Origin of the sequence: Bacillus cereus group sp. MYBKT14-1 (assembly GCF_051915185.1) — a bacterium.
GTDB lineage: Bacteria > Bacillota > Bacilli > Bacillales > Bacillaceae_G > Bacillus_A > Bacillus_A cereus.
In genome coordinates this window covers 115,343-173,013 of sequence record NZ_JBQAEF010000010.1, presented here as the reverse complement: position 1 = coordinate 173,013, position 57,671 = coordinate 115,343, and the positions used below count along the sequence as shown (strand labels likewise).

Genomic DNA, 57,671 nt, shown 5'->3' with positions numbered 1-57,671 from the left:
TCTCCATGCAGATGGTACTATTCGCTTATTTAGGCGTTGAATTAATCGGTGTTACAGCTGGTGAGGCTCAAAATCCGAAGAAAACACTCGCAAAGGCAATCGATAACGTATTTTGGAGAATTCTACTCTTTTACGTTGGGGCATTATTCGTTATGATGGCAATTTATCCATGGAACGAACTTGGTGAGAAAGGCAGTCCATTCGTATTAACATTCCAACAAATTGGTATCGCAAAAGCAGCAGGTATTATTAACTTTGTCGTATTAACAGCAGCTCTTTCTTCTTGTAACGGTGGTTTATTTAGTACAGGCCGTATGCTATATACATTAGCTCAGCAGAAAAAAGCTCCTGAAAGATTTGGTCGTTTAAATAAAAATGGCATTCCAAGCCAAGGAATTGTAGCAACTGCTATCGTTTTACTAATTGGTGTTATATTAAACTATCTCGTACCTGCAAAGGTATTTACATGGCTTACTAGCATTTCAACTTTCGGTGCAATTTGGACTTGGGGAATTATATTAGTCGCTCAAATTAAATTCCGTAAAAGCTTGCCTACTCAAAATAAACAAAAGTTATCGTATAAAATGCCTTTATACCCATTAAGCTCATATTTCTCACTCGTTTTCCTTGTATTAGTATTAGGTATAATGGCGTATTCAGAAGATACACGAATTGCATTGATTGTCGGCCCAATTTGGCTTATCGGCTTAGCAATCGTATATTACATGAAAGGGTTTCATAAGATTGATGAAACACCTAACTCAAAAATTAGTTAAGCAAAACATCCCTTCCTTATTACTTGGAAGGGATGTTTTTATATCTATATAAATATTTCTCAACAAAATTCACGGTATTTTTACAATTTTTTAATATTTTTTATGTTTTCCGTCTTTATTTTTACAGAAAAATAAATTACATTATTAAAGCATATATATTTATTATTAGGGGGATTCTTCTATGAAGAATAAAAAATGGATTACATTTTCTTTAGCAACAGCAATTACACTAAGTATAGGGACCTCGTTCATACCGTCTACTTATGCCGAAAGCTCTGTAGACCCAGCTCCTGAAATTGCTGCAAAAGTTGTAAATCAAAACAATGGGAAGCAAGTATTATTCGATAATACACACGGTCAAACTGCTGGGACAGCTGACTGGGTTATTGACGGCGGCTTTTCTGACTTCGGAAACGGCATTGCAAAAAACGGATATCACGTAAAGGAACTTCGTAAATCAACACCTATTACGTACGAAGACTTAAAGGATTACAATGTATTTATCGTTCCAGAAGCTAATATTCCTTACAAAAAATCTGAGCAGGACGCTATGTTACAATATGTAAAAAATGGTGGTAGTATCTTCTTTATTGCTGATCATTACAATGCAGATCGTAATAAAAATCGCTGGGACTCTTCTGAAGTATTTAATGGATATAGACGCGGTGCTTGGGATAATCCAGCAAAAGGAATGTCTAATGAAGAAGCAAATTCACAAGCTATGCAAGGAGTAGAAAGCTCTGATTGGCTCTCTGACAACTTCGGTATTCGCTTCCGCTACAATGCACTTGGTGATGTTTCAGCGAAAACAATTGTATCGCCTGAACAATCTTTCGGAATTACAAAAGGTGTTTCGTCTGTAGCAATGCATGCTGGTTCTACTCTAGCAATTACAAATCCAAAACTAGCAAAAGGACTTGTTTACCTTCCAGAAAATCCATCAAAATGGAATAACGCTGTTGATAGTGGCGTTTATAATGGCGGTGGTATTGCAGAAGGCCCATATGCTGCTATCGCAAAAGTAGGACTTGGAAAAGCTGCCTTTATTGGTGACTCTTCTCCTGTTGAAGATGCTACGCCAAAGTACGTTCGTGAAGATTCTGGCCAAACAAAGAAAACTTACGATGGTTATAAAGAAGAAAACGATGCGATTTTATTAGAAAACATCGTAAATTGGTTATCAAATAAAGAGACATTTACAAGTTTAGATCAAGTAAATGGTTTACAACTTGATTCACCTACCGCTCTACAAACATTTGAACAGCCAAGCTTATCAACAGAACCACAACCTGAACCTTGGAGTGCACCAAATGCAGGTTATCAATGGTTTAATACAAATACTTTTAAACCAGGTTCATACGGTTATAACGGTGCGGTAACAACAAGCGACTACGTCGTTACACACCCTAGCATTCTACCAAACAATGAAATTTTCCAAATGAAGATTCAAGTAAACAACTTACTACCTAATACAACGTATAACAACTATTCTTTAGGTATCTTCACTACTGGTGGAACACAAGTGGCTAAAGTACAAAATGCAAACAGCACTTGGCCATCTACTTTCGGATATAGCAGTGCATTTTCTTTCACAACAAACAGCTTAGGCTCTGCTGAGAAAGTTGTAAATGTACAGATTGATTCAAATACAACTGGACAAGCAACGCTTCGTCTACGCCAAAATACAACAGCAAAATATAATGAAACTGTAACGATTAATAAGAAATAATGAAAAAGGCAATCCATACATGGATTGCCTTCTTCTCACTTCTCTTCCTTCGAGAAAAACATTCTTGAAATAACGATACCTATACTACCGACGATTAGGAATAACACTGCCCTGATCATCATCGATACCTCTGGTAAGTCAAGTAAGAATAACTTCCCTACCGTTACGACTAAAACGACTAAACCAGCATATAATATTTCATTCATATTTCTATTTCTTCCAAACCAAACCGCAAATAACGCATATACCATCCATAATAACGATACTGATACACTAATTACGCTTCCATCTGTAGATAAAACTTCACCGATTCTCGTAATTGTAATAAATACAATTATCATAAACCAATAGAGCACTATAGAATACATATATTTGCCGAAGCTCGCTAATACTTCTTTCGCTTCTCTCATGCAATAATAGAACGTTCCTATTAAAATAAGATGAGCAACAAAGCCTGCCGAAATAAATTGATCAAACGGGCTAAAAATAGTCTGTATCATTCCAATTGCGTAAACCGTCGCACTAACATACAATTTTATCTGTTGTTTTACTTTAATAGAAGTGACCATGCCGAGGAAACCTTGTAACAATAGTACAATCGCTGCATTCACTAAACTATACTCATATAAAATTGCTAAACTAAATGCTCCCATTGCGAAACCAAATAAGAGATTTGTAAATGTAGAATGTCTATTTTTCCTATATTCAAATACGAACATAGCGGCATGTACGAGTGCACTAATAATTAATCCCCATGTTGTAAAATCAGGTATTTTTGAAATAGCTAGTATAAAGAACACTGCATTCGCACTAAATATCGCCAAACGTGATTCTAGTATAAAACTTCTCTCCGTAAACATATGCCAAAATAATAGTAAATGAATCAAACCATATACAACCGTTAACTGTATTTGCAAGTTCTCTATTAACATTGACATAACAGCAAAGAAAACGAAAAGGACAATGGCAGCAACAGCGTAAGAAATCATATATAAGTATTTATAACGATTTTTCAACGCATACCATAATAAACTAAGTGTTAATACTGTCTCATATCCAAAGAAAATATAAGGATTAGGAGTCGTACTATTTAACAAGAATGGTACGAAGAACGCACCGACCGCTACGAAAATAGTGAGATATTCCGATTGATATCTTTTCGCTAAATAAATACCTAAAATAACCCATGCAATATTACAGAGAAACGCGACACTTGCCGGAATAACTCCATATAAATAATGTGCTGCAAACGTCGTTAGAACAATCCCGGTAATACTTCCTCCAGCTAATACTAATCCTAACGCTTGCCGCTCTCTTTTAATTTGAATATCTCCTATATAATACAACCCGATAGATAATGCGATACCAAACACAATTCGTATCGCTGGTGTTAATAAACCAGCATCTACCCCTGCTTTAAATAACCAGATCACTCCAAGCAACATAATACCGACAAATACACGCGGTAACCACGTCTGACAAAACTTAATAATATTAAATGGCTCTGGTTTAAAAGCCGATATATCTACTTGTTTTACCTCACGTTCTTGCAAAGGCTCTTTTATCTTAACTATTTCTTCTTTTGGCTTTTCCTCCATTACCGTTTCAATATATTCTTTCTTGTTCTTACTAACATGTTGCTGAGCGTTTTCTACTTCTATTTCCCTTTGCTTTACTTTTAATTCAGCAAGTGCTTCTTGAATTGTTTCAATTGCCGTTTCGAGTGCTTCTATTTTCTTATCCAAATCCTTCTTCATACGCTCCCCCCTTATTCGTAACTCTCATTGAACCTATATATTACCAATTATCTTTATCATACTCTTAGTCTATTCATTTTCAATAGTATTTTTCCAAAAAAAGAAAGGTGTCTTCCCAAAATAGGAAAACACCTTTTTACTCATTTATTCTTATTTAGAAAAATGCTAACGATAAAACCAAGACACATGCCTACAATAGCTGGAACAATCCACCCAACGCCTTCTGTATAAAACGGGATGTATTTTAATGCTGACGTCCACTGATTCATCATTACATTTTTATTTAAAATGTCAATTGCACTAAATATCGCTACAACCAAAACAGTTACTGCATATACGTATGCATACTTTCCAATATACTGATGGAATAACCCTAGAATAATAAGCGTTAACGCAATTGGATAAATAAATCCAAGAATTGGTACTGATACTTTTAAAATTTGCGTTAACCCTAAATTAGCTAAAATCATACTAACAACGCTTACTATAAATGCCCACAATTTATAAGATACTTTCGGAAATGCACTCGCAAAAAATTGACTACAAGACGTAACAAGTCCAATTGAAACACATAAACACGCGATAGTAAAAATAAGACCTAATAAAACGACTCCGCCCTGTCCAAATAATGTAATCATAACTTGTGCTAACACTTTCGCACCGTTATCAAATGTTCCTAATGAGCCACTAATTGCCCCCACATATCCAAGGATGACATAAATAATCGATAATAATAGTCCTGCCCCAATTCCAGCAATACTCATATATTTCGCTAAACCTTTATCATCTTCAATACCCTTTGCACGTAATGCATTTGCAATAACAATTCCAAAGATTAAAGCAGCTAACGCATCCATTGTTAAATATCCATCTAAAAACCCTTGAAACATAGGAGCTTGTCCATAGTTCCCTATTGGTTCTTTCATATCTCCTACCGTTGTAAACATACTCTTTATAAAAATAAGTGCAATCATACATAATAATAACGGCGTCAAGACTTTTCCAAACAATCCCATTAATTTAGATGGGGATAAACTTAACCAGTAAACAACAATAAAGAAAATAACTGTGTAAAACAATAATAATCCGTTGCCTGCTTCAGGGAATAACTGACCTGGCCCCATTTCAAAAGCTAAACTTCCCGCACGTGGTATACCAAGCCCAGGTCCAATAAATACATACACGATACATGGAAAAATAATTGCAAATGAAGAATGAACCCTACCCGCTAACGTTTGAAAACTTCCTGCTTTTGCAATAGAGATAACCCCTAATATAGGAAGACCTGTTGCTGATATAATAAATCCTACTAATGAAATCCAAACATGTTCTCCTGCTTCATACCCAAGGAAAGGTGGAAATATAAGATTCCCTGCTCCAAAGAACATAGAGAATAACATAAGGCTAATAAGTAAAATTTCTTTTTTCTGTAACAATTTCATTTCTTTCTCCTTCTTTAATTTCATCTTTTATGAAATCAATTTCACATATAAAAAAGTACAATAACCCGCTTCCTTACAAAGAAAACATAGTCCATAGTCTATCACAAAAGAAACACCCATTCTATAGCTATTCCTCTTTTCCAATTTCTTCTGAAAAATCAACCTTTATTGACTTATAATAGTTAATAAAGTAAAATATTAAATGTACAAAATTATTAACTTTGTTTTTGTTTGTGTCAGGAGGAAAATAACATGGAATCAGCGATACAACTAGAAAGAGAACAACAAAGAAAAAAGAAACATCCTCCAGGTTTATACTTACTCTTCTTTACAGAAATGTGGGAAAGATTTAGTTACTATGGATTACGAGGATTATTAACATTATATTTAACGACAGCTTTAGTAAGCGGTGGTCTTGGGTTTAGTCCCGCATGGGCACTCTCTATTTACGGATTTTATACTGGAGCCTGTTATTTCACACCAATGATTGGTGGATACTTAACAGACCGTTTTCTAGGTAGACGAAAAGCAATCACAATTGGTGGTATAACAATGGCAATCGGTAACCTTACACTATTTGCCTTGCAAAACCAATTAGGCCTATACCTCGGATTAGCGCTTATTATTATCGGTAACGGATTCTTCAAACCGAACATCTCTACACTGGTTGGAGAATTATACGAAGAGAACGATCCAAAACGTGATAGTGCATTTACCATTTTCTATATGGGTATTAACGTCGGTTCATTTTTAGCTCCACTCGTTTGCGGATTTTTATCAGAAAATTTATTCAAAACAACAGTTGATGGCGTTGTACATTACGGATTCCGTTACGGTTTCTTAGCCGCTTCAATCGGAATGATCATTGGACAAATTTTATTTACAACACTATCAAATCGCTTCCTTGGTAATATCGGTAAAAAACCAACTCGCGATTTACAAACAGCTGCTGGACAACCATCAGTAGGAGATACACCATTAACAAAAAAAGAAAAACAACGTACCGCAGTTATCGTCATTTTAACATGCTTCGTTGTCTTCTTCTGGGCTGGCTTTGAACAAGCTGGTAGCTCATTAACATTATATACAAACAAATTTGTAGACCGCTCTGTGTTCGGATGGGAAGTTCCAACATCTTGGTTCCAATCGGTCAATCCATTATTTATTATTTTACTTGCTCCAGTCATTTCTGCATTATGGGCAAAACTTGCAACTCGCAAGCAGGGTGATTTAAAAATCCCAACTAAAATGGGACTTGGTATGATCTTGCTCGGTATTGGTTATATCATTCTCGTTATCGCTACATTAAAAACAGGTAGTGATGAACATAACATTACAGAAAAAGCAAACTTACTGTTTATCGTCTTTACGTATCTTTTCCATACGTTAGGTGAGCTATTCTTATCACCTGTCGGACTATCAATGGTTAGTGCGCTTGCTCCGGTAAAATTAGCATCTTTACTAATGGGTGTATGGCTAGCAAGTTCAGGTATCGCCAACATTTTAGGAGGACAACTTGCAAGCTTCACAACTTCACTTGGATACGCTGAAGTATTCACAGTTATTGGCGCTGTGGCAATTGTACTAGGTTGTGTTTTATTATTAATTTCTAAAAAATTAGTGAAATGGATGGATTAAAAAAGATGAGGAATTTCTCCTCATCTTTTTTTATGCTGTTTTACCTTTTTCAATTGCTTGTTCGTACAGCTCTTTATGTTCTTTATATTCACTTGGTACGAAACTCTTATAGAAGAATGAGAACCAGCTGTCTCCCTTTTTATACCCTTCTTCTCGAATTTCCGCTGCTTTTTTATTCGATTTAAATCCTTCAGTAAACCATTTCTTTAACAATTCATTTCTTTCATACTTAGCAGGAACTTTTAAATCATAGTTTTCAAATGCATACTTATAGCCAGCTTTTTCTACTGCCTTTTTTGTAGATTTATAGCCTTTTTCATACGCTGTTTCATATGCCTTCACGTATACTTCTTTCTCTCTATTTCCAGGATTCTTTTCAGCTAATTCTTTCCCTGTCTTTTCCCCTAACTCAGCTTGCTCTTTTTCAATTTTTTCTGTTCTTTCTTTATTCCCTACTTTGAATCCGTCTGTAAAGTTTACCTTAAACTCTGGAGCAACTTGACTATCGTCCATCGTCTCTTGTGCTAAACCTTGTTCTTTTCCTTTTTCAAAATGCGTTTTCTTCTGCTCTTCTAAAGACCATGCGGCTGCATAAGTCGCTTTAAACGCTTGTTTATATGCATCAGATTTTCCAGCTACATGCACTTCTACATCATTTTTTCCTGCCTTAAAATCAGTTTCTCCATTCTTTTGACCTTCAAGTTGACCTTTTTCCATATCAGCTTGGCGCTGCGCTTCCTCTTGTTTACGTGCCTCTTCAGCTTTTCTTTGTTCCTCGGCTACACGTTGTCTCTCTTCTTCAGCTTTACGCTGTGCTTCTGCATTACGTTGTTTTTCAGCCTCAGCGTTGCGTTGCGCTTCTGCAGCACGTTGTTTTTCAGCCTCAGTATTGCGCTGTGCTTCTGCTTGTCTCTCAGCTTCTACAGCACTATTATTATTCTGGCTAGGGGCTGGGCTCGTTGCGCCACTACTAGAAGCTGGTTTATTGTGATAATGATATTCTCCGTACTGTAATCCCCATTTCTCACAATTTGTACGACACGTATGTCCGCCATTAGCATCTGTACGCCCTGGATGCGCATAAGCTGAAATTGGAACTACCAATAACGCTATACTCGTTGTTAAAAGAAGTTTCTTCACCTGTTGTCTCACTCTTGTTCCTCCCAAAATATAGAATTCTAACTTTATTATACATAAATAGAAGAATACTTAAATACGAACCAAAATATTCTATTATTTCTCAACATTAGTAAAAAAGAAGGTGAACTCTTTAAAGAGTTCACCTTCTTTTTTACTTCTTCGCCTTCGTTCCTACTAAATCACCAGCAACAACATAACGCTTAGAATTATCCTTTACAGATACACATGTAATAAGCGTTATCTCATCTTTCCCATGATCCTCTACAACTTCCCACTTATCCGGAGTCACTTCAGATACACCAGTAACCGCATACTCATATTCATTTTCATTGTCATACAAATAAATTTTATCGCCTTTTTTCAAAGAAGCTATATCACTAAATAAAACACCTTTTTTAGACATATTATGTCCTGCTAATGCGTAATTTCCTTTTCCCATAACTTGATTCTCTTTTACTGTCGCTGCACCTGATAATAAGTTTTTTTCAGTAGAAGCTTTTAAAACAGGCAGTTCTACTGAAACACTTGGAATCGAAATACGACCAATTACTTGTTTCTTATCTAATGATGCATTCGCTACTTCCGCCAAGTCTGGTTGATTAATTTTGGAAGCATCTACAAATTCCGTCTCATGCTTTTCATAATCCATCTTTTGAACAGCCTGCACATTTTCAGTCTGTTTCTTTTCAGCCTGATATCCATCATAAAATGGCTTTCCAATTAATACGCCACCTACAACAAATAGCAGAATTGCTACTATACTATAAATTCTTTGCTTATTCATACACAGTTCCTTTCCCTTACAAAATCTTACTCTATATAAAATGATAAAATAATATCGCTATATGTACAAGTATTAGCTGAAAAGAAACCTTCTTGCGGTGCAAGAAGGTTTCTTTTCAGCTAATTTATTTCTGTATAGTGATACGTGAAATACTGTCATTTGAATAAAGAAAATAAAAAATAGAATATATAATGGGTATCCAGGAAGATATCCATTAATAATAGGTGAAAAAGTTAAAAATCCAACTGCACAAGGTAACACAAACCATAACGATACAAATGTTGTTCGACAAGCTTTATCCGTAATCGCTTTTTCACGTTCATCTTCTAGCGGAAATAATAATGGATACATCCAAAAAGATAAATTCTTATATTTTTTCTTTTGAATTCTATAAAAAATTGTAACTATAATTGCTCCAATAAATAATAAAATGAATGGTACTCCATTAAACCATACTTCAAATGGGAATTTCTCGTTTTTAATTATATCTGCTAACTCTGTAATGACACTATAAAATTCAACAAATGTCCAGCATACTAAAGCAGTATAAAGCACGTTTATGATATAAGAAAAAACAATTCTATTCATCCTCTTCCCCCTCCTTATTTAAAACAAACACGTCTTCCATCTTTAACTGAAACACATCACAAATCGTAAGTGCTAATAACAACGAAGGAACGTAATCCCCTTTTTCAATTGCAGCAATTGTTTGTCTCGTTACTCCAACCTTTTCTGCTAATACACTTTGCGTAAAGTTAAAACGAGCTCTTAATTCTTTTACTCTGTTTAAAATGGTCAAATTTACCACCTCTCACCATTATTGTATGCTATCCTTAACAAAATGTAAACTCAACTTAACATTATTATTATAAAAAAATCCAACTCTACGTATTGTAAAGTTGGATTACTTGTTAGTTTAAAATTTTAACTTTAACTGTTCTTCTACCCCAGTCATTAGCTTGAGCTGAATTTGGCATTAATAGATCAATGATATGCCCTTTTATTGCACTACCAGTATCTCCAGCAATTGCTGTTCCATATCCTTCTACATATACAGTAGAACCTAATGGGATAACAGATGGATCTACAGCAATTAATTTCATGTTTGGATTTGCAGTTAAATTATGTCCTAACTTAGATTTTACAGTTTCACCCGGTTTATAGCCGTTTTCAGATGGGTCAGCTGTATAAGCGGTTGCTGTTACGTAAAATTCTTTTCCACCTTGAGTTGGTTTCGTATCAGGCTTAGACTCTGTTTCTGTATTTTTTGCTACAGGTTCAGCTGGTTTACTAGCTTTTTCCTGCTTTTGCTTTTCAGCAATTTCTGCTTGTGCTTTCGCTAAAGCTTCTTGCTCTGCTTTTGCAGCCGCTTCTGCTTTTGCACGCTCTTCCGCTGCGATTCTTGCTGCTTCTTGCTCACGAGCAATCGTTTCTTGTACTGTCTTCATATTTGATTCAATTTTAGCTTTCTCTTCCGCTGCTAAATTAAGTTGACTTGCAACTTCATTATATTTAGCTTGAACTGTTTGTAAGTTATCTTGACGTTTTTTCAAGTTATCTTGCAGTTCAGCTTGCGCTTTTGCTAATTTTTGTTTGTCTATTACTAAAGATGCTTCTTTTTCGTCAATTGTTTTCTTATCTTCTTCAATTTGACGAAGATCTTGTTCTTGTAGACGTAAAATTTCTTTATCAGCTTCTAGAATAGTAGAAACTGCGTTCATACGTTGTAAGAAGTCTGCAAAGTTTTTTGACTCTACTACAACTTCTACTACTAAACTTGTATTTGAACTGTTTTGAACAGAAACCATACGTTTTCTCATAATATCTTTACGAGCAAGGACTTTATCCTCCAAAACGACAATTTCTTGCTTTTTTTGCTCAATCTGCTTATGTGTTTCATCAATTTTACGTTGAATAGCAGCTTGATCCTCTTTATTTTTTGCAATTGTATTATTTAAATTATGTAGTTCGTTTTCGATACCTTTAATTTCTTTACTAACAGCTTGCTTTTCTTGCTCTTTCTTTTGCATTTCTGCATCGTTTTGTTGCAATTGCTGTTGCATGTTGTTAAGTTTCTCGTCGTTTGACTCTGCTTTAACAGCGACTGTACTAGAAAGACCGATAATTCCTGCTAATACTAGACAGCTGATTCGCTTAAAATAGTTCATAATCCGACTCCCTTCTTATACAGTTATACATGATTTATTTTACAGTTTGTTTACAAAACGATTAAATACAGTTTATTTTTCGTGACGAAAAAAAGAGAATTATGAATAAAATGTAATAGATTCTTAAATATTTAACAATTCCTATATTTAAAAAATACAAAAGATGCTAAAATCCAAATATAGAGAAAATATAACTTTCGAAGGCGGTTGAAATAAATACATGTTTACTCAAAAAAAATCACTCCAACATACAATTGCTCAATTAGAAGAGCGTATACAAGAATTAGAAGCAGAATTAAAACAAAAAGATATTGAAAAGCAAGAGACTATTTCTACTATCCACGATCGTGTACAAAGCGTTGTCCAAGAGCATCAACTTGTAAATAACCAACACAATACACTTCAAAACTTAGTTCAACAATTAAGTTCATGTTTCGAAAATGTTTCAACACGTACGACACATTCCAATGAGTTAAATAATGAAATGTTACAAAAGGAACAAAGCTTAATTCAGTCTATTGCAGAAATTATTGACTGCTCTAATGAAGGAAAAGAATCCGTTCACCGCTTACTTATTGTAATTAATAAATTAGGTGAACAATCTCAACGCACGTCTAATAGTATGAATCATCTAAGCGAACGCTCAAAGGAAATCGAGCAAATTGTAGAAGTCATTCAAAACATTGCAGCACAAACAAATTTACTTGCATTAAATGCGAGTATTGAAGCCGCACGTGCTGGAGAGCACGGTAAAGGATTCGCTGTCGTTGCCAATGAAGTAAGAAAACTAGCGGAAAGTACAGCAGAAAGTACAAAAAACATCGGCAACTTAACGAAAAAAATTCAAGAAGAAATTGAAAAAGCATATGATAACACAAAAGATAATTTACATTTAGTCGATGAAGGTGTAGAAATGAGCGCCGATACAAATGCTAGAATTGAAAATATTTTAGTTATGATTCAAACGTTACAAAATGGTGCTACAAATGTTATTAAGGCTATCGAAAACCAAAAGTCTTGTAATGATGACATATTACGAGAATTCGCTAACACACAACAAATGTTCCAAAAATTAAATACTACTATTATGAATCATATTCATGATGCTGAAAAAGTCGATGTTCAATTGTCTAAAAGTCTTCAAGAAACAGTAACTTCTTAATTAAAAATAAAAATCCCTTATACTGCTATAAGGGATTTTTATTTTATTTTGAATATTTATTTCTTTTCAATATTCATCCATATCTTTGTTATAATGGAAAAGTTGTTTCTTTCAACTAATAAACAAGGAGGTTATTATGGAACAATTTTACTACGTTTTAAAATATTTAATTCTCGGTCTGTTCCAAGGACTAACAGAACCAATTCCGATTTCTTCAAGTGGTCATCTCGTTTTAGCACAACATTTGCTAGGACTAAAAATAGAAGGGTTTAGCTTCGAACTACTTGTTAATTCAGCTTCATTATTAGCTGTATTACTTATTTATAGAAATGATTTAATTCGTCTAACGAAGAATGGTCTCTCTTATATATTTACAAGAGCAGAAGACGCAAAATCAGATTTCTTCTTTATTATTTATCTTGTTATTGCAACCATTCCAGCAGGTGTTATTGGTGTTTTATTTAAAGATTACATCGATCAGTACTTAAAAGGTGTGAAGATGGTTGGGATTTCCCTTCTTATTACTGCTGTCGGCCTTTGGATTATTAGAAATTTACGCGGTCGTAAAAATGATGGCGACCTTTCTATGAAAGATGCAATCATCGTCGGATTAGCACAAGCTTGCGCACTGATTCCCGGAATAAGCCGATCTGGTGCCACAATCGTAGCAGCAATGTTACTTGGTATGAAGCAAGAAACAGCACTTCGCTTCTCATTCTTACTATACATTCCTGTTAGCTTAGGTGGCTTATTGTTAAGCATTACAGACATTGCAAATGATCCAAATCTAGACACATTATTCGTACCATATGTCGTTGCATTCATCGCAACATTTATCATGACGTATATTTCACTAAAATGGTTTATGAACATTATGGCAAAAGGAAATTTAAAATATTTCTCTTTCTATTGTATTATCGTAGGTGTACTTACTCTTATTTTCTTATAAAGTAAAACTTACAAATTGAAAGCGAGTCATCTAGTGTAATAGAATGACTCGCTTTTTTATACATCTATTAAGTTAAAATCTATTATTTACTTAGAATTTTCTGAATAGTATAATATTATTTAAGTTTACTATTACAGTAATTCTATCTTTCCTACTATTATCATAAAAGAGGTGTTTATATGTTTATAGTTACTAAACTCATTCACATTAAGTACGAATATGAAAATGAGCTACTTTATGGGCTTAAACAATATTATCCTTCCCCTGGAACGAACGGTTGTATTAACATAGAGTTTTCACATGTTCATCGTACAAATGATAAGGCAGAATATATGATTCGTCTGTTATGGAAAACACAACAAGATTACCATACATGGCTTTCTCAAAGAGAAGGCCATGTAACTTTGAAGCACAAAATACAAGGCTATATACTTTCTTCCAAATCAAATGCTACCTATGTGCATTAACCCTTCTCTTTTTATTCCTTACGAGGGGCAAAATGATAAAGTGAAACTTTAATCAGCCCTCATCAATCGGGCTGTTCACAAATAACAAGATAAGGACCCTCTTACTTTTCATACTGTAAGAGGGCTTCTCTTATGCATACACTTTCTTCTCTTGACAATACAAACGAATAACATGTTTATTTTGTTGAAATACATCATGCGTCAGACGAATAATAATAAAGTTTCTTTTTGTTTGATCATCATGAACAAAAATCTGTTCTCCCTCCTGAAAACGCCATGCACTTTCAAAAGTCGTAATATGATCCCCACTTACAGAAAAAAGTTCATATCGCATCTCTTGTACCCTCTCTCAACTTACATAATCATAATATCCTCATATTAAATTTATTATAACTTAATTCCTATAAAATTAGTAATTATTTCTATTTCGAAAGATTTTAACTTTGTATTTAAATATTTTTAGCGCTATAATGATAAACGAATTTTCATTGAAAGGAGTTTTACTTTGACTGCATATTTATTTCCAGTAAAAACAGCATTTATTTTATTCCCCTTTTTAGCAATGTTTCTTTTAATCCCTTTTTTAATATTTAATTATCGAAAATACGGTTATTTAAATAAATGGCGCTCATTTATTTTATACTCATTATTACTTTACTTATTAAATGCCTATTTTCTTGTTATTTTGCCGTTACCACAAACGTTTGATACTTGTAGCCTACAACCAGCTAATACACAACACATGCAACTCTCACCATTTTATTTCATACAAGAGATTAGTAGTCATACATCGGCAGTTTTAACGAAACCAGCTACTTATTTCTACTTATTAAAAGAGTCTGCGTTTTTACAAGTTGCATTTAATGTTCTATTAACTGTTCCATTCGGTATTTACTTACGTTATTATTTCCGACGTAGTTTCTTACAAACAATTTGCATTTCCTTTTTCCTTTCACTATTTTTCGAGCTAACACAAGTGACTGGATTATACGGTATATACAATTGTGCATACCGATTATTTGATATCGATGATTTGTTTTTAAATACATTAGGTGGCGTAATTGGTTTTATCATTGCACCAATATTTACGTACTTCCTTCCGAAGACAAACGAGTTAGATAGTCATATTGATTTGGAAACGAAACCAGTCGGATTCATTCGTCGCCTTATCGCAATGCAAATTGATTGGATTTTCTTATCTATCGTCGTACCTGTCGTTAAAAACAAAGGAAATTCTTTCTTCGTTTCTAATATGCAATCTTACACGAATATGTATGAACTCATTTTCATTACGTGTTCAATCCTTATTTATTTTATTCTTATTCCATACTTTACAAATGGAAAAACAATTGGGAAAGCATTGCTTCGCATTCATCTGAAAGGAAAATCAGATCGTATTACATTAAAAGAACTATTTATTCGCTACGGTATATTTTATTTTGCGTTAGGCGGAATCAATTATATTCTTTCTAGTAGCTCTATGTTAAATCATACAGAACCTTTAGTATTACTCGTTACATTGTTATTCCTATTTATCATTAACGGCCTATTCATTATTCATGTTTTACTGCATGTATTTAGCCGTGATAAACTACTATTTTATGAACATATTAGTCATACAAGAAATGCAATTACACTAAAAAAAGCTGACAAATAATTATTTGTCAGCTTTTTTATATACATAATGTGAAAATTTAATCAGTGGGGGTCTTACTGCCCGGCAAATAGCGGGATAAATAACTTTTCTGCATAAGGATTAAAAAACATTCCAAGTTCATCTAGAGACTTCCTCGCCTGTAAAAACGAATGAAACTCTGGATATATATCTTGTAATTGCTCATACGATAATGTATGCATTTTCCCCCAATGCGGACGCCCTTCATACTTCAGAAAAATTTTTTCCACTTCGCCAAAGTAAGCAGCATATTTCATACCTTTATACATATGAACAGCGATATACGCTGAATCTCTTCCATAGGCTGGACTAAGCCATATATCATCACCTTTCACATAGCGGCATTCGATCGGGAAGTGCACCTTATACTTTTTCTTTTCAATAAGATTTGAGATTTCTTCTACAACCGTCCTCATATACTTTGAAGGAATGCTATACTCCATTTCATAAAATGGTACCGTACGTGATGTAGCAAATACTTCATAGCTCGGGCCAATTATTTTTGTGTTTGGTACAGCTTTAGCTGATAATCGACTCACTCCTTTACTTATAGAAGGAAACCATTTACACCCTTTAGATAGTAAAGAGAACATCCTATTTTCAAGTAACTCCACCTTTAATTTATGCCATTTCAAATCACTGCCTGTATTCGTTGTTTCGTTCGTAAGTTTTACTTGTACTTCATCAGAATAAGGAAAAACGAAAAATTCAAAATGACGATGCTTCTTATATTCTTCTAGTTTGTTCATTACAGTGGATAATGACTGTTTTTCACTTTCATAAACGAGTGAATACGCTGGAATAACCTTTAATTTTATCTTTACAATGATACCTAACATTCCAAGTGACAACTGAAACGCTCTCCAATATTCTACGTTCTCAGTTTCCGAACAAACTATACTCTCACCATTAGATAGAACTGCCGTAATCTCTATAACTTGTGTTGATAAACTCCCAAAGGTAATACCCGTTCCATGAGTCCCCGTACTAATCGCTCCTGCAATAGATTGTGAATCAATATCCCCTAAATTTTCTTGCGCATAGCCTTTTTCCTCAAGTAACTTCCCTAAATCATATAACTTTGTTCCTGCCCATACTTCAGCAACCATCTTCTCTGCATCAATATTCACAATACCCTTCAATTCATCTAAAGAAACTAAAACTTCTTCCGTTTGCACAAGGGGGGTAAACGAGTGTCCTGAACCGACAACACGAATTTTCTTTCCCTTTTTTCGCGCAAGCCCCACAACTTCTACTACATCTTGTATACTTTCTGGATACATCGTATAATGCGGCGTTCCTTCTACATTCCCTGTCCAATTTCTCCACTTTTTCCCCTTTATAGAAAGCATTGGCCATCCCCCCGATATGTTGAATACTCCCCAACAATCTCTCCTTTTTTAACACGATACAAAAAAGGAAAGCGCTCACATAATTCACCAGCCTTACTATGACGAAACAAAATGGACTCTCCTATATCCACTCGTTCCTCGCCGCTATAAAAAATTGGCGTTTGTACCTCGCCAGCACCTTCTAAAGCTAATAGTTTTGCACCCTTCGGTCTCCAAACTTCAGGCTCTTTATCTTTTCCAACTGCTCCTGAAGCAATATACCCACCACCTAGGCAAGTGTAAATAAACGGGACTGGTTTACGCACAACTGGTAAAGCAAATCCGACCGCTGGATGAAATTTCACCTCTTTATAATAATCAAACAGCTTCGGAGAATAAAAAGCAGAACCTATTGTAATCTCTGAAACTGAATTATCTTTCTCAGTTGTTTTTATGCTTCCTGTTCCGCCTCCATTTACAAACCTTAGCTCAATACCAAGTTTTTGTATTGCTTTTACAATATGTTCTCTTCTTTCTTTCACTTCTAGCACTGATTTCTGCTTTAAATACGAAATCACTTTACTTTTCAGCCATTGATTCGGTATATGGTCTCCCACCCCAGCAATTTGAGCTTCATAACCCATCACACCATCTAACATTAAATATGATGACCTTCTCACCTTTTCTACTACTTTCAACGCATCCTGCACATTTTTTACTGGGGATCTTTGTACACCAAAATGAAATTGAAAGAAACGACTACTCATATCAATATCCAAACAAACACGAAAACATCCTTTAGATTTCTCAGCAATTTTTTCTAAATACACAATATGCTCTTCACAATCCACCATACAAGTTATAATGAAACCTTTCTTTGTTAGCAAACTAATTTCACACAAAGCTCTTTCATCATAAGCAGGATATCCGAGCAATAAATCATTAAATCCTTGTTCTATTAAAAATAAAACCTCTCTAGGTGAAAAGCACATAATACCTTGAAATCGATCATTTGCAGCTAAAATCTTTTGCATAATCGGAACAGAACGTAACGATTTACTCGCTATACGAATCTTCTTATTTCCACTTAACTCTATAATCGATTGAATATTTCTATCTAAAGCCACTTCATCCAAAAATGCACACGGTAATGGAACTTCTTTAAAAATTCCTCGATCCACATTTTTCTCTCCTCTTTTCAATATGTCTTATACATATTGGAAAGAAAGTATGATTTTCCTGTTTGCAAATAAAAAAAGTTTCTTCTTTACGAAGAAACTTTTTGAAACTACTTCATAGAAATAGTCGCCTCTACTGGATAATGATCAGAGTAATCATTATACATATATTTTTGGAACCATGATGTAACAGTCCATTGTGGAGATTTCGGCTGTAACACCTTATTCTCTATATACGATGGGTTCGCATGGTCTTTGCTTGCAATAATATAATCTAAATATTCGGCAGGACTATCAGGGAAATTATATTTTGCAATACTGTTTGTCGTTGCATCCCAAGTCGCTGTATGTCCAGTATAAGATGGTACAGAAGCGTTCAATGTTTTAAACATAGATGCATACTCTGAATCATTATTGTTCTCTGCATTTATCTTATTTACGTTCATATCACCACCAATTAACACATACTCATTATTTGGTATATTTTTATTTTTAATAAAATCTTGAATTTCTTTTAATTGGTTCGTACGTACAGATGCTGGTGAAGTTTTTCCGCACATACTATCTTCAGCCTGCAAATGCGTCCCAATCACGTGAACGAAACGATCATTTTTCTTAATTTTCGTGTATACAAATCCTTTATTCGATAAATTATCTGGCCCGCATCCTTTTGCAAATACATATTGAATCTTTTCAGCGATTGGCCATTTGCTCACAATCGCAACGCCACCATCTTCAGGAGTTGAAGATGAATAGTTTCCTAACGTTTTATCCCATTCACTTCCACTACTACGACCTAATACTGCTGTTTGATTTGGATATTCTTTCTTCAAATTCCCTAATAAACGATCTGAAGCGCTATTATCAAACACTTCATTTAATATAACTACATCTTGATTCTTTATATAATCTGCCGCCCCGATTAAATCAGCACGCTCAGTTTGTCCCCAGTTCGGATATAAGTTTGTTGATAGCATATATACATTATGCGTCATCACTTTTAATGTATCATTTTGATTTGTAGACACTTCTGCTTGAGCTGACGTTCCGCTATATAAAGCTCCTAAACCAACACCTAAGCTAAGTACACCTTTTAGCAATTTACCTTTCACGTTTCATACCTCCATGTATTGTATAGTGATAAAAAGGCCAAATACTCTATTCTGAGATTTGACCTTTTTTAAATACTTAACGATTTCCGTACGTATCAAACCAAAGCTGAATATATCCAGCAGTAACACGTTGTGCATCCATTAAACGCTTACCTGTCATTGGTGTAACTTCAGCGCGCCATTTATCTGCATATTCTTGTGATACAGCAGCTCTCACGAACCAATCTTTCGTATTATCATTTACAATGCCAGCGTAATCTTGTTTCGCAACTACTGCCGCTCCATGAATCCAATCTTCTGGATTCGTACCTTTCCAGTTCCAATATCCATTTCCATCCGTTACTTTATAATTATCTTTTATCGTATCTACAAAGTTTTCATATTTAGAATGGAATCCTTGTGGATACGATAGATTCGTAAAGTTTGCCGCATGCATCGGTTGGTTTACATCCCCTAAATAATGAAGAGATAATCCTAAATAGAAGAACGCTTGTTTCATATCTTTATTTTTATAAGACTCACCAGCTAATTTAAAATATTTAGCTCCTGTTTCCTTTGCCTGCTTTGCATATGGAATATAAGTTTTCCCATTGTCAGGGTCATAGAAATGTGAAGCAAATGTGCTATTATCATAATAAGGATTTTCATAGTCAGCAGCATAAATACCGTTCTCTAACTCAGTACGCCATTCATTTAATAGTGCAACTCGATCTTGTTTTACAAGTGTTGTATTACGAGACATAATATCAATTGCACGGTTTACAATCCATAAATGAGAATTCACGCCTTCTTTATGTTTATCTTCAGCAGACCAGCGCGGAATAACTCCAAATCTCTGTCCCCCATCATTTTCATGAGCAAATGCAACACTTTGTAATGGAGCAACTAATGTAATAGCTGCCGCTAAAGCAAGTACTTTCTTTTTCATATAAAATCCTCCATTTTATAATTGAATTATTGTAAACATTTTGTTAGGATCCTATGATGTCATCCGGTTAACCTATGACTAGAATATCCCACCTTTCATGAAATTTCTATCAATAAATTAAAATATGCAAATGTTCATATCATTATAACTTTATACACAGTGAATATAATGAATGAATACACTTTCATTTTAATAAACTATTATTAAGGCTTGTCTAAACTAATGTAAAAAAAAAGTAAAGCATCTGAATGCTTTACTCTTTTTTTCTATTCGATAATATACTTGGCAATTGTACATTAACTGCTAACTTATGAATAAATCCAAACACTAGTCCAATCCCAATAAATATGTATAAGATTGTAAATATCTTTCCGAAATCAGTTTGCGGACTAAAATTCCCATCACCGACAGTCGTCAACGTGACCACACTAAAATATAAAGCGTCAATAGGACGTAATCCTTCAACTGTACTATAAAAAATCGTACCCGATATTAAAGTCAAAATTGTTAATACAAATAATACTTGAAATTCTTTATCTTTCCACGCTCGTAAACAGGCTCTTAACATTCGCTTTAAAGTTAACAAAAATGAAAGCATTAGATTCTCCCTTCCAAACAAAAATACATTGAGTCAAAGGAAAGTCTATCACCTTTCAGTATAGAAAAAAAGTAGCCCTCTTCTATTTCTAGAAAAGGGCTACTCTATTCGATTCTATCTTATTTAGGTGAAACAAGAATTTTCACTTGTGTTTTATCTTTTACAAGTGCTTCAAATCCTTCTTCAACAACTTGATCCACTGTAATTTTTTTCGTAATTAATTTCTCTGCTTGAATTTGACCGGAGCTAATCAATTTAATAACAGCTGGGAAGATGTGACGGTATCCTAAAATACCAATAACTTCTTTTTCTTTTAATACTAAGTTATTTGGAGTAATTGTTGCGTCTTTTTCCCATACACTAACAATTACAGTTTGTCCTTCGAAGCTTGTACTTTCAATCGCTTGGCGTAGTACAACTTCAACACCTGTTACTTCAAAGCTAACATTTACACCTAAACCATTTGTTAAGTTACGAATTTCAGCTAACACATCTTGAGTTGCTGGATTTAATACATAATCCGCACCTGCTAATTTCGCTAACTCTTGACGTTCTTTAGAAAGTTCAACTGCAATAACAGGAGTTGCTCCTGCTGCTTTAGCTGCTTGGATAACAAGAAGTCCAATTGGACCGCAACCAAATACCGCTACAGCTTCCCCTTCTTTTAATTTACTTTGACGTACTGCATGAACTGCTACTGCTGCTGGTTCTACAAGCGCACCTTGTTCATACGTCATTTCATCTGGAATGTGATGAACCATATCTTCTGGTACTACTGTATATTCAGAGAAACCGCCGCCTTCTCCGCCAAGACCGTGGAAAACAAGTTGTTCACAAACATTGTAATGTCCATGTTTACAAGCTTCACATTTACCACAAGAATAAATTGGCTCTACAACAACGCGGTCTCCCACTTTATGAGATGTAACTCCTTCACCAATCTCTATTACCTCACCACTAAACTCATGACCTAAAATAACAGGTGCTTTCACATGTGTTAATGGATGTTCTTCTGTTGGAATAAAAATAGGCCCTGCTAAATATTCATGCAAGTCTGTCCCACAAATACCACACCATTTAACTTTGATTTTCACTGTTCCTGGTTTTACTGTTGGTTCTGGTACTTCTTCTACTCGTACATCACGTTGATTATGCCAAAGTAGTGCTTTCATTTTATACATCCCTCTCTATGTATATACTTAACCTGGTGAAGTTTACAATTCTATTATAATACTTCTATCCATATATTTCAAAAAAACAATCACATCCCCACTAATTTTTTACAAATAAAGTTCAATATTTTGTCACTTTGTACTTTTTTCCACATCTGTTAATTCAATTTCATTGCAGGTGAAATTAGCATTGTGCCATAATAGCATAGGAGAGGTGAATATCGCTTGAAATATTTTATTTACTTTATCGTTATCGTGGCATTTTTAGATACATTTTCACAATTACCTATTATGAGTACTTTCGCTCAAAGCCTTGGAGGAACTCCTCTTATTATCGGGCTAGTTGTCGGTATGTACTCATTCGCTAATATGATCGGTAATATTATTGCTGGAGCCGCTGTCGATAAATTTGGTGCAAAAAAAATCCTTTATATAAGCATGGGAATTACGAGTTTCATAGTCTTGTTATACACCGTTGTTCAAAGTGGTGAACAACTATTAGTTGTGCGCTTTATGCATGGATTTAGTGATGGCTTTTTAATTCCTGCTGCCTTTACATTTTTATCAAAACAAACAAATGCAAAAAGACAAGGAAAAGCAATGGCTCTATCTGGTGCTGCTGTTGGAACAGCCGCAATCGTAGGACCTGCTTTCAGCGGTATTATGAAAGCAACAGCTGGCGTAGAGTGGGTCTTCATTACTATTTCTATTTTAATGGCTCTTGGTACGATCGTATCTCTATTCTTCTTACCAAATAACGTATCAAGAAAAGATACATCAAGAACGCAAATGATGAACAAAGAAGATATGGTTGAACTTTTAAAATCAGAACCGTTATTACAAGCATATATTGGTGCTTTCACATTAATGTTTTCACAAGGAATTGTCACTTATATGTTACCAGTAAAAGTTGAGGCATTAGCGCTTAAAGCATCTACAACAGGCATGATGTTAAGTGTATTTGGTATAACTGCTATCCTCTTCTTCTTGCTTCCAACAAATCGTATTTATGATCGATTTAATCGTTCGAAACTAATGCTAATCGGAATTGCAGTTATGGCATTCGCATTATCTTTACTCGGATTATTTGCTACAAAAGGTATGCTCTTTATCGTAATGATGATTTATGGAATTGGATTCGCAATCCTCTTTCCGTCTATTAACGCTTTACTTGTTGAAAATACTACAGACGATAATCGCGGAAAGGCATTCGGATTATTTTATGCCTTCTTCTCATTAGGAGTTGTTGCTGGCTCCTTTACAGTCGGCGCAATCGGAGCATCACCTAGCATCAGCTTCATTATCGGGACAGCATTTTTATTAACATTTGCTGGGATGATTTATGTAAGAAGCAAAGTAAAAAAGACAATGATGGGATAATCCATCGTTGTCTTTTTTAAAATGCATATTTATATAATCCATAATACAATGGAAGCGTTGGAATAATGCCAATTAATTTAAATATAAAAGGTAATGGCTCATCTCGCTCTTCATATAAACGAAAAACAAAAACTGCAGTTAAAGTCCAACTGACGCTAAACAAGAAGATACATTTCCAAACAATCGAGGTTAATATTTGTATATCAAATACAAAACCAAAGAGCCCTATCGAATAGAACTCTTTTTGCCCAATATATTACTTTTGTGTATAACCAAATAACAATGTAAATAAATTGAGCCGTAAAGGCAATAATACATCTCTTCTTTTAAACAGAAAGTTTATAAATACTGACGATACTTCGACAATTTCCTCGGAAATATTTCCTTTCCCCACATAATTTGATACAGTACACATGAATAAACACTTGTATTACATAAAGTGAAACTTTAATCAGTGGGGGTTTTGTTCCTCCCCACTGATTATTAGTTGAACCAATCGGGCTTTTACGGGCAGTTGATCTCACAACTAACTTCTTTACTTCCACTGAATTTTGAGGTGGGGATCTTACTGACCGTTAATGCGGGATAAACTAAAATAATAACTTACTGTACAAATTAAAAAGCACACTCTTCATATGAAGAATGTGCTTTTATGTTATTAACGTTTAATCCAAACAGCGCCTGCCGATTTATCTTCTGCCTGTCCAACAACTTGGAATTTAAGTCCAAGGTTTGGAACTTTTCTTCCTGCGTCTGCAATTTGCTTGTTACTATATACTTTTGAATCATCAAAAGTTGTAACACCTTGTAATCCAGAATAGTTAAACTGACCACGTGTTAATGAATTTACACTCCATGCTGGTGTTTTATCAAATGAAAATGCTGCATCTGCAATTTGCATGCCTGTATTACCGTATGCTGGTTTTCCGTTTAAATTACCAACTAGCGCTTCTGGATGAGAATCTACAACACCAAGGAATCCTTCACCTGGATGCACCCCAACCCAGTTATCTTTGAAACTATCATCTGCATACCAAACGACAAGACCTGTATTATACACTGGACCTTTTCCTGCTTTTAAACCATTATCTGATCCCGCATAATTTCTCCACTCTAAGTAGTAATAATGAGCTTTCTTCTCTGTCCCATCAGAAACAACAAAACCATTTAAATTCATTTTAGACTGTCCTTCTGCATCATCAGAAAATACAACTTGTCCATCAACAGTTACATTTACATTGTCCATCGCAAAACCTTTATATGTTACAGCCGGATCTGTAATATAGTCGAATTGTAGTTTCACTTTTTTGCCTTTAAATTGACTTAAATCATATGATTTATCAATCCATTTCCCATCTGTTGTATCTTTATCTCCTTGGACTACTTTTTCCCCAAGTCTATCAATTAATGTTTTCGTTCCATCTTCTGTTACTGCATGTACTTCGACGAAATCGCACTCTGCTTCTAACTCATAATTTGCTTTATAATCGAATTTTGCATTTGTTCCCTTTGTTAAATCAAAGAATGGTGTCTCTAACGTTGTATGCATATCATCGCCTCTTGTACTATAATATGCATGCTTTCCAAACTCCGGTTTAATCGTTTCAACACTTTTACCTGGTAAGTTAACACGTACAACGCCTGGACGATTTGATTTCGTAACACTTTGATCAATATAGGTAGGAACTCCCACACCACTCTTAATTTTATCGTAATCTACTTCTAATATTTTTGCCCAGTTGCCACCCATATTCTTTTGTAAGAAGTCTTTATTTTGTGGTGAAAAACTAGTCGGCTCTGTTCCTGCGATTTTCCCTGTCCAACTACCTCCACTCATTAATGACCAAGCTTCGACTGGTGAACCATTTCCAGTATATTTCGTGTCATATTCATCTGGTAATCCAAGATCATGTCCAAATTCATGTGCAAACACACCTACAGCTCCATCTTCTGGTTCAATTGTGTAATCATGTGCTGCTACTTTACCACCAAAGTAATCTACCTTTGATTTCGTACCTTCAATCGCTACTGGATCTACTGCTAATTTTGAACGATGTGACCAGATCGCATCATCACCTAATTTACCGCCACCAGCTTCTTGACCAACACCAGCATGGATTACCATTAAATGATCAATTACACCGTCAGGTTCATTTTGATTCCCGTCCCCGTTTGTATCATATCTATCAAATTGATCAAACTGAGATAAATCTAGTCCTTTCTCAGCAGCTGCATGCAAAGCTTCTTTCACTAAATCACGTGCACCCTTTGGACCTTTATTATCGTGACCACTGCTACCATCAGCTCCATAATCAGATGCTTTTCCTGGAACAGTTAGCCACTCCGTTACATATCCATCTGTCGTATAACTACCACCAGACTGCTCTTCATAGTATTGTTTAAACGTTTTTACTTTTGAACCATCAAATAAAGTATACGGCTCATTACCGAACAACATCTTTTGATAATGTTCTCTACTAAAGTCTTTCGAATACATATAACCTGGTGTTTGATCAATATTATTATGTTTATAATCACTAAATTCAACGAGTAACACTAATACTTTATCCGATCGAACAGATCCCTTATATGGAGCTTGCTTTGCTTTTGAAGTTGGAACTTGCCCATTCAATTGCTTTTTATTTGGTTCTGGCTTTTGCTCAAGGCTAACATTTTTTTCAGCCTTTTTTACATTTTCCTTTTCTTCCATCTTTTTCTCTTTTACTTTTTTTGTGAAATCAGATGTTTCTTGTGAGTGAGCATCTGGAAGAATTTCTTTATTCGCCTGATCTCCTTGTTTCTTTTCAATATATTGCTCAACAGCTTTTTTCGTCTCTTCTTTAGAAGATGCTGGATTAATTGTTCCTCTTTCTTTCAGAGCTTCCGCTAAACGATCTTCTTGAATTAAATTGTAATCAATTGGTGTTGTAGATACACTATCTTTCTCTTTTGCTACCGTTTCTGCATATGCTAACGGAGCACTCATTACAGATGTACATCCGATAATTGCCGCAATTGCTAATGATGACAACACTTTAAATGGTGCTTTTCTTCTCATTCCATTTCTCCCCTTTATAAAACTTAAAATTCAGATAAATCGGTGCATTTTTGTCCAAATCTCTGTTTACTACCCTCCCTATATAAAAAGACATAATTCTATAAACATTAAGCTTTTTGTTATAGAATCATGCCCTCCAGTTTTCTGGTCAGACCCTCTATCTTTTTATCCCTTGGTTCAATTAATAATCAGTGGGGGGATGAACAAAGCCCCCACTGATTAAAGTTTCACTTTATGTCGAAATATTAAAAATAAAGAGTTATGTGATATATATTAAATATCTTATATAACAAATTTAAAAGACAATATGCAAAATTGCATGAAAATTCTTTTAAATAAAAAAGAATCCTAGTCAATTAAACTAGGATTCTTGCTTTTCTATTATTTCTCTTGTGTTTTTTCCCAATCAGCTAAGAATTTCTCAATTCCTTGATCTGTTAATGGGTGCTTCACTAATGAAGCAATTACGTTTGCTGGGATTGTTGCAATATGTGCACCGTTTAATGCTGCGTCAGTTACGTGAACGCTGTGACGTACAGATGCTGCGATGATTTCTGTTTCGATACCATGAATTGCAAAGATTTCTGCGATTTGACGAATTAAATCCATACCGTTATGACCGATATCATCTAAACGACCTAAGAATGGTGAAACGTACGTTGCACCAGCACGAGCAGCAAGTAATGCTTGAACTGCTGAGAATACTAATGTAACGTTTGTACGAATTCCTAAATCAGAGAACGCTTTTACTGCTTTTAAACCTTCTGTTGTCATTGGAACTTTTACAACAACGTTTGGAGCAATCTTCGCTAATTCTTTTCCTTCTTCAATCATTTTATCAGCTTCTAAGCTAATTACTTCTGCACTTACAGGTCCTTCTACAACGTTGCAAATTTCACGAATGCGCTCGTGGAAATCTACGCCTTCTTTTGCTACAAGTGATGGATTTGTCGTTACTCCAGCTAATACGCCTAATTCATTTGCCTCTTTAATTTCGTTAATGTTTGCTGTATCAATAAAGAATTTCATTTGTTGTTCTTCCTTCCTAATTTTCATTTTATATTTATTTATTTTTCTTAATAAGCTCTAATTCAATCGGAATAGATTTGTCCACTTTTTTACCTTGTGTTATCTCTTTTGCTGTTTGCATCGCCTTCTCTCCGATTAATTCTGGTTTTTGAGCGACTGTTGCAGCCATACGCCCATCGTTAACCGCTTTCACAGCATCTTCTGTTGCATCAAATCCAACAACTACTACATCTGTTTTTCCAGCAGACTTCAATGCTTCAAGTGCACCTAATGCCATCTCGTCGTTATGAGCAAACACGGCTTTAATATCGCTATTTGCTTGCAAAATGTTTTCCATAACAGATAATCCTTTCGCTCTATCAAAATCAGCCGCTTGTTTGGCAACTACTTTTAAAGACTTATCGGCTACGTTATGGAATCCTTTCCCACGTTCACGAGCAGCAGACGATCCAGGGATTCCTTCTAACTCAGCAACGTTTGCTCCTTCGCCGACTAATTCACGAATGTAATCACTAGCCATTTGACCACCTTCGATATTATTAGATGCAATGTGAGAAACAACCTTACCTGAATTCGCAACGCGGTCTACTGTAATAACAGGAACATTTGCTGCGTTTGCTGCACTTACTGCTGAAGCAACAGCATCTGAATCGGTCGGATTAATAACAACTACATCGACACCCTTTTGAATTAAATCTTCGACATCGTTCGTTTGCTTTGCTGCATCATTTTGCGCATCAACAGCAATCAATTCGATGCCACTATCTTTCGCTTTCTTTTCTGCCCCCTTTTTCAAAGTTACAAAGAAGGGATTATTTAAAGTTGAAACAGAGAATCCAACTTTAATAGTTTTATTTCGACCTTTATCGCTAGAATCCTTTGCCCATTCTGGCGGTTCCATTGAACAACCAGCAGTAATGACCATAATACATGCAACGAGTATAAGTAACCATTTCTTCATGAACTGTCCCTCCATTACGCTTCTTTTCTACGATCAATTAATACAGCTAATAAGATTACAAGTCCTTTTACAACTTGTTGGAAGAAAGAAGATACACCTAATAAATTTAAACCGTTATTTAGTACGCCGATAATAAGTACACCGATGAATGTACCAACAATCCATCCTCTTCCCCCAGAAAGACTTGTTCCACCTAATACAACTGCTGCAATTGCATCTAATTCATAAGAAGTACCTGCAGTCGGCTGTGCAGAATCTAATCGTGATGTTAAGACAATACCTGCAAGCGCTGCCAAAATTCCGGAAAGACCGTAAATCATTACTTTAATTCTCGTAACATTAATACCTGATAGTGCTGCTGCTTCTTCATTTCCACCAATTGCAAATGTACGGCGACCAAATGTCGTTTTCTTCAAAATGAAGTACAGTACTGCGAAAGCGATCATCATTGTAACAGCGGGTACCGGAATACCAAGAAAATAACCGCGACCAAACATTTGGAACATTAAATGATCACCAAGACCAGTGATCGGACGTCCGTCCATATAAACAAGCGTCAACCCACGAAAAATAGTCATTGTTGCTAAAGTTGCAATAAATGGAGCTACTTTTCCTTTCGCAATGATGATACCGTTTACAATTCCCATTACAAGACCTGCTAATAGTCCAACTGCCATTGCAAGGAACGGATCCATGCCACTTGCCATCATTCCAGCAACAAGTGCACTTGATAATGCTAAAATAGAACCTACCGATAAGTCAATACCCCCTGTTAAAATTACGAAGGTCATTCCAAATGCAATAAGCGCATTAATCGATACTTGACGCAGTATATTAAATAAATTTGGAATTTCAATGAACGCTGGATTTAAAGCTGTAATTACGACGATAATTAATACTAAACCGATTAAAGAACCGAGTTGTTGTAATACATTCCCCTTCTTAGCCATCCTTACTCTCCCCCTGTAGCTAGTGCCATAATAGACTCTTGTGATGCCTCATCTTTCCCTAAAATTCCGCCGACTTTTCCTTCATGAATAACAAGAACTCGATCACTCATCCCTAAAACTTCCGGAAGCTCAGATGATACCATAATAACGGCATCGCCTTGCTCTGTAAGCTTATTCATAATAGAGTAAATTTCTTTTTTCGCTCCAACATCGACACCTCTTGTTGGCTCATCTAAAATGAGTAATTGCGGATGAATGCCTAGCCATTTTGCGATTACAATCTTTTGCTGATTTCCACCAGAAAGAGATTTCACTGCCTGCTCTCCGCTAGATGCTTTCACATTAAGAAGCTTCATCATATCCTCTGTAAACTGTTGTTCTAGCTCATTGCTTAGAACACTTCCCTTTGAAAGATTTTCTAAATTCGGTAAAGCTAAATTTTCTCGAATTGAAAAATCTAACACTAATCCTTCAGACTTTCTATCTTCTGTAATGAAAGCAATTCTTTGTCTAATTGCATCTATTGGACTATCAATCTTTACTTCTTGTCCATTTATAAAAATTTGTCCAGAGTCTAAAGGTTCATAACCAAATATCGCTTTCATAATATCAGTGCGACCAGCCCCCATCAAACCAGCTACACCAAGGATTTCACCTTTCCTCACTTGAAACGAAACATTTTCAAATTTCCCTTTCTTCGTTCCATTACGCATTTCAAAAATGACATCACCAATTTGACTATTTCGCTCTGGGTAACGTTCACCAATGCTGCGCCCCACCATCATACTCACTACTTCATCAAATGATGTTTCTGGAATTAATCTCTTTCCTACGTATTCTCCATCACGCAAAATCGTAATAGCATCACATATTGAGAAAATCTCTTCCATACGATGCGAAATGTACACGAATGAAACACCTTCTTTACGTAACTTATTGATTACTGTAAAGAGCGTTTCGATTTCACGATCCGTCAGTGCCGCAGTAGGTTCATCCATAATAATAACGCTCGCGTTTGTCATTAATGCTTTCGCAATTTCGATAATTTGCTGTTGTCCAACCGATAATTCCTCTGCTAACATAGCGCCTCTTACATGCAGCCCTAGCTCTGCTAGTTGCTGCTGCGCAATCGCGTTCATTTGTCGAGTGCGTAAAATACCTGTTTTCCCATACATTAACTCTTTACCGAGAAACATATTTTCAGCTACTGTTAAATTCGGCAATATGTTTAGTTCTTGATGTATAAATGCGATGCCGTACTCTTCAGCTTCTTTCGCATTTTTAAAGGTGCGCTCTTGCCCATCAATCTTGATTGTCCCACCATCTTTTTTGTATACACCTGTTAAAATCTTCATGAGCGTTGATTTACCCGCTCCATTTTCCCCCATCAATGCATGGACTTCTCCTGTTTCAATCATAAACTGTGCATTCTTCAAAACAGGATTGCCATTGAACGCCTTTGAAATGTTTTTCATTTCAATATGCATTCCCATCACTTCCCTTTATTAAAAAATCACGCCTGCATGTAAAATTACATTTGCATAAGGCGTAGCCTCGCCTGTACGAATAATTGCCTTCGCTTTCTTTGTATTCTCTTTAAATTGTTCATGAGATACATACTCAAATGCTGGCTCTATTAATTTCCGTTCGATCTCTTTATTTACTTCCGCATTATTTATAATGACTTCTTCTGCTAACGTCACTTTTTCGATTGCCATATCATCAGCTACAACTTGTAACACCTCTAAAAAACTCGGTTTTCCAATCTCAACAGCTAAATCAATTCGTTTTACTCCGTCAGGAATTGGTAAACCGCAATCAGCAATTACAACCGTATCTGTATGCCCAAGTGAAGCAAGGACTGCCGCGATTTCACTGTTTAATACACCATGCTTTTTCATCCAACAATCACCTGCACTTCACGTACTCGATCTCTCGTTGGCATACCGCCCTGTGCCCCAAGTTTCGTTACAGAAAGACCACCGGCAATATTCGCGAAACGAATTGCTTTTTGAAGTGTCTCTCCTTCAGAAAGTGCAACTGCTAACGCACCATTAAATGTATCACCAGCTCCAGTTGTATCCACTACATCAACAGCAATGCTAGGAACATGTACAATCTCTGTTCCATTATGGAAACGAACACCGTTAGAACCTTCTGTCATCAATAATTTATTTGGATACTTCGCCAATAAATCTTCAATTGGTGATGTAAAATCATCTAATACGATGCGGCACTCATGTTCATTTGGCGTAATATAAGTTGCTTTTTCTAAAATTTCTTCTGATAAAACTTGTGCTGGCGCTGGATTCAACATAACAGGAATATTATGTTCCTCACAAATAGCCAATACATATTTTACTGTTTCAAGTGGAATTTCTAGTTGAAGAACAACCATATCCGCTTTTACAAGAAGGTCTTTGGAGCGATCTACAACTGACTTATTTACAAGAGCATTTGCCCCTTGTACGACAACAATACTGTTATCTTCTTCTGCTAAAACGATATGAGCAATTCCTGTCGTTCTATCTGTAACCGGTACCACATAATCGATAAAAATGCGTTCGTTCTCTAAATTTTTTCTAACTACTGTTCCATAATCATCATTTCCTACCGCTCCAACCATTGCTACATTTGCTCCTAACCTAGCTGCAGCAACTGCTTGGTTTGCCCCTTTCCCTCCTGGGATTGTATGAAACGCTTCACCAATTACTGTTTCTCCTGCTTTCGGCCGTTTTTTTGAAACAGCCACTAAGTCCATTGAAATGCTTCCTACTACTGCAATATTTGGCATCTGTTTCATCTCCTTACTTCGTTGTATTTCGTTCTATAATTTCAATTGGCAAACGATAGTGTTTCTCTTCTAATGTATTTCCTTCCATTTGCTCTAACAACAACTCTGTTGCAATTTTCCCCATTTCATATATCGGTTGTGCAACTGTTGTAATAGATGGATACATCATTTCCGTTAAAGAAATGCCATCAAATCCGATAATTTGTAAATCATCTGGAATGGCAATCCCCTTTTGAAGTGCAGCCTTTACAATACCAATCGCAATTAAATCATTCCCAGCAACAATACCATCAATATGCGGGTATTCTTCTAATAATTCCATCGCTACACGCTCACTATTTGCTGGCTCAAACGTACTCTCCGCAATCATATACGAAAGATTATTTTGCGTAATAACGTCTACAAAACCTTCAAAACGTTCATTTGCAGTACTCACATCACGTGGTCCGCGAATATGTGCAATATGTTTACATCCTTTATCTAGTAACAACTTTGTCGCAGCCTGACTTCCTGCATAGTTATCTGCATATACAGTAGGAATACGCTCATTAAACATACGGTCAATCGCAACAACCGGAACAGATAAATTCATGTAATTAACACTATTTTGTGGATTCGTTGCTACAATAAATCCATCTACATTATTTTGTCTAAGTACATCAATGTATTGTTTCTCTTTTTCTAAACTTTCATCAGAGTTACAAAGAACAACTGTGTAACCTTGTTTATGTGCTACATCTTCTACGGCACGTGCAACTTCTGGAAAGAACGGATTCACGATATTCGGAACAACTAAGCCAATTAAACGAGACTTTTTATTATACAGTGAACGCGCTACTGTACTAGGCTTATAATCTAACATCTCTATTGCACGCTCTACCTTTTTTAATGTATCTTCATGAACATATCCATTTTTATTTAGAACTCTGGAAACGGTCGCAACAGATACTCCCGCTAATTTCGCAACGTCTTTAATCGTACTCATTCTCTTTTCTCCTCGTTTCATGTAACCGTTTACAGAAAATAATATAACGTATTTCTAAAAATACGTCAATCATTTCTCACTAAAAAGCTTTTAAGGTTATACTCAAAAAAGCACCGCCATAAGGCGATGCTTCTTCATTACGAGTATGATACAGTTTTTTCTTTTTCTTCAACAGCAGGCTCTTCAGCATCTTTTTTACGATCTGATAGTTTAATTTTTTGTAAGAAAATCGTAAAGATGGCACCTACTACGATAAATACTAATCCTGTTAAGAATACAGTATGAAGCGAGTCTACTAAAGAGTTTTTCAAAATAGGTACAATGCTGTTAGCAAACGCTTCTGGCATTTGTTTTAATGCCTCTGGGCTAAATAGCATCGAATATAAACCTTGTGGATCTGTGTGAATCATATCTTTAAATTTCGTTACCATTTGTCCCGCTTCTTTCGGGAATGTATCTAATACAGGTACTAATTTATTTGTTAACGTTGTACCTGAAGTGTTATTCATAATTGATCCTAAAATTGTAATACCAAATGTTCCACCAATTTGACGGAAGAACTGACTTGATGACGTTACGACACCAAGGTCTTTTTTCGGGAAGCTTTCTTGTAACGCTAATGTTAATGTCGGCATTACAAGACCCATTCCTAAACCGATAACCATCATATAAGAAGTAGCTGTAAGCTTCGTTGTGTGCATATCCATCGTTGTTAATAACCAAAAACCACCGGCCATAATAAGCATACCCGCGATAATTTGTGGTTTTACACCAACTTTTAATACAAGTTGCCCACCGATAATACTCATTACAATCATTGTAATCATCATTGGAGTCATAATTGTTCCTGATTCAGCAGCACTTACTCCTACAATACCTTGCATGAAGAATGGTACGAACATAATCGCGCCGAACATTCCAATACTCATAAAGAATCCAATCGCATTCAGTATTGTAAATGTGCGATTTTTAAAGAAATGCATTGGTAAAATCGGCTCTTCAGCTTTCGTTTCAACAATAACAAAGCTAACGATACCAATTACAGCTAGTGCGAATAAACCGATAATTTGCCAAGAATCCCATGCATAATCTTTTCCGCCAAACGTTAGCGCAAGTAATAAACTTACAACACCTAGAATCATCGTAAAGATTCCAGCGATATCAATTTTAATTGGTCCTGTTTGTTTATGTGATTTTAATCCCATTGCAATAAAGATTGTTGCTAAAATACCAACCGGTAAGTTAATGTAGAATACCCATCTCCAGTTCACTGCATCTACAATCCAACCACCAACTTGCGGTCCAATTACAGAAGCAAGACCGTATAACGCACCAAAAATACCTTGCCATTTCGCACGTTCTTTTCCCGTGAACATATCTCCAATAATAATCATAGCCATTGGCATCATAATACCGCCACCAAGACCTTGAATACCACGGAAAATAATTAATTCTGTCATACCATTCGCCATACCACATAACGCCGAACCAATCATGAAAATAACTAGCCCTGTTATATATACGTTACGACGACCAAGTAAATCCGCTAATTTACCTGCAATTGGTACAACTGTCGTTGATGTTAACATATAAGCTGTTGTTAACCATGTCATTAAACTTAATCCGCCTAGGTCACCGACGATACGTGGCATTGCTGTACCAACAATTGTTCCATCTAATGCAGCAAATAGCATCGCGATTACTAAACCGATTAACAACAACTTTCTATTTTGATTTTCTTGTTGCTCCATGTAATCTCCTCAATTCCTCTTAGTTATTCTCTTTTTTCTCTTGTGTCCCGCAAATAATGGTTTCTAACTTCTCAAAGAGACGTAATAAATCTTCTCTTTCTTGCAACTCTAAATGTGAAAAGTATTTTGCAATATGCTCGTTGCGAGCTGTCATTGCCTCTTCTACTCTAGCTTTCCCCTTTTTCGTTAACTCGATGATGACAACACGACGGTCATCTTTGTCGTGATAGCGTTCTACAAGTTCTTGATCGATTAGACGATCAATCATCACTGTAATCGCGCTAGGCTTCACATACATCTTTTTTGCTAATGTTGTCGCTCTTGAAGCCCCATAATGATCTAAAATCTTTAAAATATAAAACTGCGGTGGTGTAAGTCCTGTTGCTTGCATTTGTTCTAATAACTCCGTCTGCATTTTCTTTCCAATCGAAAAGGCAAGAGCTTGAATTTTATCGATATGCGTCATATCATTTGGCATGTTATCCACCTCTTATTTAAACAATAAAATATTTAACGTATTTAAATATTAATCCCGCGAACAAAATCCGTCAATACTTTTATTCATAAAAACGTTTACATTTTTGTCACAAAGTTGTATAATTTTCGACGAAGTTAATATTGACAGTCACGGAGAAACGGAGTACACGGCTATGAATCATAAAAAAGGAAACTTTTTTATATTTCATGGCCTTTTTATATTCTCTGTCTTAAAACGCTTCGAATTAATTAGGGGAGGATTTTCATTTTATGTTTTTCACACAATTATTTAAACCTGCGCCCCACGCGGAACGCTTACCAGCTGATCGCGTTGATAGCGAATACCGTAAATTACGTTTACAAGTATTCTTAGGTATCTTCATCGGTTATGCAGGCTACTACTTTGTTCGAAAAAACTTTTCACTAGCAATGCCATACTTAATCGAGCAAGGCTTTAGTAAAGGGGAACTTGGGGTTATCCTTTCAGCAGTTTCTATTGCTTACGGATTAAGTAAATTTCTTATGGGTATCGTATCCGATCGTTGTAATCCTCGCTACTTTTTAGCAGCTGGGCTATTTTTATCAGGTATCATTAATATTATTTTCGGCTCATTTTCTTTCATTACAACGAGCATTATACTTATGTTTGTACTTCAGTTTTTAAATGGATGGGTACAAGGTATGGGATGGCCTCCTTGTGGTCGTACGATGGTTCACTGGTTCTCTATTAGCGAACGTGGTACAAAAATGTCTATTTGGAACGTCGCTCATAATGTTGGCGGAGCGCTTATGCCTTCCCTTGTAACATTAGGCTTATACTTCTTCGCAGATGACTGGAAAAGTATTTTTTACTTCCCAGGTATTCTTTCAATTTTAGTTGGTATTTATGTATTAATTACGATGAAAGATACACCTCAATCTTGTGGACTACCTTCTATTGAAGAACATACTGGGGAATATCCACCAGATGAAAAAGTAAAAGATCGCGAACGCGAACTTTCAGTAAAGGAAATTTTATTTAAATACGTATTAAACAATAAGTTTTTATGGTACATCGCTATTGCGAACGTTTTCGTATATTTCGTACGTTACGGCGTTGTAGACTGGGCTCCTACTTATTTAGTAGAAGAAAAAAGCTTTACTCATAGTAGCTCACGTACTGCTTACGCTCTATATGAATGGGCCGGTATTCCAGGTACACTTCTTTGCGGATGGATGAGTGATAAACTATTTAAAGGACGTCGTGCACCTGCTGGTATTCTATTTATGGTTGGTGTATTTATCGCAGTTCTTGTTTACTGGTTAAACCCTCCTGGTAATCCAATGGTTGATAGTATCGCACTTGTCGCAATTGGATTTTTAATTTACGGACCGGTTATGTTAATTGGTCTACACGCTCTAGATTTAGCACCAAAGAAAGCTGCTGGAACTGCAGCAGGCTTAACTGGATTCTTCGGTTACTTAGGCGGAGCAGCTTTCGCTAGTGCAGCTATGGGCTTTATCGTAGATGCATTCGGATGGGATGGCGGATTCATCTTATTACTTGCATCTTGCGTACTTGCAATGTTCTTCCTTGCTCTTACTTTAAATACAGGGTCAGTAAAATCAAAACAAGCTTAAATAATATATAACAAGCATAAAAATAGCTCTTAGCATTTACATACATGCTAAGAGCTATTTTTTATTTTCATTGCTGTTCCTACTAATGATAACAACCCATTCCTTCCCTACTATAAGATTAAAAAATTTGATGAAACACCTTTATTAAAACGGCTAACGTAACAGATGCAGCAAATCCCCCTAAACAAATAAGACTGACACCTTGGCTATATGACAAATTTTGAAATGATTTCATTACTTCCATCCTCCCTATCTCCCCTTTGATACTTTTATTTTACCAATGGGAAAAATTTCATAACATCGATTTCTCTAACAACTAACTTACAAATTTGTAAGTTAACATCTTTTCAACTTATATATCTAGTATTTCCACAAATAAGAGTCATTTATACATAAAAAAAGACCTCAGTTATACTAAGGTCTTCGTTACATTCTATTTCATTTTACAATCATCACTGGACATTTCACACGCTTTGCTATTTTATGACTTACACTTCCCAGCACCATTTCTTGCAGTGTATTGAGCCCTCTACTTCCAGCAATGACAAGATCTATATCTCCTGTATTCACATATTGAACAATTGTATCTCCAGGATCACCATGTAATATCGTAATTGTATAAGAAATGTTCTCTTTCTTTAATAAACCTTCAATCTCTTTTAATTTATCTTTTCGACTAGCTGATATTGTTTCTAAATCTGTTTGACCTTGTATAATATCTGATTTTGCCGTTCTATTATCTACTACGTACACAACTTCAACATTTGTTTCTTCGCTACATTTTGCAATATATGTTGCATGTTCCGCTGCTCGAAGTGCATGTTCAGAACCGTCACATGCTAATATAATTTGTTTGTACATATGCTGAATCCCCTTTTCGTTATCCTACTCGTATTATATAATAAAGCCCCCTAAAAAGGAGGCTTTTAACTAGCAATTCTTTTATTATAAGTAGCTAAATTTGCAACAAGTTTTGAGCTACGTTCATTTAATCCTGTTATACTTACTTTCACGCCACTTTGTTCATATTTCATAATAACTTTATCAATTGATGCCACTGCCGAATCATCCCATACGTGCGCATGAGTAAAGTTCATTTCGATTTCTTTTATATCTTCATCCAATGAAAAAGCATTTATAAAATCTGCTGTAGATGCAAAGAAGAGTTGACCGTGAATTTCGTATATTTTCTTATTTTCAATATATAAATGTTTCACGTGAATCTTTGCCATATTGAATGCAAATAAAACCGCACTAATTACTGTTCCGATAATTACACCTAATCCCAAATTATGAGTGATAAGAACGACCACGACTGTTACGATCATGACGAATGCGTTCCCTTTTGGCACTTTATGAATCGTTGCTACAGAGTTCCAATCAAACGTTCCGATTGAAACCATAATCATAACTGCAACTAAAGCTGCCATCGGAATATGAACGACATAATCTCCTAAAACGAATAGTAATACGATTAAAAATCCGCCCGCTACAAATGTTGATAGGCGACCTCGTCCACCTGATTTAATATTAATAACAGATTGACCGATCATTGCACAACCTGCCATTCCTCCGAAGAAACCAGCAACAATGTTTGCGATCCCTTGTCCGCGTGCCTCTTTATGCTTATTACTTTCCGTATGCGTCATATCATCTAAAACTGAAGCTGTTAATAATGATTCTAGTAAACCGATAATTGCAAGCATAACTGCATAAGGTAAAATAATCCCTAATGTCTCAAGTGTAAAAGGCACGTCAGGAATACTAAAGAACGGTAATTCTTTCGGCAGGCTTCCCATATCTCCTACTGTTTTCAACTGTAATCCGCTCATAAGTGCAATACTCGTCACAATAATAATTGAAATAAGCGTAGAAGGTACAGCCGTTGTAATACGTGGAAATAAATATATAATTGCAAGTCCTAATACAACGAGTGCATACATTTGCCAAGTTGCATTTTTAAAATGTGGCAATTGCGCTGTAAAAACTAAAATTCCAAGTGAATTTAAAAAACCACTCATAACAGATTTCGGAACAAACTTCATAAATGAGCTCAGTTTGAACACGCCAAAAATAATCTGGACAATACCTGTTAATATTGTTGTAGCAAATAAATATTGCAAACCATGATCTTTAACAAGCGTTACCATTAATAATGCCATTGCACCTGTTGCAGCTGAAATCATTCCAGTTCTTCCGCCAACAAATGAAATGGTAACTGCAATACAAAAGGCTGCGTATAGTCCAACTGTCGGATCCACGCCTGCAATAACAGAGAAGGCTATCGCTTCAGGGATTAACGCTAAAGCAACGACAATTCCTGATAACACGTCCCCTTTCACATTAGAAAACCAGTCATTTTTTATCGTTTGAAACAAAATATCACTCCTCTACTCCTTTATAATTTGATTTTCTCCATAAGAAAATCTAGCCGACTGCACGAAAGCTATTATATAACGAGTAGAAGATTTTTTGCTATGTAAAAGTTTCCTAAAAATGATGTTACCTTCGTAGCTTCTTTTTTAGGAAACTTTAAATATACTATCACCTATTGTTGATTTAACGTACAATGATTTCGGATTCTACAGTATGTCAAATGAAGAAAACTTTGTTTGGATGGATGAAAAATGCACATGTAATTTAGTTCATTTAAAGTTCTATAGATATTTCCACTTCATATATGAGGTTTAGTTTGGATAGTTTAGGGTTAGAGGAGTTTATACTAATTTAATGAAAATAGTAAGAGCACTCTTTCGAGTGCTCATTTTATGCAGATACAGTTGCTTTATCCTTACGGAATATACCCATTAACCCACCGATTAATAGTAATACGCCTGGTAATAAGTAAATTATAGAAATACAAATAAATCCACCGATAGCAGCCACAGTCATCATAATACCGCCAACCTTCGCTTTACTTCTTACCATAACAGATCCAACAATTCCTAAGATTGATAGAGCCACAGCTCCCCAACCTAAACCAATAACAGTATTTGCTCCATCAGCTTCAAAAGCAGCTCCCATACCGCCGATCAATAAAGCAACAAATGCACAAATAATACCAAAAATACCTCCAATAAGACCTAATACAAATTCAGCTGTTCTTTTCATTTCAATCTCTCCTTATTTAGCAACTTCAAATTCAAATTTCACTGATTTCTCGTCAAATGTAAATGTAGGTTTAAATGTACCAACAAACTTATCGCCTTCTGGTACATCAAATAACATTTTGTTTGTAATTTGGTTACCTGGCGCAATATTTTCATTTATAAACGTATTTTCCCCACCAAAGTACTCTTTGAATTGGTTGCCGTTAGTATCAGCAATTTTTAATTCAGAAGTTCCAAAATATATATCTTTTTTGCCATTATTTTTAGCGTTAAAAGCGATTTCTAGTACTTTCCCTTTTTCAGCTTTTACGTATTCGTTAGGCTCAACGAATTTAGCTGAACTGAAAGTAAGTTGTAGACCATTAACTTCTACAGTATCTCCAATTTTATAAATCTTGCTTTCAGCTTTTTCCTTTTTATCTTTCTTTTCAGCCTGTTTAGGAGCATCGTTTTTACTCTCTTCTTTAACTTCAGTTTCACCACAAGCAGATAAACTAAAAGCAAGTGCACCTGTTAAAGCAATAGTACCCAATTTTTTATACATTCTTTTTCCTCCGATTATGTAAAATGTAAGATTTTCGAAACTATCATAACAGAAACAGTTACAACTTTTTTGTCATATTTTGTCGAGGAAAATAAAAAAAGACGCTATATCAGTAGCATCTTTTCTCATTTCATTAATGTCCACCGTGTCCTTGACCACTTTCCTGAACAATTTCTAACCTCTCATCTAGTATTCCTTGTGTTTCAAATGAAATATCACTCGTACTTCCTAATAAGAAGCCATGATTATATGGTCCAAGTGTTGGATCATCTTTAAACTTCGGCTGAATAGTAGCAAGGAAGTCATACACTGGTTGTGAAGCTTTACCTTCTTCTAATAATACAACAGGTGCGTGTTTACCCATATGTGAAAAAGGTGCCCCAGCAACTGCTAAATCTGGTGTTTTGCTTGAAACAAATGACACACCGTGACCAGGTTTTGTGAATCCCCAGCCAAATTTTGTTTTTTCATCTTTAAATTTAGCGAACGCAATCGAGTTCTCTGTAGGGGTCTCTCCACTAATACGCGTTACTTTCCCGTATTTGCTTAACTCTTTTTCTACTTCTTTTGAAACAATTTTTTCTGGCCCTAATACATATATATTTGCTTTATCTTTTCTCATCTTTAATGCCTCTATTGTCGCTTCTGGCACTTTATTCTTTTCTGTATAGAGTAGTGGTTCCGGCATATGAGAAATCCAATTTACAGCGGGTGTTGTATATAAACGTCCTTCTTCTGCAGATGAACCGATAATAACACTATTTGGGTAGCTTCCTGTTATATCGGCATACTCCTTATCAACATCTTTCGCAAATATAGCTGGGTCCGTTTCTTTTATTTGTTTTACTTTATAACCTTTTAATTGTTCAAGCGCGCTAGTACCTACATCCCCCATCACCATAATTTGTGTTCCATCTTTCGTTCCGATTGGATTTAATCGTTTTATTTCTTTTAACGTCATTTCCGGTATCTTTTCTTTTTCTATAAATAAAATCGGCCCGTTATTCGGATGATGAATAAGGTCTGCACTCGCAATACCTAATTGCCACTCGCTTGCTGGTACTAAAATAACAGCACCCGGCTGGTTCTCTTTATGGGTTGCCGGCCATATCGTTTGCGAAGTTAACACTGCCATTTGCAGGGGATCATTTGTATTTAACCTCGTCACATTTTTTAAACTTGTCGTTAATAAATCATACGATGCCCCTTCGTTCATTTCTTTTGGCGCCGTTACCTCCTGATTCATTTTCATTTTCTTTTGCTCTGTTTTTTTCTCTTTTGTAGATTCATGGTTTTTATGGTCTGTATTCGTTTGTCCGCATGCAGCAAGACCAACTGCTGTAATTATTGTTATCCCAAAAATTCGGGTCATTTTTTTCATTATACCGCCTCCGTATTAATCATTTTTGAGCCAATATGATTACCTAAAATGTAATTTCAACTCCACAATAACAAGCAATTCTGAAGAAATTATGCAGACACATCATAATCTGCACCATTTCTTCATGATTTTGCATTACACTTTAAGTAACGATTATAAATATGGAGGGCTCTCTATGATTGATATACTGCTCGTAGACGATGAACCGAGAATGCTTGAATTATTAACGCTTTATCTTACCCCAATTGGATATAACTGCGTATGTGCGACTTCAGGAGAAGAAGCTATTTTACATATAGAAAATCGAAACTTTAAATTTGTTTTACTCGATATTATGATGCCAAAGATGGACGGATGGGAAACGTGCAAAAAAATCCGATCTTTTAGTAACATTCCTATTATTATGGTTACAGCTCGTGATCAAACAGTAGATGTCGTTCAAGGATTAAAACTTGGAGCCGATGATTACGTAACGAAACCTTTCCATGAAGAAGAACTTTTCGCAAGAATTGAAGCTGTTTTAAGACGTACAAATGAACATAAACAAATCCAATATCACGGTATTGTATGGGATGAAACAAAACACTTCGTTTCTGTCCATAATGAAGAACTCCTTCTCACACCAATTGAATTTTCTTTACTCGGATTATTTTTACGCCATGTGAACTACGTATTAAACCGTGATCAGCTCATCGAACGAATTTGGGGGTTAAACACAAATACAGAAGATCGCACAGTCGATTCACATATTCGTAATTTACGTGATAAATTGCGAAAAGCAAATTTCCCTATTGATCATCATTTAAAAACCGTGTATGGAGTAGGTTATCGATGGATTAATACTGAACAGTAAGGGGCAAAACGATGAAACGAATTTCAATTCAATTCGGATTTTATTTTTTAATTGTTACACTTTTAATTGAAAGTGTTCTCTTTATTTTGCTCTATTATAGTCTTGTAAACACTAGAGTAAATGAAGAAATGACAGCTTTATTAAAGCGAGGAAATAGTCATCGAGATGTACTTGAAAAATATTACGATGAGCAAACCATCTCTCACGTAGCATTAATGGAATCTGAAGCTGAAACAACTGTCGTTATTACAAATGCAAATAAAGAAATACTAGCTAAATCTAACGAAATAAACACGACTATAAACGATCATATTAGTAAAATGCAAACTCGAACAGACCATAATGGAGCGATTATAGAAAATCATTGGAAAACATCTAATTATATATGTACAGTTAGCCCCATTGTAGTAGATGGAAAACATGAAGGCTATGTGTACATGTTTCTTGGAACAGAATCAATTGAAAAGTTAGTTAATGGATTAACGAAACAATTCATTATTGCTGGTGCCATCACGTTTCTACTCACAGTCATCACAATTTTCCTATTATCTCGATTATTAACAAAACCATTGTTACACATGAAACATGCCACTGAAAAAATGAGTAAAGGTGATTTATCTGTTTCATTAACAACTACTCGAAATGATGAAATTGGTGAACTAGCATCATCTATTCAGACGCTCGCAAATGATCTACATTATATGAAAACAGAGCGAAGTGAATTTCTAGCAAGTGTTGCTCACGAATTACGAACACCGTTAACATACGTAAGAGGTTATGCTGACATTGCTTTAAAAGAAAGCACCCCTTCTGAACAACGTTTGCGATATTTATCAATTATAAAAGATGAGTCTGATTACATTACAAACTTAGTTCAAGATTTATTTTCACTTGCACAAATGGAACAACATAACTTTTCTATTCAAGTAAAGGAAGTGCATTTACACACCTTCCTTACGCGTATATGTGAAAAAGTAAACGCCATGTATAAAGAAAGGTACATTAAAGTTTCTTTCTCTTGTCCTCCTACACTGCTAGTAAACTTAGATGAACAACGATTCGAACAAGTTGTTGTGAATATTTTAAATAACGCTTATAGACATTCAAAAGAGCATTCTCATATAAACATTTCTGTTACAGAAGAACATAAACATATTTCCATTGCAATTGAAGATGAAGGCGAAGGTATTCCGCTTGAAGACCTCCCTCACATTTTCGAACGCTTTTATCGAGTTGATAAAGCAAGATCACGAGCTACAGGTGGAACTGGTTTAGGACTATCTATCGTGAAAGAAATTGTAGAGCTACACGGCGGGACGATTACTGTCACGAGTGAAGTTGATCATGGATCTTGTTTTATCATTTCATTACCATCTGTAAAGAAACACGACTACCATCAGTAGTAGTGTTTCTTTATCCCGCATTAACGGGCAGTAAGACCCCTACATCAAAATTCAGCGGAAGCAAAGAAGTTAGGTGGGGGATCAACTGCCCGTAAAAGCCCGATTGGTTCAACTAATAATCAGTGGGAGATGAACAAAACCCCCACTGATTAAAGTTTCACTTTATCATTTTACTTTATAATATAAATTTACAAATTCCCCAAAACGTTTCGTATCCGTTAAAGTTAAATTAATTTCTGGATTCTTGTCTTGAAATAACGGAACTCCAGAACCTAATATATGTGGTGTAATCGTAACAACATATTCATCAATTAGATTATTCTTAAAAAACTCTTTCAATAAACTTCCTCCACCAACCATCCATATTTTAGATCCTTCTTGTGCTTTTAGCCTTTTCGTAAACTCCACTACATCTTCATTTACAAACTCCACGTTTCCGTCTGAGCCTTTTTCTGAACGAGAAAAAACATAACATGCTTTATCTAAGTACGGAAATGTTTCTGTATGCTCTACTACATAATCATACGTTCGTTTTCCCATAATTATTGTATCAATCGTTTCATACATTTCTGTATAACCGTTATCTCCCTCTCCTTCGGTTTCCATTAACCACTCTAAATCATCATTTTCTTTCGCAATATATCCATCTAAGCTCGCCGCAATAAATAAAACTATTTCACGTGACATATCTTTTCCTCCTTGCATCTCATCTTGATAATCATCTTGATAACATATGATGTAAACAATATACTAACAATAAAACACGACAATTTATGTCATGTTAAAAAGAAAAAAGGTGATACATTTGTCAAAAGCTAAACGCTTATTAGATATTCTTATATTTGCTTCTGCCAAAAAGACATTTACAGCGCAAGAAATAGCTGATGAATTTAATATCTCCGTTCGTACTGTCCATAGATACATTTTAGATTTAAGTGATATGGGGTTGCCCATTTACGCAGAACAAGGTCGTAACGGCGGCTATAAAGTATTAACGAATAGAGTCATTCCACCTATCTTATTTACGGAAGAAGAAGCAGTCTCCATCTTTTTTGCTTTTCAATCTTTAAGTTACTATCGAGACTTGCCTTTTAACACAGAAATCAATTCCGTTACACATAAACTGTATAGCTCCCTACAACATGATGCGAAAACGAAAGTTGATAAAATACGTTCTTATATCGCTTTTTGGAATCCGAAGCGTACAATTGATACCCCTCTTTTAAACGAAGTATTAACCGCGGCTATTGAAAATAAAAATTTACAATTTCAATATGAATCTAAATCGGGGATAAAAACAAAACATGTTCATCCTATCGGTGTATATGCTCATGACGGGCTATGGTACTTACCATCCTATGACTTCAGTAGAAAAAAAGTATTACTGTATCGCGTTGATCGTATTCTTTCTATATTATCAACAGAAGAAAGTGAAAGTACGTTCATGAATTTAGAAGAATGGTTTGACTCTAGCTCTAACGTCATAAACATTCCTATCCAGTTACATGTTTTATTAACGACAGAAGGTGTGCGCCAATGTAAAAGCGTGCCTTACCTTGAAGAATTCGTTGTAGTAAATGAGGACGGAACAGGATATATACATTCAACAATTGATAAAGGTGAAATTAATTTTATTACGCCTTTATTTTATAGGCTTGGAAAAGATGCAAAAGTGTTAGAACCGAAAGAATTGATAGATGGTTTACGTATACGTGCGAAAGAAATTTTACATATGTATGAAGACGAAAAAAGCTGCTAAATATAAGCAGCTTTTTTCGTCGATTTGTCTCTATTATTTTGACTGTTGACGAATATCGAACCACCAACGGTTTTTCTCATTCATATTCTCAGTGCCACTAGACCCACTGTAATGGAAAGCATCCAGGAAGATTGAATCTAGTTTATCCTCATCTACAAAATAACCTAAGTTAACCTTTACCGTTTGTCCTGGTGTGATACTGCCAATATTATAAAAGCTTTTCCCGTCTCCGTGAGGTTCTAGATAATCAACTTCGCCCGTCATAATATTTTTTTCCGTAATTCCAGCTCTTTCAGCGTAATTCCATACATTCCCCTTACTTTTAAGCACTTGTATGGATGGATGCATATAGATTTCTTTTGTTTTCTGTTTACCTATATTTTTCACTGTTGTTGTCAAGTAGACAAATTTAGGCTGAATTAATTTTGACTCTACTAATTGATCAATCGAATCTTTACCATTTCCAAATTTATATTCATCCCGTCTGTATGGTATCAATTGTCCTACTGGATCCAAAGCTTGATTCTCGCTTAGTCTCTCTAATCCCGTTTCATTAAAGTTTTCTTGCTTAAAATCTTTGATTGAATCAAAAACTTCAACTTTTTCTATCATATATTCAATTTTACTGTTATCCATGATAATCGTTACTGGAACCTTTTGTCCTATATGAAATAGTCGTTTACTATCTTTTTTCAAAGGAATCACTTTAGTTTTTTTAGGCTTACTTTCTTCGCTAAAATACTTTTTATCATAATCTGTTATATGTGATGCCTTTTCTTTTGAGGTAGGCTCAAAGGAAATGTTCCCTAACACATCCACCATTTGTTCTTCGTTTATATCGTTTCCAATATAACTTTGTAACATGATCCCCTCTTTCTCAAAAAAGAGAAAGACCTCTCTGTTAAACGCTAAATTGTTGTTTCCATTTTCTTTATTGACAATCACTGCTTTCTTGCCATTTATCTCTTTCTCTTCGTAGCTTTTTGAGTACATTGTTTTAAAATTCGAATCTTTTCCTACTCTCCAAAGAATGAATGAAAATCCACCCTTTGCGTAGTTATCTTTAAATGAATATTTCATAGCAGAGTCATCAATCGCTTCCATATTTTCTGGCAATTTACCAATCTTCAACTTATACCACTGATCACTCTTTTTCGAATCCTTATTTGTTAAGGAAACATTTACTTCGTAATTTTGTTTTTGAACAATCATATTATAGACTTTTACTGCACCAAAAACAGTTGTTGGCATACCAATTAATAAACAGGCAGCAGCGATTAACATACGATGTCTTTTACGCTTTTTCTGTGGTCGCTCGCCTCTCAGCTTCATTTCTTCCATAAACAATTTCTTTTTGCGCGTATATGTATGTGAAAATTCATGTTGTTCTTCGAGTTTATCAAAATCATCTAAAGCAATTTTTTCAGCAAGTTCATATATTTCTTTGGAGTTCTTTGAATTCGTCATGTTGTATACCTCCTATCATATTTTGGACTCGTTTTCGAGCACGCTCAAACTGCTTGCGGACATTGGCCTCCGTTATCCCCATGACACTTGAAATTTCTTGATACGTTAAGTTATAGAAGACTTTATACTTAAACACCTGTCTATTAGACTCATTTAACTCTTTTAACAATGCATCAATTTGAAACTCGGACATTACACGTTTTTCCCACTCTTCAATATTTTCATCTACTGTTTCTGTTGATTCTCTTTCATATTCTTCTAAAAATGTTTCATGTCGTCTATTTTTCCGGTAGCTATCAATCGCCTTGTTTTTCGCAACCCTCAAAATGTAGCGTTTAAGCTCTTCAGTACTCAAGCTATGGAGCTTTTCCAAGTTCTTATAAAGAGTAATAAACGTCTCTTGAACCGAATCTTCAGCCTGCTGAATATTATTTAAAATAGAATACGCTACATAATAAATCTTTTGTTCATACAACTCATATAGCTCTTCCATCTTTTCATAATCGTTGTTTGTAACTTTCATATAATTCCTCCTCTCACTCTATATAACGAATGAGCGCTATACTTTGTGACACTGTAAAATCTTTTTATAGATAAAATTTAATAATAGAATAAATAAAAGCCCAATTTCTCTATTTTAACTGAGAAATTGGGCTTTTTAATATTAGAATTTTCCTGACTGTATCTCTAAGAAAAATTCTTTTACACCTTTTCAATATGTATTATTTGCTCTATCGCTTCTTTTAACAAATGCTTTGTCTCTTCAAAGTTATGATTCTGTTTTTCTCCCGATTGTACCATATAAAACTCAGCAAATGAACGCTCTTTATATCTCGGTACAACATGCATATGATAGTGCGTAAGTTCATTAAAGATTCCACCATTTTGACAAATCGTAATTCCGTCAGGTTTATATAATACCTTAATCGCTTTTGCAATCAGCTTAGAAGCATCCATAATGGATTTTGCTACAACATCATCTAATTCGTCTACTTCTACAACATGTTGCTTTGGCACAATTAAAGTATGTCCTGTATAGAAAGGTTCATGATCTAAAAAACATGTTACATAGTCATCTTCATATATTTTATATATTTTCTCCTCTTCATTTGCTAATTTACAACCTAAACATTCCATCATACTTTCTCCCTTTATTAAAAACATAAAAACGTGAGAGCCGTATTCTCACGTTTTTATGTTTCATTTTATCCCGCATTAACGGGCAGTAAGATCCCTATCTCAAAATTCTGCTGTAAAGCAAAGAAGTGAAATAGGAGATCAACTGCCCGTAAAAGCCTGATTGGTTCCACTAGTAATCAGTGGGGGATAAACACTCCCACTGATTACAGTTTCACTTTATTAATTCAATTGTTTCCGTAACCTTTATACTATCTTTTACAGATTGAACAATCGTACAATTTTTCACTGCAAGTTGCAGCGCCTTGTCCAGCTGCTCTTCTGTAATGTTTTCTGCTTTAATTTTATAGTGCAAATGAACACTTTCAACTGGCTTCGATAAAGCTTCACTTCTACCAATTTCAGTTTCGATTGTAAACGTATCATATGTAATACGTTTCTTTTCTAAAATTGTTCGAAAGACAATTGCACTACATCCTGCGATAGAAGAAATGAGTAATTGTAACGGTGAATACCCGTTTTCTTTTCCAATCGCTAATTGACCATACGATAAATCTGCTTCTATATCATCATGTTTGATTGTTAGTTTCATTTGTTTTTTCCATCTCCACTTTCATCGGTTTCTGCCGTTTCTTACTAATATAATAATATATATAGCAGAAAATGATAAATGGAATACCACAGTATAACGCCATTCTTTGTTCAGGAATAAACGCTAAACTAATAACAACAATGCTATTTGTAATTAAGGCTAAAATCGGGACAATTGGGTATAGTGGTGTTCTATACTTTAAGTCCTCTAACTTTCCTCCGCCTTTTATATACTGACTTCTAAAGCGAAGTTGCGATAGAGCAATAATGATCCAACTTGAAACAGCCGATAAACCAGCTATCGATAATAAATACATGTATACTGTATCTTCTGCAAGGAAACTTGTGAATAGAGATAATCCAGCTACCGCAATCGTTACGACTAGCGCTGTAATTGGAATACCACGCTTATTTACTTTCTGGAAGGAAGTTGGTGCCATTCCCTCATTTGCAAGTGACCATAGTATACGCGTCGCTGCATATAATCCAGAGTTCGCTACAGATAATAACGCAGTAATAATAACGAAGTTCATAATATCAGCTGCGTATGGAATACCAATTTTATCAAATACGACTACGAATGGACTTTCAATTACGCCTGCTTCTTTCCAAGAAATTAATCCTACTAAAATCGTCATTGTTAAAATGAAGAATAACATAATGCGCCATACTGTATTACGAATCGCACGTGGAATTGTTTTTTCTGGATTTTCACTTTCTCCCGCTGCAATTCCGATTAACTCTGTTCCTTGGAACGAGAAGTTAACTGTAATCATTGTAAGTAATACGGCAGCTAGTCCATTCGGGAAAAGTCCACCATCGCTTACAAAGTTAGAGAAAAGAGGTGCTGCTTCTTTTCCGTCATATGATATAAATCCTAATAATGCACTACCACCAAGCACAACAAATGCAAGAATTGTAATTACTTTAATACTAGAGAACCAAAATTCTAATTCAGCATAACTTTTCGCCGAAATTGCGTTTGAAGCATATAAAATAACGCCGAATACAAGGCACCATACCCAAACATCAACATTTGGAAACCATCTTTTCATCATTAAACCGATTGACGTTAATTCTAGACCCACTGTTACTGCCCAGCCGAGCCAGTATAACCAGCCAATCATAAAGCCCGTTCCTGGTCCAATAAACTTCGTCGCATACTTTTGGAAAGATCCTGAAACCGGCATCGCTACCGTTAACTCTCCAAGACAAAGCATTGTTAAATACATAATAAATCCGCCTACTAAATATGAAAGGATGGCTCCCCCTGGTCCAGCCTGATTAATGGTGTAACCTGAACCTAAGAAGAAACCAGTTCCGATTACACCACCAAGTGCGATCATAAATAAATGTCTACTCTTCATCGTACGATGTAATTTCTCATTCGTTGGTTGCTGCATCTAAATCCTCCCCCTACCATACCCCTATATCCTGTTAAAATTTTCTGATAATAAAAATATACACGAAAGCGATTACATTTTCTATATAAAATTAAAACTTTTCTGATAAAACAATATAAAAATCGAATTATTGCAAGATTTAGATTCTATTTAGAGGAAAATAAGGAGAAACAAGGAAAAACCCTTACATATATTGTAAGAGTCAACGGAGTTCTAATCTTCTCGATAAAATTGATAAACTATAATTTACGATAAAGTACATACAAGCTACTACTATAAACGTCGGAATCATGTAATTCACATTTTGCCCGCTAATAATTTGAGCATTATGCATAAGCTCAGGGAGTGATATAACAACCGCTAGCGACGTATCCTTCAGCAATGAAATAAATTGACTGACAAGCGGCGGAACCATTCTCCTTAATGCTTGTGGCAAAATAATATGCCAAAGCGCTTGAACATACGTTAATCCCGAAGATCTTGCAGCTTCAACCTGCCCTTTTTCAATAGACAATAGACCACTTCTAACAATTTCAGATATCATTGCTGCCTCAAATATTGTTAAAGCAACAATTGCAGCTGTTATAATTTCTAATTTCAAGCCTGCTTCTGGAAGTGCAAAATACGTGAAAAATATAATTAACAGTAGTGGTAAGTTTCGAATCACTTCAACTATAACTCCTAATACTTGTGAGACGACAGGTATTTTCGTGTAGCGCAATATACCGATTACACTTCCAATAATAAAACTAAGTACAATTGCTATGAGCGCTACCTCTAATGTTATAAGTAATCCTTTTAATAAAAATAGAATATGATCTCCTGTAATTGCTCCCTTGAAATCCATTTACACCGCCTCCTTTGCCAAGCGTTTTTCTAAATAACGCACTAGCATACTGAGCGGAATTGTTAATATTAAATAAAACATCCCGACAAATATATAAACATCAAACGTAACAAACGTCTTCGTTGAAATTAAATCTCCTTGATACATTAAATCAGCACCAGCAATAATTCCAAGTATTGAAGAGTTTTTAACTAAATTGAGAAACTGGTTTCCTAAAGGGGGAATTACAATTTTCACTGCTTGGGGTAAGACAACATAATACATCGCCTGCACATACGTTAGCCCTGAAGAGCGAGCAGCTTCCATCTGCCCTTTCGCAACTGATAAAATACCAGCGCGAATTACTTCTGCAATAAAAGCTGCCGTATATACCGTAAGCGTAACTGTTCCTGCTACAAAACCATTTAAAGTAATTCCTATTACAGGTAAAGCAAAATAGAATATAAATGCAATTAATACAAGTGGAATATTTCTTACAAACTCCACAAAAGCTGATCCTATCCAATTTAAAATGCGAATAGGTGCAATACGCATTACTGCCAAAATTACTCCTAAAATAAAACTACCTATCAATGCAATTACACTAGACATAACTGTATATTTAAACCCTTCTAAATACATATCAATGTTATTCGTTAATATAGAAAAATCAGGCACATATTCTCCCCTCTTTCTTTACAAGAAGAGGATGAGTACTCTCATCCTCTCACTTTTACTATCTACTTTTCTGGTTTTTGTCCAATCCACTTCTCATATAATTTGTCATACTCCCCGCTTGCTTTCATGTCTTTAATTAAAGTATTAATCTCTTTCGTTAAATCATCTGCCCCTTTTTGCACTGCAATTCCATACGGTTCATCTGTGAAAATTTTTCCTACTACTTCATAATTAGAATCTTGTTTTGCCATTCCGTAAAGGATCGCATTATCTGTCGTTAACACATCACCTTTACCTGCCTTTAACGCTGTAAATGCCTCACTATAATTTTCAAACTCTAATACAGTCGCTTCTGGTGACTTTTGACGAATGTTATTTGTAGATGTTGATCCTTTTACAGCTAATACTTTAACGCCTTGTTTTATATCATCGACGCTCTTAATATTGCTTCCTTTTTTTACAAGTAACGATTGTCCTGCTTTAAAATATACATCTGAAAAATCCACTTCTTTTTTGCGTTCTTCCGTAATTGTCATTGTTGCAATAATTGCATCAATATCACCATTTTTCAGCATTGGAATACGTGTTTTAGACGTTACTTCTTTCAGCTCTAGCTTCTTTTCATCTCCAAGAATCTTTTTCGCCAGTGCCTTCGCGACATCAACATCGAATCCCTCTACCTGCCCTGTTGAAGGATTTTTTAATCCAAATAAATTCGTATCATTCTTCACCCCAACTACTAATTTCCCTCGTTTCTTAATTTGCTCAACAGCCCCGCCTTGCTTCGTATTTGTTTTCTTTGCCTCATCTTTCTTACTTCCGCATCCAGCAACAACAAGCACGAATAAACATGAAAATACGATTAAAGTAAATAACTTTTTCATTTCAAGCATGAAATTCCTCCTCTAATGATTTAGCACCCGACTTAAAAATAAACGGGCTCTTTCTTGTTCAGGGTTTGCAAAAAAGTTCGCCGGTGTTGTATCTTCAATAATTTGGCCATCATCCATAAATAAGATCCTATCTGCTACCTCTCTAGCAAATCCCATTTCATGCGTGACAACGACCATTGTCATCCCTTCTTTAGCCAGTGCTTTCATAACATCAAGTACCTCTCCAATCATCTCTGGATCAAGAGCAGACGTAGGCTCATCGAATAGCATAATTTCCGGCTGCATTGCAAGTCCTCTAGCAATTGCCACCCGTTGCTGTTGTCCTCCGGATAATTGATGTGGATATACGTTAGCCTTCTCTGGAATTCCTACTTTCTCTAAATAAAACATTGCTGTTTTCTCTGCTTCTTCTTTGGAAACTTTATTTACTTTAATCGGTGCTAATGTAATATTTTGAAGAACCGTTTTATGTGGATATAAATAAAAATGTTGAAAGACCATCCCAATATTTCGCCGCAATTCATTCATGTCCGTTTTTTTATTGTGTACCTCTGTATTTTGTACAATTAATTCTCCCTCTGTAATTGCCTCTAATTGATTTATACATCGAAGCAATGTACTTTTTCCTGATCCTGAAGGCCCCACAACTACTACCACTTCGCCTTTTTTCACTTGCACATTAATATTTTTCAAAACTTGAAAGTTACCATAATATTTATTTACATTACGAAATTCTATCAACATACTCCCCCTTCCCCTAACAATGCATGTACATTCTTTTTATATTCAAAAATAGTCCCAAAAATAACTTTTAGCTTCAATTTGTCCATAAAAAAAGCAAAGAGTTTCCCCTTTGCTTCTTCATTTCTATTCTGTTAAGATACTTCCTCTTTCTTATCTTTCCCGTATTCATGCTCCCAAAAATCAGCATTTTTAATTCCTAATGGCCCTGGATCGAATACTGGATCTTTTCCTTCTTTTTTCTGTTTTTCATAATCCTTTAATGCGACTAATGCAGGTTTTTGTAATAGTAAAATCGCAATGATATTTACCCATGCCATAATTCCTACCCCAATATCGCCTAAAGCCCAAGCAGTTGCTGCTGTTTTTATACAGCCGTAGAATACAGCTCCTAAGAATACAAATTTTAATACCATAGACAACCAAGGACGATCTTTATCACGATTTAAGTACGCTATATTCGTTTCTGCAATGTAGTAATATGCCATAATTGTTGTAAATGCAAAGAATAGTAACGAGATTGCAACGAAACCGTTTCCAAATCCAGGGAAAACAGATTCTACTGCTGCCTGTGTATATCCCGGTCCTGGCTGTGCACCATTTAATTTATTTACGATAAAGTTTTTTCCGCTTGCATCAAATACGTTATACATACCTGTAATAATCATCATAAATGCTGTTGCTGAACAAACAAATAATGTATCAATGTAAACGGAAAATGCTTGCACTAAGCCTTGCTTAGCTGGATGTGATACTTCAGCTGCTGCTGCTGCATGTGGTCCAGTTCCTTGCCCTGCTTCATTGGAATAAATACCACGCTTTACTCCCCAAGAAATTGCTAAACCGATAATACCACCGAAAGCCGCTTCTAATGCAAAAGCACTTCTTATAATTAACATAAATGCTTCTGGCAATTTTTCAATATTCATAGCGACAATAACACAAGCTACTAAAATATAACCAACTGCCATAAACGGTACGACAACTTGTGCAACGTTAACGATTCGCTTTACTCCACCGAAGATGATAAGAGCTAATACAACAACTAATAAAGCCCCTGATAATGTAGTGTTAATTCCAAAAGCTGTTTCTAAACTTACAGCAATACTATTTGCTTGCACACCTGGTAGTAAAAGCCCTGTTGCAAGAATTGTCGCTGCAACGAATACTAAAGCATACCATTTAACTCCTAAACCTTTTTCGATGTAATAAGCAGGACCACCTCGGAACTGTCCTTGGTGTTTCGTCTTATATATTTGTGCTAATGTCGATTCTACATAAGCAGAACCTGCTCCTAAAAAGGCTACTGCCCACATCCAAAATACAGCCCCTGGTCCACCGAAGGCAACCGCTGTAGCTACCCCAGCGATATTCCCTGTCCCAACGCGCCCTGATAAAGAAAGTGCTAACGCTTGGAATGAAGAAACACCAGCCTCTGATTTTTCTCCCTGAAATGTCAGCTTCACCATTTCTCCTACGTGCCTTACTTGTAAAAACTTCGTTCGAATGGAAAAATATAAACCTACTCCTAAACATAAATAAACAAGTGCTGGACTCCAAACAATATTATTTAACCAATTTACGAAAGCTTCCAATATTCCCCCTCCTTTTTATCAAGAATATTCAGAATATATAAAAATTATAAATGTATACCGAATCTATGACAATATTATTTTAATAAAACAAACATATTTTTGTATAAAAAAACAAAGTATACATTTATTTTGTATACTTTGTTTTGAACAAAATGTATTATATATTCACAATTGCTTCTTCGCTTATAATTCTTTCATATAATTCTTCAGATAATTTTTGGAAGTTATCTGGCATATCTTTCCCCTTAAACTTCTTTTGGAGTGTGCCGTATAGACCTATGTCACGCAAACGTAAAAATAGTGGTAATGATTCATACCAACTATCCGCCAGTCTGTGCTCATACTCATAGCCTTTCCGTAACACTTGTAGCTGTTTACGAGCAAAGTCTGTCTTCTCTTCCGCTGTCCACGGTTTAAATAGAACAGAGTAGTATAGAACCATTGCTAAATCATGTATAAAGTAATTATAAGCCGCATCATCAAAATCAAAGATTGTTAGCTCTTTACCATCATAATGAAAATTACCTGGATGAATGTCACCGTGCATAAGGCCAAATGTTTCTCTTTCAATTGGAAGACTTTTTATTTCATCCATTAATACCGCTGCAATCTTTTTCACTTGATCATCTTCTAATTCATTAATAATCCCACTTTCGTCTTCTTCCCACGTATCACGATGATTCGTTTTAGGATAGTTCATTGTTAGGCGATGCAGTTGCCCAATCGCTTTTCCCCATGCTTCAAAATAAGCATCTCCCCAATAAGGTGATCCTTCCTCTTTTACTTGCTCGCCTTTTGCATATGCAAATAAAGACGCGAAAAAGAACGTTCCATCCTCTGCTACGATTTCTTCTACGAGATTTCGAGACGTTGAATAAAGAGGTCCTGCTACCTTTGCCCCATTCTCCGCAACATATCGTAAAAAATCTAGTTCAGCCTCTACCTCTTGTTTAGAACGATGAGAAGAATGTGTTAAACGTAATACGTAATCTTCATCATTATCACCCTTCGCCTTAAAAATATAATTCTCAAAATCTCCAAGTGGCTTTTCTTCTACTGTTACATGAAACAAACCCGCTGCTCTTTTTAAAATCTCTTTCGTAAAAACACGTTCTACAGCTATTTCCATATATATCCCTCCTATATATCTTCTTAATTCGACACAAATGTTAGAAGTACTGCTATGAAATTGAATAATGCACAAAAGACAATATAACGTAACTTTCAATCCTCTTTAAAAAAAATAATTCAAGCATAAATTTCTCATAAACGACAAAAATTAACAGAAACAGTTGCACTTTAAAAGAGGTGGAAATTATGACAGAGAAAAAAGAACAACAAGAGAGTAAAAAACAAAAGCATATGTTTCCATCACTTCCGGAGAACATTAATTACATTGAAAATAAACTTTCTCATTCTGATGATATAAAAAAATTAGATCTCCCTTTTCAAAACGGAAAAGGAATAATCTTATATATCGAATCTTTAGCAGATCCAAATCTAATTCATCAGTTAGCTCTTGAGCCTTTATTGACACGGTCAGACTTAGCTATAGATAAAGCTTTTTCTACATTAAATATGAAAAAAGAAACGAATTTAAATTATGGTGTGCAGCTTTTATTACAAGGTAAATCTTTATATTTTCATGAACATGTCGAAAGCTTTTGCATTTTTGAAACGGCTCTATCTTTAAAAAGAGATATAACAGAGCCTGATAATGAAGGTATTGTACGTGGACCGCATACTGGTTTTGTAGAAGATTTAGCAACGAATTTAGCCTCTATTCGTAAACTCATTAAGAGTCCAAATGTAGTTGTTAAATATTTTACACTCGGTGAAGAAATGCACACGAAAGTAGCTATTGCTTATATGCAAAACATAGCGAATGACGATTTAGTTACAGAAGTAAAAAGAAGGTTAGAAACGATTAAGACAGATGCACTTATGCCTCCAGGATATATACAAGAATTTATAGAGGATACGTCTTTCTCACCATTTCCACAACAATTAAATACAGAGCGACCAGATAGAACTGTCGCTAATTTAATGGAAGGCCGAGTTGCTATTTTATCTGACGGAGATCCAACAGCACTTATCGTTCCTGTTACGTTATTCGCTTTCTATCAATCACCAGATGATTATAATAACCGCTGGATTGTTGGATCTTTCGTCCGAATGATTCGCTTAGTGAGTTTCTTAATTGCTTTTCTCTTACCAGCTATATATATCGCAACCGTAGCCTTTCATCCTGATGTATTGCCGCTTGAACTTGTGTATAC

55 protein-coding genes and 1 pseudogene (2 of these 56 running past the window's edge) are annotated in these 57,671 nt (G+C 35.3%); 13 read left to right on the top strand and 43 right to left on the bottom strand.

Features of this window, described 5'->3' with window-relative positions; translation table 11 throughout:
* Positions 1-776, top strand: partial view of an amino acid permease gene (locus ACTFO4_RS22460; RefSeq protein WP_001164897.1) — the 3' portion only. It extends 616 nt beyond the left edge of the window; 776 of the gene's 1,392 nt are visible here — the last part of the coding sequence; the start codon falls outside the window, past its left edge; its stop codon occupies positions 774-776.
* A 181-nt stretch (positions 777-957) separates the two neighbouring features.
* Positions 958-2,505 carry a DNA-binding protein gene (locus tag ACTFO4_RS22455; RefSeq protein ID WP_440014382.1) on the top strand — a complete coding sequence of 516 codons (1,548 nt, stop codon included), beginning with the start codon at positions 958-960 and terminating at the stop codon, positions 2,503-2,505.
* Positions 2,506-2,540: 35 nt separating this feature from the next.
* Here ACTFO4_RS22455 and ACTFO4_RS22450 read toward each other — a convergent pair whose 3' ends face one another.
* Both ACTFO4_RS22450 and brnQ1 read right to left on the bottom strand, forming a co-directional pair.
* On the bottom strand, positions 2,541-4,262 hold the full coding sequence (locus tag ACTFO4_RS22450) for a DUF2339 domain-containing protein (protein ID WP_440014381.1): 1,722 nt from the start codon (positions 4,260-4,262) through the stop codon (positions 2,541-2,543).
* A 140-nt stretch (positions 4,263-4,402) separates the two neighbouring features.
* The gene (gene brnQ1 / locus ACTFO4_RS22445; RefSeq protein WP_326234984.1) at positions 4,403-5,704 is read right to left on the bottom strand and encodes a branched-chain amino acid transport system II carrier protein BrnQ1; all 1,302 of its coding nucleotides are present in this window, start codon (positions 5,702-5,704) and stop codon (positions 4,403-4,405) included.
* Positions 5,705-5,956: 252 nt separating this feature from the next.
* Between brnQ1 and ACTFO4_RS22440 the strand changes: the two genes are divergently transcribed.
* A complete protein-coding gene (locus ACTFO4_RS22440) occupies positions 5,957-7,342 on the top strand; it encodes a peptide MFS transporter (protein ID WP_000443143.1) in 1,386 nt (461 codons plus the stop codon).
* A 30-nt stretch (positions 7,343-7,372) separates the two neighbouring features.
* On the opposite strand, the gene ACTFO4_RS22435 is transcribed toward ACTFO4_RS22440, so the two are convergent.
* The 5 genes from ACTFO4_RS22435 to ACTFO4_RS22415 form a co-directional block, all read right to left on the bottom strand.
* Positions 7,373-8,494, bottom strand: coding sequence for a YHYH domain-containing protein (locus ACTFO4_RS22435; RefSeq protein ID WP_410988213.1), 1,122 nt, complete (start codon positions 8,492-8,494; stop codon positions 7,373-7,375).
* 139 nt (positions 8,495-8,633) lie between these two features.
* Complete coding sequence (locus ACTFO4_RS22430; RefSeq protein WP_001041724.1) at positions 8,634-9,266, bottom strand: class A sortase; 633 nt, start codon at positions 9,264-9,266, stop codon at positions 8,634-8,636.
* 72 nt (positions 9,267-9,338) lie between these two features.
* Entirely contained in the window at positions 9,339-9,854 is a 516-nt protein-coding gene (locus ACTFO4_RS22425) for a DUF2178 domain-containing protein (RefSeq protein ID WP_440014380.1), read from the bottom strand.
* The gene (locus tag ACTFO4_RS22420) at positions 9,847-10,065 is read right to left on the bottom strand and encodes a helix-turn-helix transcriptional regulator (RefSeq protein WP_000154019.1); all 219 of its coding nucleotides are present in this window, start codon (positions 10,063-10,065) and stop codon (positions 9,847-9,849) included. The genes ACTFO4_RS22425 and ACTFO4_RS22420 overlap by 8 nt, the downstream gene beginning before the upstream one ends.
* Positions 10,066-10,177: 112 nt before the next feature.
* Positions 10,178-11,434: a 3D domain-containing protein gene (locus ACTFO4_RS22415; RefSeq protein WP_069357974.1), complete on the bottom strand. Its 1,257-nt coding sequence runs from the start codon at positions 11,432-11,434 to the stop codon at positions 10,178-10,180.
* Positions 11,435-11,654: 220 nt separating this feature from the next.
* Here ACTFO4_RS22415 and ACTFO4_RS22410 point away from each other — a divergent pair, with 220 nt between their 5' ends.
* The 3 genes from ACTFO4_RS22410 (at position 11,655) to ACTFO4_RS22400 (ending at position 14,012) form a co-directional block, all read left to right on the top strand.
* Positions 11,655-12,596, top strand: coding sequence for a methyl-accepting chemotaxis protein (locus tag ACTFO4_RS22410; protein WP_000495031.1), 942 nt, complete (start codon positions 11,655-11,657; stop codon positions 12,594-12,596).
* Between the two features lie 136 nt (positions 12,597-12,732).
* Entirely contained in the window at positions 12,733-13,545 is an 813-nt protein-coding gene (locus ACTFO4_RS22405; RefSeq protein ID WP_000434794.1) for an undecaprenyl-diphosphate phosphatase, read from the top strand.
* Positions 13,546-13,724: 179 nt separating this feature from the next.
* On the top strand, positions 13,725-14,012 hold the full coding sequence (locus ACTFO4_RS22400) for a hypothetical protein (RefSeq protein WP_000471238.1): 288 nt from the start codon (positions 13,725-13,727) through the stop codon (positions 14,010-14,012).
* Positions 14,013-14,142: 130 nt separating this feature from the next.
* Here ACTFO4_RS22400 and ACTFO4_RS22395 read toward each other — a convergent pair whose 3' ends face one another.
* Positions 14,143-14,346 carry a hypothetical protein gene (locus tag ACTFO4_RS22395; RefSeq protein WP_001268332.1) on the bottom strand — a complete coding sequence of 68 codons (204 nt, stop codon included), beginning with the start codon at positions 14,344-14,346 and terminating at the stop codon, positions 14,143-14,145.
* Between the two features lie 171 nt (positions 14,347-14,517).
* Between ACTFO4_RS22395 and ACTFO4_RS22390 the strand changes: the two genes are divergently transcribed.
* The gene (locus ACTFO4_RS22390; RefSeq protein ID WP_000128025.1) at positions 14,518-15,669 is read left to right on the top strand and encodes a VanZ family protein; all 1,152 of its coding nucleotides are present in this window, start codon (positions 14,518-14,520) and stop codon (positions 15,667-15,669) included.
* Between the two features lie 53 nt (positions 15,670-15,722).
* On the opposite strand, the gene ACTFO4_RS22385 is transcribed toward ACTFO4_RS22390, so the two are convergent.
* The 6 genes from ACTFO4_RS22385 to bdhA form a co-directional block, all read right to left on the bottom strand.
* The gene (locus ACTFO4_RS22385) at positions 15,723-17,039 is read right to left on the bottom strand and encodes a D-arabinono-1,4-lactone oxidase (protein ID WP_000948912.1); all 1,317 of its coding nucleotides are present in this window, start codon (positions 17,037-17,039) and stop codon (positions 15,723-15,725) included.
* Complete coding sequence (locus ACTFO4_RS22380; protein WP_000373754.1) at positions 17,027-18,199, bottom strand: amino acid deaminase/aldolase; 1,173 nt, start codon at positions 18,197-18,199, stop codon at positions 17,027-17,029. Before ACTFO4_RS22380 ends, ACTFO4_RS22385 begins: the two co-directional genes overlap by 13 nt.
* 107 nt (positions 18,200-18,306) lie before the next feature.
* A complete protein-coding gene (sph, locus tag ACTFO4_RS22375) occupies positions 18,307-19,308 on the bottom strand; it encodes a sphingomyelinase C (RefSeq protein ID WP_017673720.1) in 1,002 nt (333 codons plus the stop codon).
* Positions 19,309-19,384: 76 nt separating this feature from the next.
* A complete protein-coding gene (gene cerA, locus ACTFO4_RS22370; RefSeq protein WP_000730997.1) occupies positions 19,385-20,236 on the bottom strand; it encodes a phospholipase CerA in 852 nt (283 codons plus the stop codon).
* 253 nt (positions 20,237-20,489) lie between these two features.
* Entirely contained in the window at positions 20,490-20,834 is a 345-nt protein-coding gene (locus ACTFO4_RS22365) for a potassium channel family protein (protein WP_000948210.1), read from the bottom strand.
* A 119-nt stretch (positions 20,835-20,953) separates the two neighbouring features.
* On the bottom strand, positions 20,954-22,006 hold the full coding sequence (gene bdhA, locus ACTFO4_RS22360) for a (R,R)-butanediol dehydrogenase (protein ID WP_000645827.1): 1,053 nt from the start codon (positions 22,004-22,006) through the stop codon (positions 20,954-20,956).
* A gap of 225 nt (positions 22,007-22,231) precedes the next feature.
* Here bdhA and ACTFO4_RS22355 point away from each other — a divergent pair, with 225 nt between their 5' ends.
* Positions 22,232-23,386: an MFS transporter gene (locus ACTFO4_RS22355; protein WP_000873271.1), complete on the top strand. Its 1,155-nt coding sequence runs from the start codon at positions 22,232-22,234 to the stop codon at positions 23,384-23,386.
* A 16-nt stretch (positions 23,387-23,402) separates the two neighbouring features.
* Here ACTFO4_RS22355 and ACTFO4_RS22350 read toward each other — a convergent pair.
* From ACTFO4_RS22350 to ACTFO4_RS22300, 11 genes and pseudogenes are all read right to left on the bottom strand, one after another.
* Positions 23,403-23,615, bottom strand: a pseudogene (locus tag ACTFO4_RS22350) (hypothetical protein); the annotation flags it as partial.
* A gap of 429 nt (positions 23,616-24,044) precedes the next feature.
* Entirely contained in the window at positions 24,045-26,444 is a 2,400-nt protein-coding gene (gene inhA2, locus ACTFO4_RS22345) for a M6 family metalloprotease immune inhibitor InhA2 (RefSeq protein ID WP_001252986.1), read from the bottom strand.
* A 381-nt stretch (positions 26,445-26,825) separates the two neighbouring features.
* Positions 26,826-27,473, bottom strand: coding sequence for a fructose-6-phosphate aldolase (fsa, locus tag ACTFO4_RS22340; protein WP_000667670.1), 648 nt, complete (start codon positions 27,471-27,473; stop codon positions 26,826-26,828).
* 34 nt (positions 27,474-27,507) lie between these two features.
* Positions 27,508-28,434: a ribose ABC transporter substrate-binding protein RbsB gene (gene rbsB, locus ACTFO4_RS22335; protein WP_000758976.1), complete on the bottom strand. Its 927-nt coding sequence runs from the start codon at positions 28,432-28,434 to the stop codon at positions 27,508-27,510.
* 14 nt (positions 28,435-28,448) lie between these two features.
* A complete protein-coding gene (locus ACTFO4_RS22330) occupies positions 28,449-29,384 on the bottom strand; it encodes an ABC transporter permease subunit (RefSeq protein ID WP_001074641.1) in 936 nt (311 codons plus the stop codon).
* Positions 29,385-29,386: 2 nt separating this feature from the next.
* Positions 29,387-30,871 (bottom strand): ribose ABC transporter ATP-binding protein RbsA, encoded by a 1,485-nt coding sequence (rbsA, locus tag ACTFO4_RS22325; protein WP_000546778.1) that lies wholly within the window; start codon positions 30,869-30,871, stop codon positions 29,387-29,389.
* 18 nt (positions 30,872-30,889) lie between these two features.
* Positions 30,890-31,285 (bottom strand): D-ribose pyranase, encoded by a 396-nt coding sequence (gene rbsD / locus ACTFO4_RS22320; RefSeq protein WP_017673722.1) that lies wholly within the window; start codon positions 31,283-31,285, stop codon positions 30,890-30,892.
* Complete coding sequence (gene rbsK / locus ACTFO4_RS22315) at positions 31,282-32,178, bottom strand: ribokinase (protein ID WP_001132865.1); 897 nt, start codon at positions 32,176-32,178, stop codon at positions 31,282-31,284. The genes rbsD and rbsK overlap by 4 nt, the downstream gene beginning before the upstream one ends.
* Before the next feature lie 13 nt (positions 32,179-32,191).
* Positions 32,192-33,163: a ribose operon transcriptional repressor RbsR gene (gene rbsR / locus ACTFO4_RS22310; protein WP_000104051.1), complete on the bottom strand. Its 972-nt coding sequence runs from the start codon at positions 33,161-33,163 to the stop codon at positions 32,192-32,194.
* A gap of 137 nt (positions 33,164-33,300) precedes the next feature.
* Positions 33,301-34,914, bottom strand: coding sequence for an MDR family MFS transporter (locus ACTFO4_RS22305; RefSeq protein ID WP_000437647.1), 1,614 nt, complete (start codon positions 34,912-34,914; stop codon positions 33,301-33,303).
* A gap of 19 nt (positions 34,915-34,933) precedes the next feature.
* Positions 34,934-35,392 carry a MarR family winged helix-turn-helix transcriptional regulator gene (locus tag ACTFO4_RS22300; protein ID WP_001132365.1) on the bottom strand — a complete coding sequence of 153 codons (459 nt, stop codon included), beginning with the start codon at positions 35,390-35,392 and terminating at the stop codon, positions 34,934-34,936.
* Positions 35,393-35,661: 269 nt separating this feature from the next.
* Here ACTFO4_RS22300 and glpT point away from each other — a divergent pair, with 269 nt between their 5' ends.
* A complete protein-coding gene (gene glpT / locus ACTFO4_RS22295) occupies positions 35,662-37,011 on the top strand; it encodes a glycerol-3-phosphate transporter (protein ID WP_000466385.1) in 1,350 nt (449 codons plus the stop codon).
* 118 nt (positions 37,012-37,129) lie between these two features.
* Here the strand turns inward: glpT and ACTFO4_RS22290 are convergent, their stop codons facing one another.
* From ACTFO4_RS22290 to ACTFO4_RS22265, 6 genes are all read right to left on the bottom strand, one after another.
* The gene (locus tag ACTFO4_RS22290) at positions 37,130-37,246 is read right to left on the bottom strand and encodes a DUF4027 family protein (protein ID WP_000834733.1); all 117 of its coding nucleotides are present in this window, start codon (positions 37,244-37,246) and stop codon (positions 37,130-37,132) included.
* Positions 37,247-37,449: 203 nt separating this feature from the next.
* Complete coding sequence (locus tag ACTFO4_RS22285) at positions 37,450-37,872, bottom strand: universal stress protein (protein WP_000277999.1); 423 nt, start codon at positions 37,870-37,872, stop codon at positions 37,450-37,452.
* Positions 37,873-37,937: 65 nt separating this feature from the next.
* The gene (locus tag ACTFO4_RS22280; RefSeq protein WP_000487893.1) at positions 37,938-39,389 is read right to left on the bottom strand and encodes a SulP family inorganic anion transporter; all 1,452 of its coding nucleotides are present in this window, start codon (positions 39,387-39,389) and stop codon (positions 37,938-37,940) included.
* A 388-nt stretch (positions 39,390-39,777) separates the two neighbouring features.
* A complete protein-coding gene (locus ACTFO4_RS22275; protein WP_000831286.1) occupies positions 39,778-40,122 on the bottom strand; it encodes a DUF4064 domain-containing protein in 345 nt (114 codons plus the stop codon).
* Positions 40,123-40,134: 12 nt separating this feature from the next.
* Positions 40,135-40,665, bottom strand: a complete 531-nt coding sequence (locus ACTFO4_RS22270) for a DUF4352 domain-containing protein (protein ID WP_017673724.1) — start codon at positions 40,663-40,665, stop codon at positions 40,135-40,137.
* 133 nt (positions 40,666-40,798) lie between these two features.
* Positions 40,799-42,046 (bottom strand): cell wall-binding repeat-containing protein, encoded by a 1,248-nt coding sequence (locus tag ACTFO4_RS22265; RefSeq protein ID WP_242259592.1) that lies wholly within the window; start codon positions 42,044-42,046, stop codon positions 40,799-40,801.
* A 175-nt stretch (positions 42,047-42,221) separates the two neighbouring features.
* Between ACTFO4_RS22265 and ACTFO4_RS22260 the strand changes: the two genes are divergently transcribed.
* Positions 42,222-42,899: a response regulator transcription factor gene (locus tag ACTFO4_RS22260; protein WP_017673726.1), complete on the top strand. Its 678-nt coding sequence runs from the start codon at positions 42,222-42,224 to the stop codon at positions 42,897-42,899.
* Positions 42,900-42,910: 11 nt separating this feature from the next.
* Positions 42,911-44,302 carry a sensor histidine kinase gene (locus ACTFO4_RS22255; protein ID WP_000822528.1) on the top strand — a complete coding sequence of 464 codons (1,392 nt, stop codon included), beginning with the start codon at positions 42,911-42,913 and terminating at the stop codon, positions 44,300-44,302.
* A 165-nt stretch (positions 44,303-44,467) separates the two neighbouring features.
* Here ACTFO4_RS22255 and ACTFO4_RS22250 read toward each other — a convergent pair whose 3' ends face one another.
* On the bottom strand, positions 44,468-44,989 hold the full coding sequence (locus tag ACTFO4_RS22250; protein WP_017673727.1) for a dihydrofolate reductase family protein: 522 nt from the start codon (positions 44,987-44,989) through the stop codon (positions 44,468-44,470).
* 91 nt (positions 44,990-45,080) lie between these two features.
* On the opposite strand from ACTFO4_RS22250, the gene ACTFO4_RS22245 reads away from it, so the two are divergent.
* Positions 45,081-46,061, top strand: a complete 981-nt coding sequence (locus ACTFO4_RS22245) for a helix-turn-helix transcriptional regulator (protein WP_139303892.1) — start codon at positions 45,081-45,083, stop codon at positions 46,059-46,061.
* A 33-nt stretch (positions 46,062-46,094) separates the two neighbouring features.
* Here the strand turns inward: ACTFO4_RS22245 and ACTFO4_RS22240 are convergent, their stop codons facing one another.
* The 11 genes from ACTFO4_RS22240 to ACTFO4_RS22190 form a co-directional block, all read right to left on the bottom strand.
* On the bottom strand, positions 46,095-47,528 hold the full coding sequence (locus tag ACTFO4_RS22240; protein ID WP_440014379.1) for a DUF4367 domain-containing protein: 1,434 nt from the start codon (positions 47,526-47,528) through the stop codon (positions 46,095-46,097).
* A complete protein-coding gene (locus ACTFO4_RS22235) occupies positions 47,494-48,051 on the bottom strand; it encodes an RNA polymerase sigma factor (protein WP_017673730.1) in 558 nt (185 codons plus the stop codon). Before ACTFO4_RS22235 ends, ACTFO4_RS22240 begins: the two co-directional genes overlap by 35 nt.
* 179 nt (positions 48,052-48,230) lie before the next feature.
* Positions 48,231-48,692 (bottom strand): HIT family protein, encoded by a 462-nt coding sequence (locus tag ACTFO4_RS22230; RefSeq protein WP_128809301.1) that lies wholly within the window; start codon positions 48,690-48,692, stop codon positions 48,231-48,233.
* A gap of 187 nt (positions 48,693-48,879) precedes the next feature.
* Entirely contained in the window at positions 48,880-49,257 is a 378-nt protein-coding gene (locus tag ACTFO4_RS22225; RefSeq protein ID WP_000778831.1) for an OsmC family protein, read from the bottom strand.
* Positions 49,235-50,659 carry an amino acid permease gene (locus ACTFO4_RS22220; RefSeq protein WP_001187096.1) on the bottom strand — a complete coding sequence of 475 codons (1,425 nt, stop codon included), beginning with the start codon at positions 50,657-50,659 and terminating at the stop codon, positions 49,235-49,237. Before ACTFO4_RS22220 ends, ACTFO4_RS22225 begins: the two co-directional genes overlap by 23 nt.
* Before the next feature lie 202 nt (positions 50,660-50,861).
* On the bottom strand, positions 50,862-51,506 hold the full coding sequence (locus ACTFO4_RS22215) for an amino acid ABC transporter permease (RefSeq protein ID WP_000345960.1): 645 nt from the start codon (positions 51,504-51,506) through the stop codon (positions 50,862-50,864).
* Complete coding sequence (locus ACTFO4_RS22210) at positions 51,507-52,163, bottom strand: amino acid ABC transporter permease (protein ID WP_001112667.1); 657 nt, start codon at positions 52,161-52,163, stop codon at positions 51,507-51,509.
* A 62-nt stretch (positions 52,164-52,225) separates the two neighbouring features.
* Positions 52,226-53,056 (bottom strand): glutamine ABC transporter substrate-binding protein GlnH, encoded by an 831-nt coding sequence (glnH, locus tag ACTFO4_RS22205; RefSeq protein WP_440014378.1) that lies wholly within the window; start codon positions 53,054-53,056, stop codon positions 52,226-52,228.
* A gap of 12 nt (positions 53,057-53,068) precedes the next feature.
* Positions 53,069-53,797 carry an amino acid ABC transporter ATP-binding protein gene (locus tag ACTFO4_RS22200; protein ID WP_002179629.1) on the bottom strand — a complete coding sequence of 243 codons (729 nt, stop codon included), beginning with the start codon at positions 53,795-53,797 and terminating at the stop codon, positions 53,069-53,071.
* A gap of 134 nt (positions 53,798-53,931) precedes the next feature.
* A complete protein-coding gene (locus ACTFO4_RS22195; RefSeq protein ID WP_000387155.1) occupies positions 53,932-55,392 on the bottom strand; it encodes an alanine/glycine:cation symporter family protein in 1,461 nt (486 codons plus the stop codon).
* Positions 55,393-55,549: 157 nt separating this feature from the next.
* Positions 55,550-56,521, bottom strand: a complete 972-nt coding sequence (locus ACTFO4_RS22190) for a phosphotransferase enzyme family protein (RefSeq protein ID WP_440014377.1) — start codon at positions 56,519-56,521, stop codon at positions 55,550-55,552.
* Positions 56,522-56,709: 188 nt separating this feature from the next.
* Here ACTFO4_RS22190 and gerKA point away from each other — a divergent pair, with 188 nt between their 5' ends.
* A protein-coding gene (gerKA, locus tag ACTFO4_RS22185) for a spore germination protein GerKA (protein WP_440014376.1) crosses the window boundary here: on the top strand, positions 56,710-57,671 show its 5' portion. The gene runs 541 nt beyond the window's last position; the window shows 962 of its 1,503 coding nt (coding positions 1-962); it begins with the start codon at positions 56,710-56,712; its stop codon lies off the right edge, out of view.

Excerpts from the sequence above, each read along its gene's own strand:
- fsa (WP_000667670.1), bottom strand. The coding sequence starts at position 27,473 with ATGAAATTCTTTATTGATACAGCAAACATTAACGAAATTAAAGAGGCA.
- rbsB (WP_000758976.1), bottom strand. The coding sequence starts at position 28,434 with ATGAAGAAATGGTTACTTATACTCGTTGCATGTATTATGGTCATTACT.
- ACTFO4_RS22245 (WP_139303892.1), top strand. The coding sequence starts at position 45,081 with ATGTTAAAAAGAAAAAAGGTGATACATTTGTCAAAAGCTAAACGCTTA.
- ACTFO4_RS22385 (WP_000948912.1), bottom strand. The coding sequence starts at position 17,039 with ATGCTTTCTATAAAGGGGAAAAAGTGGAGAAATTGGACAGGGAATGTA.
- bdhA (WP_000645827.1), bottom strand. The coding sequence starts at position 22,006 with ATGAAAGCACTACTTTGGCATAATCAACGTGATGTACGAGTAGAAGAA.
- ACTFO4_RS22330 (WP_001074641.1), bottom strand. The coding sequence starts at position 29,384 with ATGGCTAAGAAGGGGAATGTATTACAACAACTCGGTTCTTTAATCGGT.
- rbsA (WP_000546778.1), bottom strand. The coding sequence starts at position 30,871 with ATGCATATTGAAATGAAAAACATTTCAAAGGCGTTCAATGGCAATCCT.
- ACTFO4_RS22275 (WP_000831286.1), bottom strand. The coding sequence starts at position 40,122 with ATGAAAAGAACAGCTGAATTTGTATTAGGTCTTATTGGAGGTATTTTT.
- ACTFO4_RS22305 (WP_000437647.1), bottom strand. The coding sequence starts at position 34,914 with ATGGAGCAACAAGAAAATCAAAATAGAAAGTTGTTGTTAATCGGTTTA.
- rbsK (WP_001132865.1), bottom strand. The coding sequence starts at position 32,178 with ATGCCAAATATTGCAGTAGTAGGAAGCATTTCAATGGACTTAGTGGCT.
- ACTFO4_RS22240 (WP_440014379.1), bottom strand. The coding sequence starts at position 47,528 with ATGACGAATTCAAAGAACTCCAAAGAAATATATGAACTTGCTGAAAAA.
- brnQ1 (WP_326234984.1), bottom strand. The coding sequence starts at position 5,704 with ATGAAATTGTTACAGAAAAAAGAAATTTTACTTATTAGCCTTATGTTA.
- ACTFO4_RS22430 (WP_001041724.1), bottom strand. The coding sequence starts at position 9,266 with ATGAATAAGCAAAGAATTTATAGTATAGTAGCAATTCTGCTATTTGTT.
- ACTFO4_RS22220 (WP_001187096.1), bottom strand. The coding sequence starts at position 50,659 with ATGCAGCAACCAACGAATGAGAAATTACATCGTACGATGAAGAGTAGA.
- ACTFO4_RS22250 (WP_017673727.1), bottom strand. The coding sequence starts at position 44,989 with ATGTCACGTGAAATAGTTTTATTTATTGCGGCGAGCTTAGATGGATAT.
- ACTFO4_RS22365 (WP_000948210.1), bottom strand. The coding sequence starts at position 20,834 with ATGCTTTCATTTTTGTTAACTTTAAAGCGAATGTTAAGAGCCTGTTTA.
- ACTFO4_RS22450 (WP_440014381.1), bottom strand. The coding sequence starts at position 4,262 with ATGAAGAAGGATTTGGATAAGAAAATAGAAGCACTCGAAACGGCAATT.
- ACTFO4_RS22425 (WP_440014380.1), bottom strand. The coding sequence starts at position 9,854 with ATGAATAGAATTGTTTTTTCTTATATCATAAACGTGCTTTATACTGCT.
- ACTFO4_RS22455 (WP_440014382.1), top strand. The coding sequence starts at position 958 with ATGAAGAATAAAAAATGGATTACATTTTCTTTAGCAACAGCAATTACA.
- ACTFO4_RS22270 (WP_017673724.1), bottom strand. The coding sequence starts at position 40,665 with ATGTATAAAAAATTGGGTACTATTGCTTTAACAGGTGCACTTGCTTTT.
- ACTFO4_RS22300 (WP_001132365.1), bottom strand. The coding sequence starts at position 35,392 with ATGCCAAATGATATGACGCATATCGATAAAATTCAAGCTCTTGCCTTT.
- ACTFO4_RS22405 (WP_000434794.1), top strand. The coding sequence starts at position 12,733 with ATGGAACAATTTTACTACGTTTTAAAATATTTAATTCTCGGTCTGTTC.
- ACTFO4_RS22395 (WP_001268332.1), bottom strand. The coding sequence starts at position 14,346 with ATGCGATATGAACTTTTTTCTGTAAGTGGGGATCATATTACGACTTTT.
- ACTFO4_RS22410 (WP_000495031.1), top strand. The coding sequence starts at position 11,655 with ATGTTTACTCAAAAAAAATCACTCCAACATACAATTGCTCAATTAGAA.
- glpT (WP_000466385.1), top strand. The coding sequence starts at position 35,662 with ATGTTTTTCACACAATTATTTAAACCTGCGCCCCACGCGGAACGCTTA.
- inhA2 (WP_001252986.1), bottom strand. The coding sequence starts at position 26,444 with ATGAGAAGAAAAGCACCATTTAAAGTGTTGTCATCATTAGCAATTGCG.
- ACTFO4_RS22235 (WP_017673730.1), bottom strand. The coding sequence starts at position 48,051 with ATGAAAGTTACAAACAACGATTATGAAAAGATGGAAGAGCTATATGAG.
- rbsD (WP_017673722.1), bottom strand. The coding sequence starts at position 31,285 with ATGAAAAAGCATGGTGTATTAAACAGTGAAATCGCGGCAGTCCTTGCT.
- ACTFO4_RS22215 (WP_000345960.1), bottom strand. The coding sequence starts at position 51,506 with ATGGATTTCAAGGGAGCAATTACAGGAGATCATATTCTATTTTTATTA.
- ACTFO4_RS22265 (WP_242259592.1), bottom strand. The coding sequence starts at position 42,046 with ATGAAAAAAATGACCCGAATTTTTGGGATAACAATAATTACAGCAGTT.
- rbsR (WP_000104051.1), bottom strand. The coding sequence starts at position 33,163 with ATGAGTACGATTAAAGACGTTGCGAAATTAGCGGGAGTATCTGTTGCG.
- ACTFO4_RS22260 (WP_017673726.1), top strand. The coding sequence starts at position 42,222 with ATGATTGATATACTGCTCGTAGACGATGAACCGAGAATGCTTGAATTA.
- ACTFO4_RS22415 (WP_069357974.1), bottom strand. The coding sequence starts at position 11,434 with ATGAACTATTTTAAGCGAATCAGCTGTCTAGTATTAGCAGGAATTATC.
- ACTFO4_RS22400 (WP_000471238.1), top strand. The coding sequence starts at position 13,725 with ATGTTTATAGTTACTAAACTCATTCACATTAAGTACGAATATGAAAAT.
- cerA (WP_000730997.1), bottom strand. The coding sequence starts at position 20,236 with ATGAAAAAGAAAGTACTTGCTTTAGCGGCAGCTATTACATTAGTTGCT.
- ACTFO4_RS22290 (WP_000834733.1), bottom strand. The coding sequence starts at position 37,246 with ATGAAATCATTTCAAAATTTGTCATATAGCCAAGGTGTCAGTCTTATT.
- ACTFO4_RS22230 (WP_128809301.1), bottom strand. The coding sequence starts at position 48,692 with ATGTTTTTAATAAAGGGAGAAAGTATGATGGAATGTTTAGGTTGTAAA.
- ACTFO4_RS22190 (WP_440014377.1), bottom strand. The coding sequence starts at position 56,521 with ATGGAAATAGCTGTAGAACGTGTTTTTACGAAAGAGATTTTAAAAAGA.
- ACTFO4_RS22225 (WP_000778831.1), bottom strand. The coding sequence starts at position 49,257 with ATGAAACTAACAATCAAACATGATGATATAGAAGCAGATTTATCGTAT.
- ACTFO4_RS22255 (WP_000822528.1), top strand. The coding sequence starts at position 42,911 with ATGAAACGAATTTCAATTCAATTCGGATTTTATTTTTTAATTGTTACA.
- glnH (WP_440014378.1), bottom strand. The coding sequence starts at position 53,056 with ATGCTTGAAATGAAAAAGTTATTTACTTTAATCGTATTTTCATGTTTA.
- ACTFO4_RS22285 (WP_000277999.1), bottom strand. The coding sequence starts at position 37,872 with ATGTACAAACAAATTATATTAGCATGTGACGGTTCTGAACATGCACTT.
- ACTFO4_RS22440 (WP_000443143.1), top strand. The coding sequence starts at position 5,957 with ATGGAATCAGCGATACAACTAGAAAGAGAACAACAAAGAAAAAAGAAA.